The 53,782-nt window shown below is 63.0% G+C and carries 57 protein-coding genes and 3 tRNA genes (1 of these 60 cut by a window edge); 42 read left to right on the top strand and 18 right to left on the bottom strand.

Annotated elements, in window-relative coordinates:
• A protein-coding gene (gene rlmB / locus AAG591_RS10935) for a 23S rRNA (guanosine(2251)-2'-O)-methyltransferase RlmB (protein WP_342531318.1) crosses the window boundary here: on the bottom strand, positions 1-776 show its 5' portion. 22 nt of this gene lie to the left of the window's left edge; 776 of the gene's 798 nt are visible here — the first part of the coding sequence; its start codon is at positions 774-776; its stop codon lies beyond the left edge, outside the window.
• Positions 777-904: 128 nt separating this feature from the next.
• On the opposite strand from rlmB, the gene AAG591_RS10930 reads away from it, so the two are divergent.
• The 5 genes from AAG591_RS10930 (at position 905) to AAG591_RS10910 (ending at position 3,919) form a co-directional block, all read left to right on the top strand.
• A tRNA-Tyr gene (locus AAG591_RS10930) sits at positions 905-990 on the top strand.
• Positions 991-1,277: 287 nt separating this feature from the next.
• Entirely contained in the window at positions 1,278-1,544 is a 267-nt protein-coding gene (infA, locus tag AAG591_RS10925; protein WP_342531316.1) for a translation initiation factor IF-1, read from the top strand.
• A gap of 43 nt (positions 1,545-1,587) precedes the next feature.
• On the top strand, positions 1,588-1,740 hold the full coding sequence (locus tag AAG591_RS10920; RefSeq protein WP_342531315.1) for a hypothetical protein: 153 nt from the start codon (positions 1,588-1,590) through the stop codon (positions 1,738-1,740).
• Positions 1,741-1,854: 114 nt separating this feature from the next.
• Positions 1,855-2,997 carry a beta-ketoacyl-ACP synthase III gene (locus tag AAG591_RS10915; protein WP_342531314.1) on the top strand — a complete coding sequence of 381 codons (1,143 nt, stop codon included), beginning with the start codon at positions 1,855-1,857 and terminating at the stop codon, positions 2,995-2,997.
• 184 nt (positions 2,998-3,181) lie between these two features.
• Positions 3,182-3,919: a phosphatidylserine decarboxylase gene (locus tag AAG591_RS10910; protein WP_342531313.1), complete on the top strand. Its 738-nt coding sequence runs from the start codon at positions 3,182-3,184 to the stop codon at positions 3,917-3,919.
• A 17-nt stretch (positions 3,920-3,936) separates the two neighbouring features.
• Here the strand turns inward: AAG591_RS10910 and AAG591_RS10905 are convergent, their stop codons facing one another.
• Positions 3,937-4,191 (bottom strand): hypothetical protein, encoded by a 255-nt coding sequence (locus tag AAG591_RS10905; RefSeq protein WP_342531312.1) that lies wholly within the window; start codon positions 4,189-4,191, stop codon positions 3,937-3,939.
• A 338-nt stretch (positions 4,192-4,529) separates the two neighbouring features.
• On the opposite strand from AAG591_RS10905, the gene rpsB reads away from it, so the two are divergent.
• From rpsB to AAG591_RS10890, 3 genes are all read left to right on the top strand, one after another.
• On the top strand, positions 4,530-5,285 hold the full coding sequence (rpsB, locus tag AAG591_RS10900; protein ID WP_342531311.1) for a 30S ribosomal protein S2: 756 nt from the start codon (positions 4,530-4,532) through the stop codon (positions 5,283-5,285).
• Positions 5,286-5,375: 90 nt separating this feature from the next.
• Entirely contained in the window at positions 5,376-6,302 is a 927-nt protein-coding gene (tsf, locus tag AAG591_RS10895) for a translation elongation factor Ts (protein ID WP_342531310.1), read from the top strand.
• A 110-nt stretch (positions 6,303-6,412) separates the two neighbouring features.
• Positions 6,413-7,438, top strand: coding sequence for an oxidoreductase (locus tag AAG591_RS10890; protein WP_342531309.1), 1,026 nt, complete (start codon positions 6,413-6,415; stop codon positions 7,436-7,438).
• On the opposite strand, the gene AAG591_RS10885 is transcribed toward AAG591_RS10890, so the two are convergent.
• Complete coding sequence (locus AAG591_RS10885; RefSeq protein ID WP_342531308.1) at positions 7,439-8,302, bottom strand: metallophosphoesterase; 864 nt, start codon at positions 8,300-8,302, stop codon at positions 7,439-7,441.
• Positions 8,303-8,439: 137 nt separating this feature from the next.
• Between AAG591_RS10885 and pyrH the strand changes: the two genes are divergently transcribed.
• The 10 genes from pyrH to rpmE all read left to right on the top strand — a co-directional run bounded on the left by pyrH (position 8,440) and on the right by rpmE (position 18,114).
• Positions 8,440-9,159: a UMP kinase gene (gene pyrH, locus AAG591_RS10880; RefSeq protein ID WP_342531307.1), complete on the top strand. Its 720-nt coding sequence runs from the start codon at positions 8,440-8,442 to the stop codon at positions 9,157-9,159.
• Between the two features lie 28 nt (positions 9,160-9,187).
• Positions 9,188-9,745: a ribosome recycling factor gene (gene frr / locus AAG591_RS10875; RefSeq protein WP_342531306.1), complete on the top strand. Its 558-nt coding sequence runs from the start codon at positions 9,188-9,190 to the stop codon at positions 9,743-9,745.
• Positions 9,746-9,869: 124 nt separating this feature from the next.
• On the top strand, positions 9,870-10,556 hold the full coding sequence (gene uppS / locus AAG591_RS10870; RefSeq protein ID WP_342531305.1) for a polyprenyl diphosphate synthase: 687 nt from the start codon (positions 9,870-9,872) through the stop codon (positions 10,554-10,556).
• The gene (locus AAG591_RS10865; RefSeq protein WP_342531304.1) at positions 10,543-11,367 is read left to right on the top strand and encodes a phosphatidate cytidylyltransferase; all 825 of its coding nucleotides are present in this window, start codon (positions 10,543-10,545) and stop codon (positions 11,365-11,367) included. Before uppS ends, AAG591_RS10865 begins: the two co-directional genes overlap by 14 nt.
• A 4-nt stretch (positions 11,368-11,371) precedes the next feature.
• A complete protein-coding gene (gene dxr / locus AAG591_RS10860) occupies positions 11,372-12,526 on the top strand; it encodes a 1-deoxy-D-xylulose-5-phosphate reductoisomerase (RefSeq protein WP_342531303.1) in 1,155 nt (384 codons plus the stop codon).
• Positions 12,523-13,641 carry an RIP metalloprotease RseP gene (gene rseP / locus AAG591_RS10855; protein WP_342531302.1) on the top strand — a complete coding sequence of 373 codons (1,119 nt, stop codon included), beginning with the start codon at positions 12,523-12,525 and terminating at the stop codon, positions 13,639-13,641. Before dxr ends, rseP begins: the two co-directional genes overlap by 4 nt.
• A gap of 164 nt (positions 13,642-13,805) precedes the next feature.
• The gene (gene bamA / locus AAG591_RS10850; RefSeq protein WP_342531301.1) at positions 13,806-16,508 is read left to right on the top strand and encodes an outer membrane protein assembly factor BamA; all 2,703 of its coding nucleotides are present in this window, start codon (positions 13,806-13,808) and stop codon (positions 16,506-16,508) included.
• Entirely contained in the window at positions 16,508-17,191 is a 684-nt protein-coding gene (locus AAG591_RS10845) for an OmpH family outer membrane protein (RefSeq protein ID WP_342531300.1), read from the top strand. The genes bamA and AAG591_RS10845 overlap by 1 nt, the downstream gene beginning before the upstream one ends.
• A gap of 46 nt (positions 17,192-17,237) precedes the next feature.
• Positions 17,238-17,675: a 3-hydroxyacyl-ACP dehydratase FabZ gene (fabZ, locus tag AAG591_RS10840; protein ID WP_342531390.1), complete on the top strand. Its 438-nt coding sequence runs from the start codon at positions 17,238-17,240 to the stop codon at positions 17,673-17,675.
• 214 nt (positions 17,676-17,889) lie between these two features.
• Positions 17,890-18,114 carry a 50S ribosomal protein L31 gene (gene rpmE, locus AAG591_RS10835; RefSeq protein ID WP_010239309.1) on the top strand — a complete coding sequence of 75 codons (225 nt, stop codon included), beginning with the start codon at positions 17,890-17,892 and terminating at the stop codon, positions 18,112-18,114.
• A 247-nt stretch (positions 18,115-18,361) separates the two neighbouring features.
• Here the strand turns inward: rpmE and AAG591_RS10830 are convergent, their stop codons facing one another.
• Positions 18,362-18,991, bottom strand: coding sequence for a prolyl hydroxylase family protein (locus tag AAG591_RS10830; protein WP_342531299.1), 630 nt, complete (start codon positions 18,989-18,991; stop codon positions 18,362-18,364).
• A gap of 197 nt (positions 18,992-19,188) precedes the next feature.
• On the opposite strand from AAG591_RS10830, the gene AAG591_RS10825 reads away from it, so the two are divergent.
• From AAG591_RS10825 to AAG591_RS10775, 11 genes are all read left to right on the top strand, one after another.
• A tRNA-His gene (locus AAG591_RS10825) sits at positions 19,189-19,265 on the top strand.
• 57 nt (positions 19,266-19,322) lie between these two features.
• The gene (locus AAG591_RS10820) at positions 19,323-20,387 is read left to right on the top strand and encodes a Leu/Phe/Val dehydrogenase (RefSeq protein ID WP_342531298.1); all 1,065 of its coding nucleotides are present in this window, start codon (positions 19,323-19,325) and stop codon (positions 20,385-20,387) included.
• An 80-nt stretch (positions 20,388-20,467) separates the two neighbouring features.
• Positions 20,468-21,196 (top strand): heme ABC transporter permease CcmC, encoded by a 729-nt coding sequence (gene ccmC / locus AAG591_RS10815; protein ID WP_342531297.1) that lies wholly within the window; start codon positions 20,468-20,470, stop codon positions 21,194-21,196.
• Positions 21,193-21,348, top strand: a complete 156-nt coding sequence (gene ccmD / locus AAG591_RS10810; RefSeq protein ID WP_342531296.1) for a heme exporter protein CcmD — start codon at positions 21,193-21,195, stop codon at positions 21,346-21,348. The genes ccmC and ccmD overlap by 4 nt, the downstream gene beginning before the upstream one ends.
• Positions 21,345-21,809 (top strand): cytochrome c maturation protein CcmE, encoded by a 465-nt coding sequence (ccmE, locus tag AAG591_RS10805; RefSeq protein WP_342531295.1) that lies wholly within the window; start codon positions 21,345-21,347, stop codon positions 21,807-21,809. Before ccmD ends, ccmE begins: the two co-directional genes overlap by 4 nt.
• Before the next feature lie 16 nt (positions 21,810-21,825).
• Positions 21,826-23,784, top strand: a complete 1,959-nt coding sequence (locus AAG591_RS10800) for a heme lyase CcmF/NrfE family subunit (RefSeq protein ID WP_342531294.1) — start codon at positions 21,826-21,828, stop codon at positions 23,782-23,784.
• The gene (locus tag AAG591_RS10795; protein WP_342531292.1) at positions 23,781-24,308 is read left to right on the top strand and encodes a DsbE family thiol:disulfide interchange protein; all 528 of its coding nucleotides are present in this window, start codon (positions 23,781-23,783) and stop codon (positions 24,306-24,308) included. The genes AAG591_RS10800 and AAG591_RS10795 overlap by 4 nt, the downstream gene beginning before the upstream one ends.
• Positions 24,305-24,721, top strand: a complete 417-nt coding sequence (locus tag AAG591_RS10790) for a cytochrome c-type biogenesis protein (RefSeq protein WP_342531291.1) — start codon at positions 24,305-24,307, stop codon at positions 24,719-24,721. Before AAG591_RS10795 ends, AAG591_RS10790 begins: the two co-directional genes overlap by 4 nt.
• A complete protein-coding gene (locus tag AAG591_RS10785) occupies positions 24,718-25,434 on the top strand; it encodes a tetratricopeptide repeat protein (RefSeq protein ID WP_342531290.1) in 717 nt (238 codons plus the stop codon). The genes AAG591_RS10790 and AAG591_RS10785 overlap by 4 nt, the downstream gene beginning before the upstream one ends.
• 119 nt (positions 25,435-25,553) lie before the next feature.
• Entirely contained in the window at positions 25,554-27,482 is a 1,929-nt protein-coding gene (locus tag AAG591_RS10780) for a potassium transporter Kup (RefSeq protein ID WP_342531289.1), read from the top strand.
• Between the two features lie 123 nt (positions 27,483-27,605).
• Positions 27,606-28,841 (top strand): potassium/proton antiporter, encoded by a 1,236-nt coding sequence (locus AAG591_RS10775; protein WP_342531288.1) that lies wholly within the window; start codon positions 27,606-27,608, stop codon positions 28,839-28,841.
• On the opposite strand, the gene AAG591_RS10770 is transcribed toward AAG591_RS10775, so the two are convergent.
• The 5 genes from AAG591_RS10770 to AAG591_RS10750 form a co-directional block, all read right to left on the bottom strand.
• A complete protein-coding gene (locus AAG591_RS10770) occupies positions 28,838-29,437 on the bottom strand; it encodes an inner membrane-spanning protein YciB (RefSeq protein WP_342531389.1) in 600 nt (199 codons plus the stop codon). The genes AAG591_RS10775 and AAG591_RS10770 overlap by 4 nt on opposite strands.
• 159 nt (positions 29,438-29,596) lie before the next feature.
• Positions 29,597-30,526 (bottom strand): signal recognition particle-docking protein FtsY, encoded by a 930-nt coding sequence (gene ftsY, locus AAG591_RS10765; protein WP_342531287.1) that lies wholly within the window; start codon positions 30,524-30,526, stop codon positions 29,597-29,599.
• The gene (locus AAG591_RS10760) at positions 30,523-31,698 is read right to left on the bottom strand and encodes a MiaB/RimO family radical SAM methylthiotransferase (RefSeq protein WP_342531286.1); all 1,176 of its coding nucleotides are present in this window, start codon (positions 31,696-31,698) and stop codon (positions 30,523-30,525) included. The genes ftsY and AAG591_RS10760 overlap by 4 nt, the downstream gene beginning before the upstream one ends.
• Positions 31,695-32,504: a diaminopimelate epimerase gene (gene dapF, locus AAG591_RS10755; RefSeq protein ID WP_342531285.1), complete on the bottom strand. Its 810-nt coding sequence runs from the start codon at positions 32,502-32,504 to the stop codon at positions 31,695-31,697. Before dapF ends, AAG591_RS10760 begins: the two co-directional genes overlap by 4 nt.
• 40 nt (positions 32,505-32,544) lie before the next feature.
• The gene (locus AAG591_RS10750) at positions 32,545-34,212 is read right to left on the bottom strand and encodes a putative bifunctional diguanylate cyclase/phosphodiesterase (protein WP_342531284.1); all 1,668 of its coding nucleotides are present in this window, start codon (positions 34,210-34,212) and stop codon (positions 32,545-32,547) included.
• A 248-nt stretch (positions 34,213-34,460) separates the two neighbouring features.
• On the opposite strand from AAG591_RS10750, the gene AAG591_RS10745 reads away from it, so the two are divergent.
• Positions 34,461-34,853, top strand: coding sequence for an EVE domain-containing protein (locus AAG591_RS10745; protein WP_342531283.1), 393 nt, complete (start codon positions 34,461-34,463; stop codon positions 34,851-34,853).
• Positions 34,854-34,978: 125 nt separating this feature from the next.
• Positions 34,979-35,149: a CsbD family protein gene (locus tag AAG591_RS10740; protein WP_342531282.1), complete on the top strand. Its 171-nt coding sequence runs from the start codon at positions 34,979-34,981 to the stop codon at positions 35,147-35,149.
• A gap of 61 nt (positions 35,150-35,210) precedes the next feature.
• Here AAG591_RS10740 and AAG591_RS10735 read toward each other — a convergent pair whose 3' ends face one another.
• Positions 35,211-36,878: a thiamine pyrophosphate-dependent enzyme gene (locus AAG591_RS10735; RefSeq protein ID WP_342531281.1), complete on the bottom strand. Its 1,668-nt coding sequence runs from the start codon at positions 36,876-36,878 to the stop codon at positions 35,211-35,213.
• A gap of 137 nt (positions 36,879-37,015) precedes the next feature.
• On the opposite strand from AAG591_RS10735, the gene AAG591_RS10730 reads away from it, so the two are divergent.
• Complete coding sequence (locus AAG591_RS10730) at positions 37,016-37,207, top strand: hypothetical protein (RefSeq protein WP_342531280.1); 192 nt, start codon at positions 37,016-37,018, stop codon at positions 37,205-37,207.
• 4 nt (positions 37,208-37,211) lie between these two features.
• On the opposite strand, the gene AAG591_RS10725 is transcribed toward AAG591_RS10730, so the two are convergent.
• Complete coding sequence (locus tag AAG591_RS10725) at positions 37,212-38,531, bottom strand: MFS transporter (protein WP_342531279.1); 1,320 nt, start codon at positions 38,529-38,531, stop codon at positions 37,212-37,214.
• Between the two features lie 123 nt (positions 38,532-38,654).
• Between AAG591_RS10725 and pgsA the strand changes: the two genes are divergently transcribed.
• The gene (gene pgsA, locus AAG591_RS10720; protein WP_342531278.1) at positions 38,655-39,224 is read left to right on the top strand and encodes a CDP-diacylglycerol--glycerol-3-phosphate 3-phosphatidyltransferase; all 570 of its coding nucleotides are present in this window, start codon (positions 38,655-38,657) and stop codon (positions 39,222-39,224) included.
• Between the two features lie 57 nt (positions 39,225-39,281).
• Complete coding sequence (locus AAG591_RS10715; RefSeq protein WP_342531277.1) at positions 39,282-40,412, top strand: GGDEF domain-containing protein; 1,131 nt, start codon at positions 39,282-39,284, stop codon at positions 40,410-40,412.
• Positions 40,413-40,421: 9 nt separating this feature from the next.
• On the opposite strand, the gene AAG591_RS10710 is transcribed toward AAG591_RS10715, so the two are convergent.
• The 4 genes from AAG591_RS10710 to rnd all read right to left on the bottom strand — a co-directional run bounded on the left by AAG591_RS10710 (position 40,422) and on the right by rnd (position 44,188).
• Positions 40,422-41,399, bottom strand: coding sequence for a division plane positioning ATPase MipZ (locus AAG591_RS10710; protein ID WP_342531276.1), 978 nt, complete (start codon positions 41,397-41,399; stop codon positions 40,422-40,424).
• A 198-nt stretch (positions 41,400-41,597) separates the two neighbouring features.
• Positions 41,598-42,494, bottom strand: a complete 897-nt coding sequence (locus AAG591_RS10705; RefSeq protein WP_342531275.1) for a hydrogen peroxide-inducible genes activator — start codon at positions 42,492-42,494, stop codon at positions 41,598-41,600.
• Between the two features lie 64 nt (positions 42,495-42,558).
• Entirely contained in the window at positions 42,559-43,014 is a 456-nt protein-coding gene (locus AAG591_RS10700) for a cupin domain-containing protein (RefSeq protein ID WP_342531387.1), read from the bottom strand.
• Positions 43,001-44,188: a ribonuclease D gene (gene rnd, locus AAG591_RS10695; RefSeq protein ID WP_342531274.1), complete on the bottom strand. Its 1,188-nt coding sequence runs from the start codon at positions 44,186-44,188 to the stop codon at positions 43,001-43,003. Before rnd ends, AAG591_RS10700 begins: the two co-directional genes overlap by 14 nt.
• Positions 44,189-44,367: 179 nt before the next feature.
• Between rnd and aspS the strand changes: the two genes are divergently transcribed.
• On the top strand, positions 44,368-46,188 hold the full coding sequence (aspS, locus tag AAG591_RS10690) for an aspartate--tRNA ligase (RefSeq protein ID WP_342531273.1): 1,821 nt from the start codon (positions 44,368-44,370) through the stop codon (positions 46,186-46,188).
• A 67-nt stretch (positions 46,189-46,255) separates the two neighbouring features.
• Here the strand turns inward: aspS and AAG591_RS10685 are convergent, their stop codons facing one another.
• Positions 46,256-46,684 (bottom strand): ferritin-like domain-containing protein, encoded by a 429-nt coding sequence (locus tag AAG591_RS10685; RefSeq protein WP_342531272.1) that lies wholly within the window; start codon positions 46,682-46,684, stop codon positions 46,256-46,258.
• A 265-nt stretch (positions 46,685-46,949) separates the two neighbouring features.
• Here AAG591_RS10685 and AAG591_RS10680 point away from each other — a divergent pair, with 265 nt between their 5' ends.
• From AAG591_RS10680 to AAG591_RS10655, 6 genes are all read left to right on the top strand, one after another.
• On the top strand, positions 46,950-47,186 hold the full coding sequence (locus AAG591_RS10680) for an acyl carrier protein (RefSeq protein WP_165193492.1): 237 nt from the start codon (positions 46,950-46,952) through the stop codon (positions 47,184-47,186).
• 108 nt (positions 47,187-47,294) lie between these two features.
• Positions 47,295-48,557 carry a beta-ketoacyl-ACP synthase II gene (fabF, locus tag AAG591_RS10675; RefSeq protein ID WP_342531271.1) on the top strand — a complete coding sequence of 421 codons (1,263 nt, stop codon included), beginning with the start codon at positions 47,295-47,297 and terminating at the stop codon, positions 48,555-48,557.
• Positions 48,554-49,516, top strand: coding sequence for an endolytic transglycosylase MltG (gene mltG / locus AAG591_RS10670; protein ID WP_342531269.1), 963 nt, complete (start codon positions 48,554-48,556; stop codon positions 49,514-49,516). The genes fabF and mltG overlap by 4 nt, the downstream gene beginning before the upstream one ends.
• Positions 49,517-49,540: 24 nt before the next feature.
• Complete coding sequence (locus tag AAG591_RS10665; protein ID WP_342531268.1) at positions 49,541-50,062, top strand: 2'-5' RNA ligase family protein; 522 nt, start codon at positions 49,541-49,543, stop codon at positions 50,060-50,062.
• A 113-nt stretch (positions 50,063-50,175) separates the two neighbouring features.
• Positions 50,176-50,252: transfer RNA gene (locus tag AAG591_RS10660), tRNA-Met, on the top strand.
• A 178-nt stretch (positions 50,253-50,430) separates the two neighbouring features.
• The gene (locus AAG591_RS10655) at positions 50,431-51,684 is read left to right on the top strand and encodes a tyrosine-type recombinase/integrase (RefSeq protein ID WP_342531267.1); all 1,254 of its coding nucleotides are present in this window, start codon (positions 50,431-50,433) and stop codon (positions 51,682-51,684) included.
• Between the two features lie 7 nt (positions 51,685-51,691).
• Here AAG591_RS10655 and AAG591_RS10650 read toward each other — a convergent pair whose 3' ends face one another.
• On the bottom strand, positions 51,692-51,895 hold the full coding sequence (locus AAG591_RS10650) for a DUF5818 domain-containing protein (RefSeq protein WP_240956910.1): 204 nt from the start codon (positions 51,893-51,895) through the stop codon (positions 51,692-51,694).
• A complete protein-coding gene (locus AAG591_RS10645; protein ID WP_170003039.1) occupies positions 51,892-52,494 on the bottom strand; it encodes a lytic transglycosylase domain-containing protein in 603 nt (200 codons plus the stop codon). Before AAG591_RS10645 ends, AAG591_RS10650 begins: the two co-directional genes overlap by 4 nt.
• A 144-nt stretch (positions 52,495-52,638) precedes the next feature.
• Here AAG591_RS10645 and AAG591_RS10640 point away from each other — a divergent pair, with 144 nt between their 5' ends.
• Positions 52,639-53,547: a DUF7146 domain-containing protein gene (locus AAG591_RS10640; protein ID WP_342531266.1), complete on the top strand. Its 909-nt coding sequence runs from the start codon at positions 52,639-52,641 to the stop codon at positions 53,545-53,547.
• Positions 53,548-53,782 lie beyond the last annotated feature (235 nt).

The following is a 53,782-nucleotide window of genomic DNA, read 5'->3' as shown; positions in this document are numbered from 1 at the left end:
GCGTAAAGCGCGATGGCGGCGGCGTTCGAAACGTTGAGGCTCTCGATAGCGTCGGAGATCGGCAGTTTGGCCAGCGCGTCGCAGTGCCCGGCAATGTTGTGGCGCAGCCCGGCGCCTTCCGCGCCCAGCACGATGGCCACAGGTCCCGTAGGCATCGCCTGCGCCAGCGTCATCTCCGCTTCTCCGGCCAGACCGATCCGCCAGAAGCCGCTGTTCGACAGATCGTCGAGCGCGCGCGCCAGGTTGACCACGCGCACCCACGGCACCGTCTCCAGCGCGCCCGACGCGGACTTGGCGACCACGCCGCTTTCGGGCGGGGCATGCCGATCCTGCGTCACGATCGCCGCCGCGCCGAACGCAGCCGCCGAACGCAGGATCGCGCCGACATTGTGCGGATCGGTCACCTGATCGAGCACCACGATGGGGCGATTCGCGTCGGCATCGGCGATGATCTCGGCAAGGTCGCGATCTTCCAGCGCGGCGCATTCCAGCACCAGCCCCTGATGCGGCGCATCGCGCGCCACCAGCCTGTCGAGATCGGGCCCCTCGGCATATTCGATCGGGAAATCGGCGGGCAATTCACCGTCGAGCGAGGCGATTCCCTCGCGTGTGGCCCACAATTTGCGATGTTTGCGCTCCGGATTGAGCAGCGCGGCCTCGACCGCGTGCCGACCCCACAGGCGCACCTGGCCCGTGCTCGCGCGCCCGCTGCCGCGTCCGCCCTTCATCCGCCCAGCGCGTCCGCGCAATGCTCTTTTCCGTTCCGGTTTTGCCATAGGCGCCCGCACTGCCAGCCCGACCATTGACAGGCAAGCGCGGCTTCTCCAAAGGGGCGCCTCTCGGCATCCGGTCGCCCCCCGAAAGGGCACCGTTTCTTGCATTGCCTCTTGCAGACCGATCATGTGGACAGGTGGCCGAGTGGTTAAAGGCAGCAGACTGTAAATCTGCCCGCGCAAGCGTACGCTGGTTCGAATCCAGCCCTGTCCACCACTTCTTCGGTAAAGCTTCAAATCGAGAAAATGCGTATGGGCCCGGGCTGCCCGGGTTCGGCATTGGAGTGCCTTCGCACGGCGCTATCGCCCATGAGACATGGCGCCATGTTATTGAAATTTCTTTGCCCGCTGCTATATTGATTTTGCCTGACGTCGTTTGCGACGGATTATGATTGCCGCGACGGTCGCCCAAGTGCGACTCCGGCACCACTTCCATTCCACACACTATGGCTCCGCCACGGAACACGTCCGTGCGGATGATTTTTCGTACGTGAAGGAACAGGTTTGGCGAAAGAACAGCTCATTACGATGGAAGGCGCGATCGACGAGATCCTGCCCGACGGACGCTTTGGCGTGACACTCGATAATGAGCACCGCATCATCTGCTACACCGCAGGCAAGATGCGTCGCTACCGTATCCGTTCGGTCGTTGGAGACCGCGTACATGTCGAAATGACGCCGTATGATCTGTCCAAGGGACGGATCGTTTTTCGCGAACGTTCACCCGGGCAAGGGCCCGTCGGTGCACGCACGCGCGCAAACCGGCGCTGACAATCCAGGAAGGCGGCGGGAAGACCCGCCGGATATTACATACATGAATACCCTTACCATGCGCGGCACGCCGCGCGCAAAACTGTCGCTGCGCTATGGCGCCGTTCACGCGCAGGCCCTGGCGGACCACGACCCCGCTAGCGCTGGGATACCGACCCCCGAACTGCGCCGTCTCGTCGCCAGGATGGTCGACTGAGCTTCACTGCGTCGGGCGGCGAGGCAGCCTGCCTCGCCGTCTGCCGTCCCGATTCCGCGCGTTTGGAGACGCGCGCTTGCCGCGCCATCCACGCGCGGCTAATCCACCCCTCCCATGAACGCGCACTCTACTATTGCGGGCCACCCCGTTATCTCCGCGACCGGGCTGTTCACGCCCGAAGAAAGCATCAGCAACGAAGAACTGGTGCGAAGCTTCAACGCATTTGTCGATCGCCACAACGCGCAGCACGCCGATGCGATCGCCGCGGGCGAGGCCGAGCCGCTGACGCATAGCTCCGTCGAGTTCATCGAAAAGGCGAGCGGGATCAAGGCGCGCCATGTGATCAACAAGGCGCCGCTGATCGACCCCGCGATCATGGAGCCGCGCCACGAACCGCGCGGCAACGACGAACTCTCGATAATGGCGGAGATCGGCGTGAAGGCCGCGCGCGACGCCTTGGCGAAGGCCGGGCGTGATGCAGCCGATGTCGATGCGGTGCTGTGCGCCGCGTCGAACATGCAGCGGCCCTATCCGGCGATGGCGATCGAGATCCAGCAGGCACTGGGCATCGACGGTTTCGCGTTCGACATGAACGTTGCCTGCTCTTCGGCCACCTTCGGGATCCAGACTGCCGCCGATTACGTACGCTCCGGCAATGCGAAGAGCGTGCTGGTCGTCAGCCCCGAGATTACCAGCGGGCACCTCAACTGGCGCGACCGCGACAGCCATTTCATCTTCGGCGACGTCGCTACCGCTGTTTTGGTAGAGGATGCGCAGATCGCTCCCGCGCAGCACTGGGACATTCTCGGGACGCGCCTGAAGACGGTGTTCTCGAACAATATCCGCAACAACTTCGGCTTCCTCAACCGCGCCGAGCCCGAAACGATGGGCGCGGACGACAAGCTGTTCGTCCAGGAAGGCCGCAAGGTCTTCAAGGAAGTGGTCCCGATGGTCGCCGAAATGATCGTGACCGAGGCAGAGCGGCTGTCGGTCGATCCGACGGCGCTGAGGCGTTTGTGGCTGCACCAGGCCAATGCCGGGATGAACCGCCTGATCGCCCAGCGCGTGCTGGGGCACGAGGCGAATGCGGACGAGAGCCCCACCGTACTCGATACTTATGGCAACACGTCGAGCGCAGGCTCGATCATCGCGTTCCACCTGAACAACGAAGATCTCGCCGATGGAGATACCGGGCTGATCTGCAGCTTCGGCGCAGGCTACTCGGCTGGCACGGTATTCGTGCGCAAGGTCGGCTAGCGCGTCCGGCCACGCCTTGCGCTGCGCAAGGCATCCCGCGCCGCGATCGTATGCTGCTCACTCTGAACCGCTGAAGCCTTCAGTGCGCCGACCAGGTTCGTGATGGCGCCGCTGTGCGACGACATCGAAACCGTCATGGCAGCCGCGCCTTGTCTGCCATTCTCCTTCGCCCTAGGGATCAGCTATGGCAGGTGACTTCATGGACAATCGCGGACGGGGGGAGGCGCGTTCCGCGATCCCCTCGATTCATCCCGAGGGGCGCAAATACGCGCTGATCTGCTTCGGCCTGTCGCTGATCGCTGCGGTCCTTGCCTGGGAAACGATCGCGTGGCCGCTCGCCTTCCTGTCGCTGTGCATCCTCGCCTTTTTCCGCGACCCGGAAAGGGTCGTACCGCGCGGCGACAATCTGCTCGTGTCGCCGGCCGATGGCACGGTGACGCAGATCGCTGAGGTCGAACCTCCGCTCGAACTGCGGGGGGAAGATGGGGGGCTCGGCAGGGCGCCCGTGACGCGGATATCGATCTATCTCAGCGTCTTCGACGTTCATATCAATCGATCACCCTGCGCGGGCACGATCGTCGCGATGAATTACATGCCGGGCAAGTTCGTCAATGCCGAGCTCGACAAGGCCAGCGATGAGAACGAGCGTCAGCATCTGCTGATCATGCGCGGCGATGGCGTGGTCGTCGGGATGACGCAGATCGCCGGGCTCGTGTCGCGGCGCATCGTCCCCTTCGTAAAGCCCGGGGACATCGTGGCGGCGGGCCAGCGTATCGGGCTGATCCGGTTCGGAAGCAGGGTCGACCTTTATCTTCCGGCGGGGACCTCTCCCCAGGTGCTGATGGGGCAGCGTGTGATCGCAGGCGAAACCGTGCTGGGCAGGCTGGGCGAAACCGTCACGCTGGAAGGCGTCCAGCAATAATTCCCCGGTATTGCCGATCAGGCTGCCGCGCGCAGCTTTGAAGCGGGCGAGCGAGCGGCGATTCCCGCGCGGCGGGCAGGGCGACCGGCAGTGCTGCGAACCCGGGCCAGCGAACTGCCTGCCATTGCTGCTTCGCCACCGGTCCTCAGCGCGCGCAGTTCGCGTGCGAGCGCCCCGTAGGAAACCCAGCCGCGCAGCAGGCTGTCGGTCGCGCACAGCAGGGCAATGAACGTCGTGGCAACAAGCAGGCAGGTAATGGCGAGCGCGATCATGTTCTTTCTCCGGCCTTCATCTTCCAGAGAGCCGGTGCAAAAGAGCTGTACCGGCTGTGGAAAACGTGGTGATAATCCATCAGTGGCTCTCGGTGTTCCGCTGATGAGTGCCAATGTTCTCCATTTGTTCTTGCCTGTCAAGGCAAATCGGGTCGACCGGCATTGCTGGTGCGCCAAAATGAGGCTGGATTTTCCGCTCATCACTCGCTAAGTGGCCCGCTTCCGCGACGGATTCGCGGGAAAATCCACATGGAAGGCGCCTTCATACCGGTGCCCAAGGCGGGGTCTCCGCCACGGGTTCCTGCCTTCCAGAGGTTCAACCGGAAAGGAATTTACCTATGGCGGCTCCTACCGTCACGATGCAGCAATTGATCGAGGCCGGCGCACACTTCGGCCACCAGACCCACCGCTGGAACCCGCGCATGAAGCCGTACATCTTCGGCGCGCGCAACGGTGTTCACATCATCGACCTGTCGCAGACCGTGCCGCTGATGGCGCGTGCGCTCGATTTCGTCGCCGCGACCGCGCAGGGCAAGGGCAAGGTCCTGTTCGTCGGCACCAAGCGCCAGGCGCAGGAGCCGGTCGCCGAAGCCGCCCGCATGAGCGGACAGCACTTCGTCAACCACCGCTGGCTGGGCGGCATGCTGACCAACTGGAAGACCATTTCCGGTTCGATCAAGCGCCTCAAGACGCTGGAAGAGCAGCTTTCGGGCGACACCAGCGGCCTGACCAAGAAGGAAGTGCTCAACCTGACGCGCGAACGCGACAAGCTCGAGCTTTCGCTCGGCGGCATCCGCGACATGGGCGGCATTCCCGACGTGATGATCGTGATCGACGCCAACAAGGAAGACCTCGCGATCAAGGAAGCCAACGTGCTTGGCATTCCCGTGGTTGCGGTGCTCGATTCGAACACCGACCCGACCGGCATCGCCTTCCCCGTTCCGGGTAACGACGATGCGGCGCGTGCCGTGCGTCTTTACTGCGACGCATTCGGTGAAGCTGCACGCCGCGACGGCGCGAACGATCCGGGTGTCGGCGAGATGGAAAATCCGCCCGCCGAGACCTCGACCGAGGCAGCCGAAGCAACCGCGTAACCGCGGCTTCACAATCGCTGACTAGCGACCCGGAGCGGATTGACCCGTTCCGGGGACGCTGACCACATTTCAAAATCAAGGATACGATCGATGGCCGCTTTTACCGCCGCTGACGTAAAGAAACTCCGCGAGAAGACCGGCGCGGGCATGATGGATGCGAAGAAGGCTCTCGAAGCCGCCGATGGCGACGTCGAAGCCGCTGTCGACGCGCTGCGTGCCAAGGGCCTCGCCACCGCCCAGAAGAAGTCGAGCCGTACCGCAGCCGAAGGGCTGATCGGCGTCGCCGTCGAAGGCACCAAGGGTGTCGCGGTCGAGGTCAACTCGGAAACCGACTTCGTCGCCAAGAACGACCAGTTCCAGGACTTCGTGCGCAAGACGACGCAGGTTGCGCTGGGCGCGAACAGCGACGACGTCGAAGCGCTCAAGGGCATGGATCACCCCGATGGCGGCACGATCGGCGACAAGCTGACCAACAACGTCGCGACCATTGGTGAGAACCAGCAGGTCCGCCGGATGAAGTCCGTCTCGGTCGATCAGGGCCTCGTCGTCCCCTACATGCACAACGCGGTTTCGCCGAACCTCGGCAAGATCGGCGTGCTCGTCGCGCTCGAAAGCGAAGCCGATGCGGCAACGCTCGAAACGCTCGGCACCAAGCTTGCGCAGCACATCGCCGCTGCGTTCCCGCAGGCGCTCAATGCCGAAGGTCTCGACGCCGAGCTGATCGAGCGTGAGCGTTCGATCGCCAAGGAAAAGGCAGCCGAAAGCGGCAAGCCCGAGAACGTGCAGGAAAAGATGGTCGAAGGCGCCGTGGCCAAGTTCGCCAAGGAAAACGCGCTGCTCAGCCAGATCCTGGTGCACGACAACAAGACCCCGATCGAACAGGTCGTCGCGCAGGCGGGCAAGGAAGCCGGCAAGCCGATCGTCCTGAAGGACTACGTCCGCTTCCAGCTGGGCGAAGGCATCGAGAAGGAAGAAAGCGACTTCGCAGCCGAAGTCGCGGCGGCCGTGAAGGGCTAACGTCCCTTCATCATCGACGCTTCAAATTCGCGGCCGTCGGGTTTCGATCCGGCGGCCGTTTTCGTGTCCGGCGCATTCGAGTACAGGCACGCCAGCAACAAGGAAGTTACATGACGCAAATCGGGGTCGGCCTCGTCGGATTCGGATTGAGCGGCCGCGTATTCCATGCGCCCTTCGTGGAAGCGACCGAGGGTTTGGCGCTGCGTGCGATCGTCTCCAGCGATCCCGCGAAGGTTCACGACCGCCTGCCGGGAATGGCTGTAGTCCCTTCGGTGGAGGCGCTTCTGGCCGAACCCGGCATCGAACTGGTGATCGTTGCCAGTCCCGACGATCTGCACGCAGACCATGCAATCGCGGCGCTCGATGCGGGCAAGCACGTGCTGGTCGAAAAACCGGTTGCGACGACGCTCGGCGATGCTCAGCGGATGCGCGATGCCGCGCAGCGCACCGGGCGGATGTTGACCGTGTTCCAGAACCGGCGCTGGGATGCCGATTTCCTGACGCTGAAAAGGATGATTGGCGAAGATCTGCTGGGCGAGATCGTCCATTTCGAAAGCCATTTCGATCGATGGAAGCCGGATGTCCCCGAACGCTGGAAAGATGCGCGTGAAGGCGGATCGTGGTTCGATCTCGGCCCGCATCTGGTCGATCAGGCGCTGTGCCTGTTCGGCATGCCGGATGCTATGACGCTCGATCTCGCGAGTATGCGAGAGGGGAGCCCGGCACCCGACTGGTTCCATGCGGTCCTGCGCTACCCGAACCGCCGGGTGGTGCTGCATTCGAGCAAGCTGTGCGCGGACGATGGGCTGCGCTTCGCGGTCCACGGTACCGGCGGCAGCTGGATCAAGCACGGGCTCGACACACAGGAGCCCGCGATCGTCGGCGGCGCGCAGCCGGGCGATGCGGACCTGGGAGTGGACCCGATACCGGGCACCTACACTCCCGCCAGCGATATCCATTCGCATGGCGAGGTGCCGAATGAGCGTGGCGATTATCGGTTGTTCTGGAACGCTCTCGCCTCGGCCATCCGTGGCGACGGGCCCAACCCCGTGGGAATCGAACAGGCTCTCGACACGATGAAGGTGCTCGAAGCAGGGATGCGCAGCGCGAAGAGCGGTGCAACGGTGGCGTTCTAGCTATCCGCCTTCCGGGCGGAACTCGACCAGCCACACCTGGGCCCGCGTCCCGAACCGCACCGGCATGATGCTCGTGCCGAGCCCCCCGCTGACGATCACGGTTTTCGTGCCCTCCTCGATCCGCCCGCATTCGTAGCGCTTGCCATAGCGCGAAGGTACGCCGAGCGACCCGATCAGGGGAAGCCTGATCTGGCCGCAATGCGTGTGCCCTGCCAGCACCACCGATCCTTCGGGCAGGTCGGGCGTGGGGTCGGGCCCGTGGCTCACGATGATCCGCGCGCCCGCGAGCTTCTTCATCGCACGCAGGGTTGCCGGGATATCGGCGTGACCGGTATACTCGTCGTCGAGCCCGCCGATTGCCAGCGGACCGGCCTGGTGGGCTTCGTTCTCGAGCACCACGATGTCCGTTCCAGCAAGCCCGGCCTTGAGGGCCGGCCAGTCGTACCAGTGATCGTGGTTGCCGGGGACGAGGATCACGCCAAGCGGTGCCTTCAATCCTGCCAGTGGGGCGATGATCTCGTCTGCCTTGTAGACATGGGTGACAAGGCGACCATCGCTCACCAAGTCGCCCGCGATCACGATCAGGTCTGGCTCCAGCGCATTCACCTGCGCGACGATCCGATCGAGCCGCTTGGGCGGCATGTCCGGGCCGGAGACGTGGATATCGGTCAGCAGCGCGACTGTGACCTGATCGGTTGCTTCGGGCATGTCGGCCAGCGTGACGGTGGTCCGCAGCACCTGCGGATCGCCCATCGTGTCGCGCCATGCTTTCCATGCGATCAGCGAGCTCGCCACAAGCACGGCGGCGAGAATCGCCAGAACAAGCGTGCGCTTGCGACCGGTCGGGAACGAAGATCGGTTCATACGATAGGAATAGGGACGTGCCATAGCTGGGCAAGCGCAATCAAAACCGCCCGCACTCCAGTTCGTCAGGCCGTTGCCACCTGCACCCGTGCGCGTTAGGGCCGAGCGCAATTCCGCAAATCGAGGCCTCACCCCCCATGCCGATCAAGAACGCCAAGCGCATCCTCCTGAAACTCTCGGGCGAAGTGCTCATGGGCGAACAGGAATTCGGCATCGATCCTGCCTTCGTCCTCGAATTGGCGAAGGAAGTGAAGCAGGCCAAGGACGAAGGGTGGGAAATCTGCCTCGTCATCGGCGGCGGCAACATCTTTCGCGGGATGGCGGGCGCGGCGCAGGGGATGGACCGCGGACAGGCCGACTACATGGGCATGCTCGCCACGGTGATGAACGCGCTCGCGATGCAGAGCGCGCTCGAACAGCTGGGCGTCCCGACGCGCGTGCAGAGCGCCGTGCAGATGGATCAGGTGTGCGAACCGGTGATCCGCCGCCGAGCGGAACGGCATCTGGAAAAGGGCCGCATCGTGATCTTCGCCGCAGGCGTGGGCGCGCCCTATTTCACCACCGACAGCGGCGCAGCGCTGCGTGCTGCCGAAATGCGCTGCGATGCCTTGTTCAAGGGCACCAGCGTGGACGGAGTTTACGATTCCGATCCCAAGAAAAATTCCGAGGCAAAGCGTTACGATACAGTCACTTATGGCAAGGTACTGGCGGACAACCTGAAGGTGATGGACGCCAGCGCAGTGGCTCTGTGTCGCGACAACAATATTCCCATCGTCGTCTTCTCGATCCGCGAGAAGGGCAATCTGGCCCGCGTTCTCGCTGGCGAAGGGGTCCAGACGATCGTACAGAACGACTAGAATTCAAGAGGATGTGAGGAAGCCGACCATGGCGAAATACGACAAGAGCGATATCGAACGCCGGATGCAGGGCGCGGTGGAAAGCCTCAAGGGCGATCTCGCGGGCCTGCGCACCGGGCGCGCCAACACCAGCCTGCTCGATCCCGTTGTGGTCGAGGTCTACGGCTCGATGATGCCGCTCAACCAAGTGGCGACCGTGTCTGCGCCCGAACCGCGCATGCTGAGCGTGCAGGTGTGGGACAAGAGCAATGTCAGCGCGGTCGAGAAGGGCATTGCGCACGCGAACCTGGGCCTCAACCCGATGCAGGACGGCCAGACGCTGCGCATTCCCATGCCCGACCTAACCGAGGAACGGCGCAAGGACCTCGCCAAGCTGGCGGGCAAGTATGCCGAAGGCGCCAAGATCGCGATCCGCAACGTGCGCCGCGACGGTATGGAAGCGCTCAAGGAAGACGAGAAGAAGAAGGAAATCTCCGAGGACGACCGCAAGCGGTCCGAAGACGAGGTCCAGAAGCTGACCGACAAGTATACCGCGGAGGCGGACGCTGCGGCCGAAGCCAAGGAAAAGGAAATCATGACGCAGTGAGGGTTCTCGCCCTCCTGTCCTGGTCCGTTCGCCCTGAGCTTGTCGAAGGGCTGTTTCCCTGTCGTTGCTATGCCCCAATGAGGGGGGCTGTGCTTCGACAGGTTCCGCCCGAGCGGTTATATTGATGGCAGACAGTTCGCAAAATCAGGCAAGACACGTTGCCATCATCATGGATGGCAATGGTCGCTGGGCGAAGCGTCGCGCACTGCCGCGCGCCATGGGCCACAAGCGCGGCGTGGAGGCCGTGCGGACGCTGGTCCGCAGCCTCAAGGACACCTCGATCGAATGCCTGACGCTGTATGCCTTCAGCAGCGAGAACTGGAAGCGCCCGCAGGATGAGGTGTCCGACCTCATGAACCTGATGCGCAGCTTCATCCGGTCCGATCTTGACGAATTCGTCGCCAATGGCGTGCGGCTGAAAATCGTCGGCGACTGGCGCGCGCTCGATGGCGACATCGTGGCCATGCTGGAAGACGCGCTGGAGCGAACCAAGGATGGGGCACGCACCGTCGCCGTAGCGCTCAATTACGGAGCGCAGCAGGAAATCGCGTTGGCAGCGAGTGCTGCAGCGCGCGAGGGTGAGATCACGCCCGAGTCCATCGAACGGCACCTGTTCACTGCCGACCTGCCGCCTGTCGATCTGCTGATCCGCACAAGTGGAGAGGTGCGCCTTTCCAATTTCTTGCTATGGCAGATGGCCTACGCGGAAATGATTTTCGTCGAGACGCTGTGGCCCGATTTCACGCCGCAGCATTTACACGAAGCGCTCGATACGTTCGCGAGGAGGGAGAGGCGCTATGGCGGCCGATAACGAACCGCGCATGGATGCGGAAGACGATACGCCCGCAGGTGAGCGCGATGTTGCGCCCGAAGCGCAGGTGGAAGCGCAAGCCGCATCGAACGAACTGCCCGAAGGCTTGCCCGAAGAGGTCGAGATTGCCGCGATCGCGGCCAATGCGCGTCGCAAGAAGCTGGGCATTCGCGTTGCCTCCGGCGTGGTGCTTGGCGCGCTGGCGGCGGCTGCGGTGTTTTGGGGCGGGGCGCAGGGGCGCACGCTGCTGATCGCCGGTGTCGCCGCCGCGTGTTTCATCGAATTCATCTTCCTGGTCATCAAGGCGACGGCGAATGTCCCCTACCGGCTCGCCGCGATTATCGCGGGGGGTGCGTATATCGCCCTGGCAGGGGTGATCCTCAGCGGGTTCTCGCTCGAGCTGTTCCTGGTGACCATTTTCGTCGTGATTTTCGCCGACAGCTTTGCCTACGGCGTCGGCACTCTGGTGGGTGGGCCGAAGATCTGGCGCAGGGTCAGTCCGAACAAGACCTGGGCGGGCATGATCGGCGGCATGATCGGCGCGACGCTGTTCCTGCTGGGCGCGGTGTTCGGCGCGGCGCAGATCATCGACATGGCGGTAACGTCGCGTGCCTACATGCTCGCACTGATCCTCGGCCCGGTACTCGCCGTGGTGGCGCAAGCCGGCGACCTTTTCGAAAGCTGGCTGAAGCGCAAGGCGGGGGTGAAGGATTCCAGCCGTCTCATTCCGGGGCACGGCGGGTTCTTCGATCGTTTCGACGGATTGATCCCGGTCGCCATCGTGGTGGGCGTGGTCTACAATCTCGCCTGATCCCATGCGCTCGATAAGCATCCTCGGCGCGACCGGTTCGGTCGGCGACTCCACCCTCAAGCTGCTGCGCAAGCATCGGGCCGATTGGCGGGTCGAGGCGCTGACCGCGCATTGCAGCGTTTCCAAACTGGCGGACCTGGCGCGCGAATTCGACGCGAAGATCGCTGTGGTGAGCGACGAGGCCTGCCTGCCCGCGTTGCGCGAGGCGCTGTCGGGGAGCGGCATCGAGGCTGCGGGCGGCCGCGCTGCCCTGATCGAGGCGGCGAAGCGCCCGGTCGATATCACCATGGCTGCGATCGTGGGTTGCGCCGGGCTTGCCCCGGTCATGGCCGCGATCGAGCGGGGCGGCACGATCGCTCTGGCGAACAAGGAAGCGCTGGTTTCCGCGGGCGAGGTCATGACACGGGCGGTCGCTGAGCATGGCGCAACGCTGCTGCCGGTGGACAGCGAGCACAACGCAATCTTCCAGTGCCTTGCGGGCAACGACATCGCCGAGGTGCGGATGATCACCCTGACCGCGAGCGGAGGGCCGCTGCGGCTGCTCTCTCCGCAGGAGCTCGAACGGGTCACGCCCGATCAAGCGGTCGCGCATCCCAACTGGGACATGGGGGCCAAGATCAGCGTCGATTCGGCGACGATGTTCAACAAGGGCCTCGAGCTGATCGAGGCGCATCACCTGTTCCCGGTCGGGCTCGATAAGATCCGCATTCTGGTGCATCCGCAAAGCGTGATCCACTCGATGGTCGAGTACCGCGACAACTCCACGCTCGCACAGCTCGGGCCGTCGGAGATGATGGTGCCGATCGCGTCGTGCCTCGCATGGCCGAAACGGATGGAAACGCCGTGCGAGCCGCTCGACCTGGCGAAGATCGGCGAACTGACCTTTTTCGCGCCCGACGAAGAGCGCTTCCCCGCGACCAGGCTGGCCCGCGCCGCGTGTGAGGAGGGTGGGGCGACGCCTGCAGTTCTCAATGCTGCCAATGAGATAGCCGTGGGGGCCTTCCTTGCCGGTCACATTCCGTTCACCAGAATTGCGGCATTGGTAGAGGACGTCCTGCAAAAGTCGAACCATCCCAAACGGCTCGACAGCCTCGACGATGTGCTGGCGGTCGATGCGGCTGCGCGCAGGCAGGCGCAGGCCATTCTGGAGAACAAGTGATCGAAAACGTGCCCATCTGGATGTGGATCGTCGGGTTCCTGCTGGTGCTGGGGCCGCTGGTTACACTGCACGAACTTGGCCATCTGCTCGTGGGCCGTGCGCTCGGCGTGAAGGCGGATGCATTCTCCGTCGGGTTCGGCAAGGAACTGGTCGGTTTCGACGACAGGCGCGGTACGCGATGGCGCATCTCGGCGCTGCCGCTGGGCGGGTACGTCCAGTTCAAGGGCGATATGAACCCGGCCAGCATCCCCGATCCCAACGCACCGGCGGAAGAGGGTGCGTTTCAGAACGCCAGCCTCTGGCGCCGCGCATTGATCGTGGCTGCGGGCCCCGTGACCAATATTCTGGTCGCAATCGGCATTTTTGCCGCCTTCTTCATGATTATCGGCAAGCCGGTCCCCGTCGATCCGTCCGAACAACTGACCGTCGCCGGGTTCAGCGAGAAATCGTCTGCGCGCGATGCCGGTCTCAAGATCGGCGACCGGATCGTGACGCTCGACGGCAAGCAGCTCGAAAGTTTTCGCGAACTGCAACAGGAAGTGATGCTGCAGCCCGAGCAGCGTATGGAACTGGGCGTGGAGCGAAATGGCCGAACGATCACGGTGCCTGTGACGACGATGAGCAGTGAGGTCGAGGATCGGTTCGGCAACACGTCGCGGATTGGCCTGCTGGGGGTCGAATCGGCCGGTGTCGAATATGATTTTGAGCGTCAGGGCCCGCTGGGAGCGCTGGTGGGCGCGTCGCAGCAGACCGTCGATACGTTTTCGATGATGGTGACGGGGCTAAAGCAAATCGTCATCGGACAGCGGTCTGTCAGCGAGCTGGGCGGCCCGGTGAAGATCGCGAAGTACTCCGGTGAGCAACTGAGCCTGGGCTGGATTGCGTTCGTGAACTTCGCCGCGCTGATCTCACTTAATTTGGCATTCATTAACCTGCTGCCAATCCCGGCGCTCGACGGTGGTCATCTGGCATTCTACGCGGCGGAGGCGATCCGCCGGAAGCCTGTGGGGCCCCGCGCGATGGAAATGGCGTATCGCACCGGTGTGGCTCTCGTGCTTGCACTGATGCTATTCGTGACGATCAACGACCTGGCATCGCTGACGCTGTTTGGCTGACGCAGTACCGGGCAGGGACATGAGAGGCGACCCACCAGCAATCGGACCTGCTTGAAAGGGGCGCGCGTATCGGGCACAGGGCGCCGGATCGTTTGGTCCGGAATGCCGGTACGGCAAAGCAAGTGCGATCCGGGTCGAGACATATTGACGGGACATCATCGTACATGACGGCCATCCAATCAGGCGCACAGCGCGGTACGCGCAACATTCGCAATTACGCGCTCGCGCTGCTGGCGTGCACCACGCTCGCAGGCCTGCCCCAGGTGGCAATGGCACAAGAGGCGAGCGATCCAGCCGCGACGACGGGCGATCCGGCTGAGGATACTGCCACCGATCCGCAGAGCGACGTCATCCGGACGATCTCGGTTCGCGGCGTCCAGCGGCTCGAGCCCAATACGATTCTCAGCTATGTGCGGATGCGCCCCGGCGACGTCTATACCGCCGCTGCGGCCGACCAGGCGCTCAAGGATCTTGCGGCGACCGAGCTTTTCGAAAGTTATTCGATCACCAACGAAGACGGGAACGTGGTGATCGACGTGGTCGAAAACCCGGTCATCAACCGCATCGTTCTGGAAGGTAACAAGCGCCTCAAGGACGACAAGATCGTTCCGGAGATCAAGCTTGCCCCGCGGCAGATCTTTACCCGTTCGAAGGTCCGCGCGGACGTTGCCCGCATTATCGAGCTTTACAAGCGTCAGGGCCGGTTCGCCGCCACTGTCGAACCGAAGACGGTCCAGCTGAGCCAGAACCGCGTCGACCTCGTGTTCGAGATCAACGAGGGGCCGAAGTCGCGCGTCCAGAAGATCAATATCATCGGCAACGAACATTTCTCCGATGGTCAGCTCAAGGGTGAGATGGTCACCCACGAATCCGGGCTGTTCTCCTTCCTGAAGGGCAATACCAGCTACGATCCGGATCGTCTGGCGTTCGACCAGCAGAAGCTGCGCGAATTCTACCTGACGCAGGGCTATGTCGATTTCCGCGTCGTTTCGGCGGTGGCCGAGCTGACCCCGGACAAGCGCGACTTCATCATCACTTACGTGGTCGAGGAAGGCGAACGCTACAAGTTCGGCAACGTCGACGTGACCAGCCAGATCCGCGATCTGGACGGCGACGCCCTGACCAAGGGCATCGCGATCGAAGAGGGCGAATGGTACGACGCCAAGCGGATCGAAGATACGGTTGAAGGCCTGACCGAACTTGCCGGCCAGTTCGGCTATGCCTTTGCCGACGTGCGTCCGGAATTCCGCCGCAATCCCGACGATCTGACGATGGACGTGACGCTCGCCATCAGGGAAGTACCGCGCGTTTACATCGAACGGATCGACGTGAACGGCAATACGCTGACCCAGGACAAGGTCATCCGGCGCGAGTTCCGCTCTGCCGAAGGCGATGCGTTCAATACGCTTGCGGTCAAGCGCACCTCCGCCCGCATCAACTCGCTCGGCTATTTCCAGGAAGAGTTCGAGGTCTCGCAGGCTGAAACGGCCAATCCCGACCGTATCATCCTGGAAGCGAACGTGCAGGAACAGCCGACCGGCGAGCTTCAGCTGTCGGCCGGTTTCTCGTCGCTCGAAAGCTTCCTGTTCTCGGGCTCGATCCGCCAGCGCAACTTCCGCGGTCGGGGGCAGACGATCGGGGCGTCGGCTTCGATCTCGCGCTATTCCAAGTCGATCAACCTCAGCTTCACCGAGCCGTACGTCTTCGACCGGAATATCTCGCTGGGCGTCGATTTCTATCGCCGCGACGTGAACAGCTTCAACCTGATCAATCGCGATCAGACCCGCTATTCGAAGGTGACGACGGGCGGCTCTTTCCGCCTGGGTGTGCCGCTGACCGAATATTCGTCGCTGATCGGAAGCTACACGCTGAACTACGATCAGGTGACGATCGACGAGCGGGAATTCTTCCGTGACGTCGATGGCAATGGCACGACCGAGTGCGATCCGCTGCTCGCCTCGCGTTTCATCTGCGATACGCTCGGCAATCGCCTGAGCTCGATCCTCGGGCTCAATTACGTCTACAACTCGCTCAACAGCTATTACCGCCCCTCACGCGGGATGCGACTGACGGCGGGCGTCGATTTTGCCGGCTTGGGCGGCGATACCCGATACGTGCGTCTGCGTGGTCAGGCCGCGAAATACTGGCCGGTCATGGGCGACTTCATCTTCTCGCTTTCGGGCGAAGGCGGCTACATCAAGGGCTTCGGTGGCAATGGCCCGCGGAGCGACGAAGTCTTGCTGACCGACCGGTTCTTCCTCGGCGAACCGCAGATTCGCGGCTTCGATATCCGCGGCGTCGGTCCGCGCGTCCTGCGGCAGCCGATCACCGACGATGGCACGGGCAACCCCCTCGTCATCACCGACCGCGATCGTGGCGGCGACGATGCGATCGGCGGCAACGCCTATTACCTGGGCAGGGCCGAGCTGGAAATTCCGCTCGGTTCGGGCGCGCGCGAGATGGGACTGCGGCCTTCGATCTTCATGGATGTCGGCGCGCTGTTCAACGTCAACAAGCCGCAGCTGCAAAGCAGCCCCTTCCCGGGCGGTATTCCGATCCAGGCGCGTGACCAGTCCGGCAACCTGCTGTATGATAGCGGCACGGTCGACAGTAACGGCAACGTCGTCACGACGACAGACAGCGTCGATGGAAGCGGCAATCCCCTGGATATCATCGTCCAGCGCAACATTGCGCCGTTCCAGGAAGTTTTCGTGGGCGACAGCGCTTCGCCACGTATCTCGGTGGGGATCGGGGTCGACTGGAACTCGCCCTTCGGTCCGTTCCGGATCGATTTCTCCCACGTCATCCGCAAGGTGGAAGGCGACGACACCAAGACAATCTCATTCAATGTAGGGACGCAATTCTGATGAAGATTTCCAAAACCACGTTCGCGATCGCGACTGCAATTGGCGCGACGCTCGCTGCCGTGCCGGCCGCCGCGCAGGTCAATGGGATAGCTACTGCCGACCGTGCGCTGGCGGTGGCCAACGCCCAGGCTCTGCAGGCCGGCTACAAGCAGATCGAAGATCAGAACCAGAGCCAGTTGACCACGCTGCAGCAGCTCGAACAGCAGCGGCAGACGGCCCTGAAGGCCTTCGACACGAACGGCGATGGCCAGGTGTCCGACGCAGAGGCCAATGCTGCCCCCGAAGCAAGCAAGCAGCAGGTCCGTTCGTTGGACCAGCAGATTTCCGGGATTCAGATGCCGATGCAACGCGCGCGCATGTACGTGCTGACGCAGGTTGCACAGCAATATGGTCCCGCGGTGGAGCAGGTAATTGCCGATCGTTCGATCCAGGTGATGCTTGCACCCGATGCGCTGATCTATGCGCCTGAGAGCGCCGACGTGACCGAGGCGGTCACCGCTGCGATCAACACGCGCGTACAGTCTGCCGAGATCGCGCCTCCGGCCGACTGGCAGCCTTCGCAGGCGGCGGCGCAGCTGTACCAAGAGATTCAGCAGCTGATGTACCTCTCGGTGCTTCGTCAGGCAGCGGCGCAGCAGCAGTCCGCTCAGCCGCAGACTCCTGCGCAGCCCACCGGTCGCTGATCGTATCATCGACATGGAAAGTAACGACACGGTAGAAAAGCGGCAGATGGATATCCGGCAGGTGCTCAAGGCGCTGCCGCACCGGTATCCCCTGCTGCTCGTCGACCGGGTGGAAAGCCTGACCCTGAACGAAGAAATCCATGCGGTGAAGGCGGTGACCTTCAACGAGGAATTCTTCCAGGGTCACTTTCCCGGCGCACCGATCATGCCCGGCGTCTTGCAGATCGAGGCGCTGGCGCAGGCCGCCGCGATCCTCGGGATAGAGACGCTGGAACTGGCGGGGACGGGCAAGCTCGTCTATTTCATGGGTATCGACGGGGCCAAGTTCCGCGCGCCCGTGACGCCGGGCTGCCTGCTCGACTTGCATGTCTCGTTCCTGCAGAAGCGGAGCCGGGTCTACAAGTTCGCCGGCAAGGCGAGCGTGAACGGCAAGACGACCTGCGAGTGCGAGTTCACCGCGATGATCGCCGATCCGCCGGAATAAGCCCGCTCCCCTCCCGCCTGCGGGTGGGGGTGGGCATGGGCTCGCGAGAGCCCACCCCGCTGCGACTAGCGAGCAAGCTCGCAAGTCTCGCACCCCCTCCCGCAAGCGGGAGGGGAGTTTTACTTGCCAACGGCGCGCGTTGCGACTATCCGCGCGCCTTTCCCACCCAACAGCTGGACCGGTCGGAACCGTTCCGAGGCTATGGAGACATGACATGAAGGCCGAAGGTCACCCCGATTACCACACCATCACGGTCAAGATGACCGATGGTACCGAATTCCAGACCCGCTCCACCTGGGGCAAGGAAGGCGACACGCTGACGCTGGAAATCGACCCGACCAGCCACCCGGCCTGGACCGGCGGCAAGCAGCAGCTTCAGGAAGGTGGCCGCGTGGCCGCATTCAACAAGCGCTTCGGCGGGCTCAGCCTCAAGAAATAACGCGATTCTACGCGCTTTGCGGCCTCGCGCCGCGAGGGAAGGGCGGTCCGACGGGGCCGCCCTTTTTAGTTTCTGAGCCCTTCGGACTCGCTGATGTCGTGACCGCTCGGCGTCACCCCGGACCTGTTCCGGGGGCGGTGCTTCTGTGGTTACGGCTGAGAAGAAGAAGCCCTGTCCCGGATCAAGTCCGGGACGACGAGGAGAAAGGTACAGTGCCGCGGAGAGCCGCGGCCCGTGTCAGTCAGCCTCACCCCCACGGCCGCTCGCGATACCACTTCGTAATCACGTACTTGGTGCCTTTGCGCACCTTCATTCCGTGGTGCATCGTGTTGGGATTGATCGACTGGTCGGGCCGCCGGTTGTTCCAGCACACCAGTTTGCCCGTTTCGGGCTGGAAGCTCTTCTTCACGACCTTGAAGCGTGTCGCGCCGCCCGCCTCGGGTTCGTTGAGGTAGATCATGAAGGTCCAGGTGCGCTGGCCCGACACGGCGCAGTATTTCTCCCAGTCGTCGCCGCCGGGATTGAAGTAGTCGCAATGCGCCTTGAACTCCTGGCCGACCGCGTACCGCTGGCCCTGCAAGGGTTCGCCATGCGCGGGATCGATGCCCGACATTTTCGCCAGCATCGCGTCGAGTCGCTGCGTGCGCGGGTCGTCCATCGGCAGGTCGCAGGTCTCGCTCGTGCGGAAGGTGTCGTCGCCATAGTGATCCGCCAGCGTCGACGGGCGGCGCTTGGCATCGATCATCGTGATCAGTTCCGCGCAGAAATCGGGATCGAGGAAATTGCGCATCTGAAGCAGTTCGAGCTTGGGAAAAGGCAGCCGTTGCATGCCCTTGGCTGCAAGTTCATTCGCGTCGGATTCGCCGGGGTCGCGCATGACATTCTTCATGCGCGATGAATTACGCGATTCGCAAGCTGCGTAACAATCCTGCGCAAGAGAGCTTCAAATGAGGATTTCACTTCCCATTTGCCCTCTCTCGTGCAAGCGAATAATGCGCTGCCGTTCCGCACTTGACGCGGCGATTCGTGCGCGTAACTGCCACCCGCCTTGGCGTGGCTGCGCCGGGGCATATGGCGATCGTAGCTCAGTTGGTTAGAGCGCCGGTTTGTGGTACCGGAGGTCGGGGGTTCGAGACCCCTCGATCGCCCCATTTGCTCCGAGGCCCGGTCAGCCAGCAACACTGGCTGCGAGGGCATCTGCAATTCCCATGAACGCGTTCTGGACCCAGCCCGATTTCGACGACCACGAGGTCGTCCACTTCGTTCATGACGACAAGAGCGGGCTGACCGCGATTATCGCGCTCCACTCGACCCATCTTGGCCCGGCTGCGGGTGGCACCCGTTTCTGGCACTACGCCGAACCCGGTGCCGCGATGCGCGATGCGCTGCGCTTGAGCCGGGGGATGAGCTACAAGAACGCGATGGCCGGCCTGCCCATGGGTGGCGGCAAGGCCGTGATCCTGGCGGGCGAAGATCGTCGCAAGACGCCAGAGATGCTGGCAGCATTCGGTCGCGCGGTCGACGGGCTGGGCGGCAAGTACGTCACTGCCGAAGATGTCGGCATCAGCGTTGCGGACATGGTCGCGGTGCACGAACAGACCGAATATGTTTCCGGCCTGCCGGTCGCCGAAGGCGAGGCGGGGGGTAACCCCGGCCCGTTCACCGCGCTCGGCATCTATCTCGGCATCAAGGCAGCGGTGCAGCACAAGCTGGGTCGCGACAGCGTGGAAGGTGTCCACGTCGCAATGCAGGGCGTCGGCAGCGTCGGCGGAGGCGTTGCCCGCCTGCTCGCCAAGGATGGCGCAAAGCTGACGCTGGCCGACATCGCTACCGACGATGTGCAGGCGCTGGGCCAGGAACTGGGCGCGGACGTGGTTGCTCCCGATGCGATCATGTCGGTCGGCTGCGACGTCTTCAGCCCCAATGCCCTGGGCGCGACGCTCGATGAGGAAGGGATTGCCCGGCTCGACTGCGCGATCGTCGCCGGCGGGGCGAACAACCAGCTCGCCCGCCCGGAAAATGGCGCAATGCTGGCCGAGCGCGGTATCCTCTACGCACCCGATTACGTCATCAACGCGGGCGGCATCATCAGCGTGACGATGGAATATCTGTGCCGCCGCGACGATGCGCCCTGCGACATCAACGAGGTGCGCAAGCGGATCGCGCTGATCCCCGATCGGCTGAGCAAGATCTGGCAGGACAGCGAAGCCACCGGATCGTCGCCCGACCGGGTTGCCGATTCGATGGCGCAGAAGCTGATCGGGCGCGGCTGAAGGCACGCTCGACCCGGGCGTCCCCTGCCACGAATCCTTGCACCTCGCCTTCGCGAGCGGCATAGGGACGGGCGATAAAAATGCATGGTTTTGCCAATCCTCGACGGTTTTTGAGCCTCGCGAAGACGCTGACGCCGATCTTGCTTGCCGTGGGCCTGCTTGCCTCGGTCGGGGCGGTCGTCTGGGGTCTTTTCGTTACCCCGCCGGACCGCCTGATGGGCGAGACCGTGCGGATCATCTTCATCCACGTTCCGACCGCGTGGCTGGGCATGGCCGGCTGGATGACGATCGCCGGGTCGAGCCTTGCCTTCATCGTCTGGCGCCATCCGCTGGCAGCTCTGGCGGCCCGCGCGGCCGCGATTCCGGGGCTGGTGTTCACCGCACTGTGCCTCATTACCGGATCGATCTGGGGGCGGCCCACCTGGGGCACCTGGTGGGTGTGGGACGGACGACTTACCAGCATGCTAGTGCTATTCTTCCTCTACCTTGCCTACATCGCGCTGTCGCAGGCGGTCGATCGTGAGGGAGCCTCTGCCAGGCTGCCAGCGATCTTCGGGCTGGTCGGCGCGGTCAATGTCCCGATCATCAATCGTTCGGTCGTGTGGTGGAACTCGCTTCACCAGCCGCCCAGCATCACCACCGGCGGCAGCAGTATCGACGGCGCGTTCCTGTGGCCGATGATGGTTGCGCTGCTCGGATTTACCTGCCTGTTCGCCGCGACCATGCTGATGAACATGCGCGCCTTGCTGGCGCAGGCGCAGGCCGAGGCGCGATTGCGGCGGCGTGCGATGGAGGCAGAACCCGCATGATGCGCGAAGCTCTTTCGCAGTGGGACTACGTGATAGCGGCCTACGCGATCGCGGTGCCCGCCATTGCCGCGCTGATCATCTTCAGCTGGCTGCGGATGCGCCGGGCCGAGCGAGCGCGCGATGCGGCCCGCAAGAAGGGACGCGGCGAATGAGCGGCCTTGCACCGAAACATCAGCGGCTGGTGCTGGTCTCTGTCGCACTGGTCGTCCTGATGGTGGCCGGGTTGCTGGCGGCGTGGGGACTGCGCAGCCAGGCGGACTATTTCTACCTGCCCGAAGACATTGCCGCGAAACCGCCCGAACCGGGCCGCGCGATCCGCCTGGGTGGCATGGTACAGCCCGGCTCTCTGCGCACATTACCCGATGGGGTGACGATCGCCTTCAACGTCACCGGGCGAGAGGGGAATGCCGTGCCCGTGACCTATCGCGGCATCGTGCCCGACCTGTTCGTGGAAGGATCGGGGGTCATCGCCAATGGCAGGCTGTTGCCCGGCGGCACTTTCGAAGCGGAAACGCTGCTCGCCAAGCACGACGAGAACTATACCCCGCGCGAGCTGGAGGGCCTGAGCGACGCCGAGGCGCACGAGGTTCTGGAAAAGAGCGCCGGTCAGTGAGCAAGGCTGCGGATCAATGATCGCCGAGATCGGCCTTGCCGCCCTGTGGCTCGCCGCAGGGCTTTGCCTTCTGCAATTCATCTCGGGCGCGATCGGCGCGCGTGGCGACGAGCAGGGGCCGGTCAGCGCGCTGGTTCGTCCGGCCGCGATCGTCCAGGCGCTGCTGCTGGTCGTATCCTTCGTGTGCCTGCTTTGGGTGTTCGCCGTGACCGACCTTTCGGTCGCGCTGGTGGCGGCCAACAGCCATGCGGACAAGCCGCTGGTCTACCGGATTTCGGGTGCCTGGGGGAACCACGAGGGATCGATGCTGCTGTGGGTCACGATCCTGGGCCTGTGCAGCGCGTTGATCGCCAGCCTCGAACGGCGAATGGACGCGCGCTTCGTAAAGACGGCGCTGGCGGCGCAGGGCTTCGTCGCGCTGGGGTTCTTTGCCTTCCTGCTGCTGTCCTCCAATCCCTTCGCGCGGCTCAACCCGCCCGCCGAGTTCGGGGCCGGGCTCAATCCGCTGCTGCAGGATATCGGCCTCGCGCTGCATCCGCCTACGCTCTACGTCGGCTATGTCGGCCTTTCGGTCGCCTTCAGCTTCGTCGTCGCCGGTCTGGTGACGCGGCAGGCCGGGCCCGAGCTGGCACGCGCAATGCGGCCGTGGGTGCTGGCGGCATGGATCTCGCTGACCCTCGGCATCGCGGCGGGCAGTTACTGGGCCTATTACGAACTGGGCTGGGGCGGCTGGTGGTTCTGGGACCCGGTCGAGAACGCCTCGCTCATGCCGTGGCTCGCGGCGACCGCACTGCTGCATTCGATCGGCGTGCTCGCGGCGCGCGATGCGCTGCGCACCTGGACGATCATGCTAGGCGTCGTGGCCTTTTCCATGAGCATGGTGGGCACCTTCCTCGTCCGTTCCGGCATCCTCACCAGCGTCCACGCCTTTGCCGTGGACCCTGAGCGTGGGGCTTTCATCCTCGGCCTGCTGACCATCTATATCGGCGGAGCATTCGCGCTGTTCGCCTTGCGGGCAGGCGCGCTGGCGGAAGGGAAGCGCTTCGTCGCGCTAAGCCGCGAGGGTGCGCTGGTGTTCAACAATGTGATGCTCAGCGCAATTCTGGCGGTCGTGCTGCTCGGCACGCTGTATCCCCTGCTTTCCGAAGCGCTGGGGACGCGCGTGTCCATCGGGCCGCCGTATTACAACCCGGTCACCGCCGTGTTTGCCGTGCCGATGCTGCTGGTGCTGGCGGTCGGCCCGCTGCTGAGGTGGCGGCGCGACCGGATCAGCCGGATTGCAGCGCCGCTGGTGCTGATTGGCGTCGTGCTGGCCGCGTCGGTCATCGCGGTCGTCGCCTTCAGCGGAGCGGGCGTGCTGCCGACGATTGGCCTCGCGCTCGCCGTGACCCTGGCCGTGGCGAGCTGGCTGCCGCTGATGGGTCGAAATCCGCGCCGCGTGCCGCTGGCCCTGTGGGGATCGATGCTGGCGCATTTCGGAGTCGCGGTCAGCCTCGCCGGGATGGCGAGCGAAAGTGCCTTCTCGACCGAGCGTCTGGTTGCGGTGCGTAGCGGCGACACGGTCGAGGTCGGCCCGTTCAAGGCAACGCTCGGCGCGGTCGAGCCGGTCGCGGGGCCGAACTGGACCGCGCTCGAAGCGCGCATTGCGATAACCGGCGGGGGTGTGGATACCGTACTGCGTCCGCAGTCGCGTACCTTCACCGACCCGCCGCAGAACACCAGCGAGGCCGCCTTGCTCACCCGCTGGAATGGCCAGCTATACGCGATCCTGGGCGATGCGGCTGGCGAGGGACGCTGGCAGCTTCGGCTGTGGTGGAAACCCTTCGTCACGCTGATCTGGTACGGTGGCGTGCTGATTGCGCTTGGCGGTTTGCTTGCCTTGCTCGGGCATCTGCGCTCCGGCGTGCGGCGGTCGCGGATTGGCGAGGCTATCGCGCAACGTCGCGCCGACCGCGAGAGCGAGGCTGCGGCATGAAGCGGCTTTGGCTGATCCTCCCGCTGGCCCTGTTCGGGCTTTTCATCGGACTTGCGGCGTATCAGATGACGCAGCCCAAGGACGAATTCGTCCGCAGCACGATGATCGGCAAGCCGCTTCCCGCGTTCGACCTTCCCGGCGAAACCGAGGATGCGCCGCGCCTTACCTCGCAGATGTTTGCCGATGGCAAGCCACGCTTGCTCAATGTCTGGGCAACCTGGTGCGTGCCCTGCATTGCAGAGGCACCGCAGCTCGATGCTCTCGCCAAGCGAGGGGTGCCGATCGTAGGCGTCGCGATCCGCGACGAACCGGAGGCGATTGCCCAGTTCCTCGACCAGTACGGAAATCCTTATACCGCCATCGCGCGCGACGACATTGCCGAGCTGCAGCTTGCGCTGGGTTCCTCCGGCGTGCCCGAGACCTTCGTCATCGACGGCAAGGGCGTGATCCGTTACCAGCACATCGGGGACATCCGCGCGGACAATATCGACGAGATCTACGCCGAGTGGGAGAAGGCGAAATGATCCTGGCCGCCGCCCTGCTAGCGCTCGCAGCGCCAGCAACGCCACCCGCAGTCGGGGCCGGGCAGACGGTGTCCTCCGCGCCGCTGGCCGATACGCAGCTCGCCGATCCGGTGGCAGAGGCAAAGGCGCAGGCCCTGATGGAGGAACTGCGCTGCCTGACCTGCCAGTCGCAATCCATTGCCGACAGCAACGCGCCGATGGCGGGCGACATGCGCCATCAGGTCCGCAGCCGCATCGCTGCGGGCGAGGAGCCTGAGCAGGTGCGGGCATGGCTGGTCGAACGCTACGGCGACTACGTGACCTTTCGGCCCGGTTTCGACTGGGCCACCTGGCCGCTTTATGCGCTGCCCTTGCTGTTCATCCTGGTGGCCGGTGTGCTGCTGTTCAGGCGGATCGGGAGGGGCGGCGAATGATTTCGGTCTGGATCGCCATCGCAATCCTCGCGCTGGTCGCCTTCGGGGTGGCGATGCTGCTCGCGGGCGAGGGGCGACAGGTATGGACGCTGCTTGCCTCCGCGATGGTATTCGCGCTTGCGGGGTACGCCTGGCAGGGCCGCCCCGGGTTGCCCGATGAGCCGCGGCAGGCGAGTCGCGAACTCTCGCCCACGGGCGATACGCTGATCGAGACCAGGCGGGCGTTCTACAATGCGGAGGGCATCCTCCCCTCGCGCTTCGTGATTACTGCGGACGGGTTCTCGCGGCGCGGCAAACATGTCGATGCGGCGGGCCTGTTGCGCAACGGCGTGGATGAAAACCCGAAGGACGGCGAGGCCTGGCTGGCGCTCGGGATCGCGCTGGCCGAACATACGCAAGGGCGGGTGACGCCCCCTGTCGTCTACGCGTTCGAGCGTGCCCGGCAGGAGTCGCCCGGAAACCCTGCGCCCGACTATTTTCGCGGGCTTATCGCCCTGCGATCGGGGCAGCTTGGGGAGGCGCGAGACCTCTGGGCCAAGGCGCTGGATGAGGCGAAAGACGACGCGCGCGGGCGCGAATATGTCGCACAGCAATTGCAGCGGCTCGACGGAGTGATTTCGGTCCTTGGAGAGCGGCAGGGCCGGCCGGCAATGCCTCCAGCTCCCGCGACGCCGCCCGCTGAACCCGAACAGGGCCCGGCACCGGCGCGCTGAGCGCCGAGAAGCGATGTTGCACTTGCACACAGGCACTGCTAACCGCGCCCGTCGCACCCCGGAAACGTGTTCGTGCGTTTCAACAGGGTCCGCAACAGGTTGATCATCGCGAAGAATATATGAGCGGAGCTTCCGTACAGCCGGGCCTGGCACCTGAGAAATTCACCGAGTCCCACTCGACCGGCTCCAAAGCCGCGCTCGCGGTTGGCGCGGTCGGCATCGTCTTCGGCGATATCGGGACCAGCCCGCTATACGCCTTTCGCGAAACTTTCCTGGGCGAACACAGCCTGACGATCGACAAGCTGCACATCTACGGTGTCGTCAGCCTGATCTTCTGGTCGATGACGCTGATCGTTTCGATCCAGTACGTCACCATCCTGATGCGCGCGGACAATAAGGGGCAGGGCGGCACGCTGGCGCTGGTCGCGCTGCTGTCGCGCTATATCGGCAAGTCCCGCTGGGGTTTCCTGACGATCATTCTGGGCGTGTTTGCGACCGCGCTGTTCTACGGCGACAGCATGATTACGCCTGCGATTTCCGTGCTTTCGGCGGTCGAGGGGCTGACGGTGGTCAATACCGGGCTGGAGCCGCTGGTGATCCCCATCGCGCTCGTCTTGCTGGTGGGGCTGTTCCTGATCCAGCGACGCGGCACGGCCGCCGTGGGCAAACTCTTCGCGCCGATCATGATCGTCTATTTCAGCGTGATTGCGGTGCTCGGCACGATCCAGATCATCCAGAATCCGTACATCCTGCAGGCGCTGAACCCCTGGTATGCGGTGCAGTTCTTCCTGACCGACGGATACATCGCCTTCCTCGCGCTTGGTTCGGTGGTGCTGGCGGTGACCGGCTCGGAAGCGCTCTATTCGGACATGGGCCATTTCGGTCGCGGCCCGATGCGATTGAGCTGGTTCGGCTTCGTGATGCCTTGCCTGCTGCTCAACTATTTCGGGCAGGGCGCGATGATCGCGGCGATGGATCCGGCCGAAACGCTCGAAGCGATGAAGAGCCCGTTCTTCGTCATGGCGCCCGACATGCTGCGCCTGCCGCTCGTCATCCTGGCCACAGCCGCCACCTTCATCGCCAGCCAGGCGGTGATCTCGGGCGCGTTCTCGATCACCCACCAGGCGATCCAGCTCGGCTTCATCCCGCGCCTGTCGACCGAACACACCAGCGCGACCGAACGCGGGCAGATCTACATTCCCTTCGTCAACAACGTGTTGATGGTCTCGGTCATCCTGCTGGTGCTGATGTTCCAGTCCTCGACCAACCTCGCCAGCGCCTATGGTATCGCGGTGACCGGCGCGATGTTCATCGATACGCTACTGATGGGTGTGCTGCTGCTTGCGGTGTGGCGCTGGAAGTGGTTCCTTGCCGTGCCCGTGCTGCTATTGTTCATCTTTGTGGACGGTGCGTACTTCGCAGCGAACCTGCCCAAGGTGCCTTCGGGCGGCTGGTTCCCGCTGGTCGTCGGCGGCTTTGCCTTCCTGCTGCTGACCACCTGGTCGCGCGGTCGCAAGCTTATGCGCGAACGCATGAGCGAGGTCGCGCTGCCGATCGAGATCTTCGCCAAATCCGCCCAGAACAGCGCCACGCGCGTGCCCGGCACGGCCGTGTTCATGGCATCGAGCACTGCCGGTGTGCCAAGCGCGCTGCTGCACAACATCAAGCACAACAAGGTGCTGCACGAACGGGTGGTGATCCTGACGGTCGAGATTCAGGATGTGCCCTACGTCAATCCGGAAGAGCGGTGCAATTTCACCGAAATCGGCGACGGCTTCTATCGCGCGGTCCTGCACTACGGCTTCATGGACGAAACCAACGTGCCCGAAGGCCTGAAGCACATGAGCCGCTGCGGCGGGTCGTTCGACATGATGGACACCAGCTTCTTCCTCAGCCGCCAGACGCTGCTCCCGGGCGACAAGCCGGGCATGCCCGTGTGGCGCGAGAAGATCTTCAGCTGGATGCTGCGCAACGCGGCGAGCGCGATGGAATTCTTCAGCCTGCCGACCAACCGCGTGGTCGAGCTGGGCTCGCAGGTGCGAATCTAGCGCTTACCCTGTTGCCGTCCGCTTGGGTGTACCGGGCGAAAATACGCATCTGCACGGCTGCACTGCGTCCGACGCACCCGGTTTCCCCTTGTCACCTCACCGCAGATCGTCTCTCAAAGCCCCATGCTGAGCATTAGCCCGGAAGTCGCGCTCCTCGTGCTGGGCATCCTGCTCTTGGCCACGGTGTTCGCAGGCTCGCTGTCGAGCCGGTTCGGGTTGCCCGCGCTGATCGGGTTCCTGTGCCTTGGCATGCTCGCCGGGGTAGATGGGCCGGGCGGGATCGCCTTCGACGACTACCTGCTGACCCAGGGCGTGGGGATCGCGTGCCTCATCTTCATCCTGTTTTCGGGCGGCATCGACACCGACTGGCGCGACGTGCGGCGTGTTGCGACGCCTGCGTTGGTGCTCGCCACGGGTGGCGTCCTGATCAGTGCAGGGATCATGGCGCTCGCTGGGGTCCTGCTGCTGGGGTTCAGCCCGTATCAGGGCTTCCTGCTCGGCGCGATCATCGCATCCACCGATGCGGCCGCCGTCTTCGCCATCTTGCGCTCCACCGGGCTTGACCTGCACGGCGATGTTCCCGCGCTGATCGAGGTGGAGTCGGGCTCCAACGATCCCATGGCGATCTTCCTCGTCGGCGCGGCGCTGATGTTCATCACCGTTCCCGACTTCTCGCCGATCACGCTGGTGCCGCAATTCCTGCTCCAGATGGTGCTTGGTGCGGCGGTCGGCTTCGGGGCGGGATATCTTCTGCCCGAAATCCTCAAGCGCTCGCAATATCGCCACGGCGGGCTGGCGTTCGTTGTATCGATCGCCGCCGCGCTGATCGCCTATGGGCTCGCCTCGGTGATCGGGGGCAACGGCTTCCTCGCGGCCTATGTGGCAGGCCTGACCGCAGGCAACCGGACCTACCGCGCGCGGACGATCGTCTCCACCTTTCAGGACGGGCTGGCATGGCTGGCGCAGGTGGTCATGTTCCTGACGCTCGGCCTGCTGATCACGCCGTCCAACCTGACCGGCGTGATCGCGCCGGGCCTCGCCATAACCTTCATCCTGATGTTCATCGCCCGCCCGGTGAGCGTGTTCGTGTGCCTCGCGCCGTTCCGTCAGTTCGGCTGGCGCGCCAAGCTGTTCGTGTCGTGGGCAGGGCTGCGCGGCGCGGTACCCATCGTGCTCGCCACCTTTCCCATCGTGGCCGGCGTGCCGAGCGCCTTTGCGATCTTCAATATCGTGTTCTTCGTGGTTCTGCTGTCGAGCATCATCCAAGGCCCCACGATCAACTGGCTCGCCAATCGTCTGGGCCTGCTTGCTTCGGAGCCCCCGGCGCAAGCTGCGCCGGCGGATGACGCCGAACTTTAGGCGCCCGTCGGCGGCTCTTCTTCGACGAGGCCTTCCTTACGCTCCGGGTCGAGCCCATGCTTCAGCAGCATCGGCAGCTGCACGAAGGTGAAGGCGAAGCTCAGCCCCATGAAGACCCACAGCTTGGCCCACAGCCAGTCCTCGAAGCTCAGGCTCTCACGCAGAACTTCGTTGAGCACTGCCAGGAACAGGAAGAAGAAACCCCAGTTGCGCGACAGTTTGAGCCAGCCTTCCTGGCTGAGTCCTTCGAATGCAGCCTCCAGCAGCCATTGCAGGAACGCCTTCCCGCGCAGCCAGCCTATCAGCAGCACCACGCCGAAGAAGGCGTAGAGTACGGTCGGCTTCACCTGTACGTAGAACGGATCGCGCAGCAGGATCGTCATCCCGCCGAAACCGACGATCAGCACGGTCGACAGCATCAGCATCTTGGATATCCGCCCGGTCAGCAGCTTGCTCGCGATCAAGGCGGCGATGGCGGCGACGATGAACGCGCCGGTCGATTTGATGATCGCGACCAGTGTGCCGACCGAATCGTCGCCATCGGGCTGGAAGAGGTAGAACGAGAGCAGGAACACGATCAGCGGGCCGTAGTCGATCGCGACATTGAGCCAGCCGGACTTGGGATTTTGCGCCTTGCCTTCCTCCGCTCGTGCTGAGCCTGTCGAAGCACTGTCCTTCTTTTCCAATGCATTACTCCAAAGAAAATTACAGCCCTTCGACAAGCTCAGGGCGAGCGGGGAATCCAGGGCTTTAACCTAGGCCACCCCCGCAATTACACGCGCCACCAGATCGGGATCGAAGGGGCGCAGGTCGTCCATCTGCTCGCCCACGCCGATGGCGTGGATCGGCAGCCCGTATTTCTGTGCCGCCGCCACCAGCACACCGCCGCGGGCGGTGCCGTCGAGCTTCGTCATGATCAGGCCGGTGACGCCCGCGACCTCCTTGAACACGTCGATCTGGCTGAGCGCGTTCTGCCCGTTGGTGGCATCGAGCACCAGCACGACGTCGTGCGGCGCTTCGGGGTTCAGGCGGCCGAGAACTTTGCGGATCTTGGCCAGCTCATCCATCAGCTCGCGCTTGTTCTGCAATCGGCCTGCGGTGTCGACGATCAGCGCGTCGGTGCCCTCTTCGGTGCCGCGCTTGACCGCGTCGAACACGATGCTGGCCGGATCGCCGCCCTCGGGCCCGCGCACCAGCGGCACGCCCACGCGGTCTGCCCAGGTCTGTAACTGGCCGATCGCGGCAGCGCGGAAGGTATCGCCCGCCGCCAGCATCACCTCGTAATCGTCCTCCATGAACAGGTGCGCGAGCTTGGCGATGGTCGTCGTCTTGCCGCTGCCATTGACCCCGATCACTAGGATCACCTGCGGGCGCGGGAATGCGGTGACTTCCAGCGGCTTGGCGACAGGTCGCAGGATTGCGGCGATCTCTTCCGCCACCGCCTCGCGCAATTGCCGCTCGGTAATCTCGTTGCCGAAGCGCTGTTCGCGCAGTGCCTCGCGCACGCGGCCAGCCGCCTCTGGGCCGAGGTCCGACATGATGAGCGCATCCTCGATTTCGTCGAGCGTGGCGTCGTCGAGCCGTGCGTTTCCGACCGGCGCGATGTTCTCTGACAACCGATCCGATGTCTTGCGAAAGCCGCCGAGCAGGCGGTCGCTCCAGCTGGAGGAGCTGTCGTCGCTCATGCGAGCATTCCTTCGATAATCCGGGTGGGGCGGATAGTGTGGATGGTGCCGGGCGCGGTGCCTTCGGGCAACGCGACGCGGGCGAAGTGCGGTGTGTAGCCGCTGCCATCCCTTTCCGCGAGAACTTCGTATTCCGCGCCGATCAGACCTTTCAGCCAGCTGTCGCGGGTCGCTCGCACGGCTTCGCGCAACTCCGCCGCGCGGGCCTTGATCGTAGGGCGATCGACCTGCGGCATGCGCGCGGCCGGTGTGCCGTCGCGCGGCGAGTACGGGAAGACATGGCCATGCACGATTCCGCATTCGGAAATGATCAAAAGGTTGTCCGCGTGATGCGCGTCGGTCTCCGTGGGAAAGCCGGCGATCAGATCGGCCCCGATCGCGATTTCGGGGCGACGCTGTTTGAGCCGCGCAACCAGATCGATCGCTTGCGTACGGCTGTGCCTTCGTTTCATGCGTTTGAGGATCAGGTCGCTGCCATGCTGCAACGAAAGGTGCAGATGCGGCATCACGCGCGGCTCGCTCGCAATCAGTTCGAACAACGTCTCATCGATCTCGATGCCGTCGACGGAGGATAGCCGCAGGCGCGGCAATTGCGGGAAGGTGTCGAGGATCGACGCAACCAGCGCACCAAGCCGTGGCTCGCCAGGCAGGTCATGTCCCCAGGAGGTAAGATCGACCCCGGTCAGCACGATCTCCTTCGTGCCCTCGGCCAGCCTCGCCTCGACAGCGTGCAACACCGTCGCGATGCTGTCCGACCGGCTTGTGCCACGCCCGCTAGGGATGCTGCAGAAGGTACAGGCATGGTCGCAACCGTTCTGGACCCCGACAAAGGCCCGGGTGCCTTGCTGACGCAGCGCAACTTTGGGTTCGGGCACATTCCAACTGCGCGCATCGAGCTTGGCCGCATTGGCGACGAAGCCATCGACTTCCGCCATCTCGCCAAGCGCCTCGCGCTCCGTTTCGGCTGCACATCCTGTCACCAGCAGCCGTGCATGGGGATGACTTTGGCGCGCCCGACGGATTGCCTGCCGTGTGTGGCGCACAGCTTCGCGCGTCACCGAACAGGAATTGACGACGACGGTATCGCGGTCAGCCTCGATCAGAGCGGCGATCCGTTCGCTCTCGGCATGGTTCAGGCGGCAGCCGAGCGAAATGACGCGGCTGTCGTTCATCCGAAGTCGTCCAGCTCGAACGATCCTCGATAGGTTTCCGACGCCGGGCCAGCCATGTGGATGCCGCCCTCGTCGTCGTGGCGGATTGTCAGAGTACCGCCCGGCAGCGTGACCTGCACCACGGAATCGACCAGACCCTGCCGATAGGCGACGGTCGCCGTCGCACAGGCACCCGTCCCGCAGGCGAGTGTGAGCCCGGCACCTCGTTCCCACACCCTGAGTCTGATCGAATCGCGCGAAAGGATTTGCGCGACGTTGACGTTGATTCTCTGCGGGAACAGCGGGTCGGTCTCGATCTCCGGACCGAGCGTTTCGAGCGGCACCGCGCGCAGATCGTCGACGAAGAAGACGATGTGCGGATTGCCGACATTCACCGCGCTGGGCCGTTCGAGCATGTCCCAGCCCAGCGGCATCTCGCGCGTGTCCATTGCGTAGGCGAGGGGGATGTCCTGCCACTCGAACCGTCCGGCGCCCATCGCAGCCTCGGCCATGCTCGTTCCGGGTCGGACCTGCACCATCCCACCCGTGGTCTCTATGCTGGCCTCGGCACCGTGCAGCACGCCTACCGCGCGCGTGGCATTGCCGCAGGCCTCCACCTCGCCACCATCGGCGTTGTGGATCCGCATGGCGAAGTCCGCTGTCTCCGATGGTCCAAGCACGATCAGCTGGTCGAAGCCGATCCCGCGATTACGATCCGCCAGAGCGCGGATTTGCGCTTCGCCTAATAGCGGGAGATCGCCATCGCGCCCGTCGAGGATCGCGAAGTCATTGCCCAGACCGTGCATTTTGACGAAAGATATCCGCATGTCTCCCCGCACTTATGGCGGGGGCGGGGCCACGTAAAGGTCAGGCGCTGCGACGTTGCTCGTCGTCGTTGATGGGGGCCGCCCGTTCGGCGAGCATGTCGAGCTCGGTGAGCCGCTTCAGCACCGCTGCCGCATCCTCGGGCTTGCCGTAGAGATAGCCCTGACCCTTCATCTCTCCCATCGTCCGCAGCGTGTCGAGGATCGACGTGTCTTCGATCCCTTCTGCGGTCACCGGAATCTGCAAACCTCGGCCCAGCGACACGAGTGTATTGACGATGTGCTCCTGCTGATCGTCTGCCCCGGTGCCGTCGCTCGCGGCTTCTGCAACACGGCGCAGCTCGCCAACGAAGCTGCGATCGATCTTCACCCGGTCAAAGGGCAAAGTGCGCAGCTGCGCCAGGCTCGCAAATCCGGTTCCGAAATCATCGAGGCTGACCCTCACGCCGATATTCTTGAGGCTGACGATCATCGTCTGAACCGCGGTCAGATTCTCGTGCAGGCAGCTTTCGGAGATTTCCACATCGAGGCGGGCCGCCGGAAAATCGCTGCTCAGCAACAGCTTCAGCAGCTTTTGCGGGAACCACGGATCGCGCAACTGCATCGATGAGATATTGACCGACAGCGTGAGGCTTGGGTCCCAGCTTTGCGCATCACGCAGAGCGCTGGCGATAAGCGATTGGGATAGCGGCCCTATGAGGCCGCAGCTTTCGGCCACGGGAATGAAGATTTCCGGGCTAACGGTGCCCATCTCGGGCGAATTCCAGCGAGCTAGCATCTCGAACCCGACAAGCTTGCCGGTCTCCAGATCGATCTGCTGTTCGTAGTGGGGGCTGAATTCGCCGTTCTCCAGACCTTTGCGGATCGCCGATTCCATTTCGCGGCGCAGGCGTGCCTCCACCTCCATTGCGGGGTCGAACCAGCAGTATCGGTTACGGCCTTCCTTCTTGGATTGATACATCGCCAGATCCGCGCGGTGCATCAGCTTGCGCGCAGCACCCTCGAGAGAATCGGTCGGTTTGGGCAGAGCCTGCACCGCAACCCCGGCGGAGATGGTCACTTCGATAGCGCCGATCTCCACCTCGATCGGTTTCGCTACCTCGGCCACCAGCGTCTTGACCCATTCTTCGACCGGGGTGAGGTCCTGCCCGACGATGGGCAGGATCACTGCGAACTCGTCACCGCCCAACCGGGCGACGCTGGCTCCTTCCGGTGCCAGTCGCTTGAGGCGATCGGCAACCGCGAGCAGCACGGTGTCGCCGGCCTGGTGGCCGTTCGAGTCGTTGATTTCCTTGAAGCCGTCGAGATCGATCATCACGAAGCCGGCGTAATCGTTCGGCTGGCCAAGCGACGCGATCGCTCCCATCAACTTTTCGATCGCGGATCGGCGATTGAAGCAACCCGTCAGCGAATCGAGTTGGGAGAGCCGGTTTGCCTTCTCCTCGGCTTCGCGGCGCTGCTCGATTTCCTGACGCAAATCCGAATAGCGGCGCCATCCAAAGATGATCAATGCGATATTGAGCAGCAGGGCGTTCGTCAGCGCTGTGTCCGGAGGAGCAACGTTCCCACTGATGAGGTGCCGCACGACTTGTGGCATGACCGTGCCACCGATCCCGACAAACAGCAAAATCGCGGCGGTCGCGATGCCAAGCATCACGATGTCGCGCTGGGCCTTCTCAAGGCCGGGCCGTTGGTCGTTCTTCTCACCCATTTCGCGGTGTCTATCTCGATCCCGTACTCAACGAAGCTCGTCTGTCAGGGACATTATTGTCAGCAGGGCCTGAAAATCGGGTAAATAACCCGCGACGATTTTGACCTCTCCGGTCGCGTCGAACTACAAACCCGAGCGATTCCCGCCACTTCATCCGTCGCATACCCAATCGCAAAATTGCATGATTGGGATCGCCGAACCGACAGTTTTGACCCCCATGGGAGAATGACGCCTTGCGCTACTGGCTTATGAAATCGGAACCCGACGTTTACGGCTGGGACGATCTTGAACGCGAAGGTGAAGGCACCTGGGATGGCGTCCGTAGCCATCAGGCGAAGAACAATCTGGCGGCCATGGAAGTGGGCGATCAGGCGTTCTTCTATCACTCGAACATTGGTCGCGAGATCGTCGGGATCGTCGAAATCAGCGAAGCCGGGCTGACCGATCCGACGGACGATACGGGCAAGTGGGCGGCGGTGAAGGTAAAGCCGAAAACCAAGTTGCCCAGTGTGGTTACGTTGAAGCAGGTGAAGGCCGAACCGCGGCTGGCCGATATGCAGCTGGTCAAGCTCTCGCGTCTGTCGGTGTGCGAGGTGATGCCCGACGAATGGTCGCTCATCCTCGAGATGGCGGGCGTCTGATTTCTTGTCGCAAGCCGAGGTCGTTTTGGCGCAACTGACCTCACACTCAGGAACGTAAGGGACTGTTTCTCGGTTTCTTTTGCACATCGGCAATCACGCCGACGCACTGGAAGTGGAGAGCTGAAATGGGTGAACTCAAGAGCAAGATCGAAGGCAACGTCAACGAAGCGATTGGCAAGGCCAAGCAGCAGTCGAACGATCCGGAGACGCGCGCCGACGGCAAGAGCCAGGAAGTCAAGGGCAAGGCCCAGCAGGCCAAGGGCGAAGTCCAGGGCGCGCTCGGCGACGACATCTGATCGCCACGCACTGAGACAGAAGGGGGCGGTACCTGATCGGTGCTGCCCCTTTTTGTGCGCGTCAGGCCTTGGCCCGCAGGCCCGATACGGTCGCACCGCTCGCGGCGAGTTGTTCCATATCGATCTTCGCGTGGATCAGTCGCAGGCCGGTTCGGCCCTGAGCCTCCACAAGCGCATCCTTGAAGCTTTGCGTGGTGTCGGCGGTAGCGCTCCATGCGCCGAAGCTGTCGGCAAAAGCCGCGAAGTCCGGATTGGCGAGCTGTGTGGCCGAGACCCGCTCCGGGAACTCGCGCTCCTGATGCATGCGGATCGTACCGTAACCGCTGTTGTCGATGACGATTACGATCAGATTGCAACCGGCCTGCGCCGCGCTTGCCAGTTCCTGCCCATTCATCAGGAAATCGCCGTCCCCTGCGATCGCGACAATGGTACGTTCGGGAAGGCGCTTCGCCGCCGCGACCGCAGCAGGCACACCATAGCCCATCGCGCCGCATGTCGGGGCCAACTGGCTCGGGTAGCCGGCGTAGCGCCAGTATCGGTGCCACCAGCCTGCGTAGTTGCCCGCACCGTTGCAGATGACCGTGTCCGCTGGATAGGTGTCGCGCATGAACTGGACGCAAGCGGCAAGGTCGAGAGGATAGGTATCGCTGGGATGGGCGGTCGCCCAGTCCTGCCATTCGCGGTTGGCCTGCGCCCCCGCGTCGAACGTCAGCGGATCTTCGCCCGCCCAAAGCGCTGCACTCTCGGCGAATTCATCCACGCTCGCACAGATCGCCAGATCGGCCGGATAGACACGCCCCAGCTCCTCGGGATCGGGATAGACGTGGATCAGCTTGCGGTCTTTGTCGACCAGCGGCGGAACGGTGTAACCGTCGGTCGTTGCCTCTCCCAGCCGCGCGCCGACCACCAGAAGAAGATCGGCCGCCTTGACGCGTTCGACCAGTTTCGGATTGGGGCCATAACCCATATTGCCCGCGTAAACCGGCGATGACGGGGCGATGGCATCCTGGCGGCGGAAGGCGGTTGCCACGGGAAGTCCAAGCTTTTCGGCGAAGAGCTGGAAATATTCCCGGGCCTTGGCGTTCCAGCCAGCACCCCCGATGATGGCCAGCGGCGCGGCGGCATCGTCGATCAGCGACATCATGGTCTGCATCGCGTCGGGGCAGGGTGCCTGCGCCGGGCGCGCCACTTGCGCGCGCGGCAAAGCGTCGGTCGCATCGTACAGCATATCCTCGGGCAGGGCGAGGACCACCGGACCCGGACGACCGGAGATCGCGGTCGAATAGGCGCGTGCGATGTATTCCGGAATGCGGTCGGCACTGTCGATCCGCGCAGCCCATTTGCAGATCGGGGAGAAGAACGCAGGAAAGTCGATTTCCTGGAAACCCTCGCGGTCGCGCATATCGCGCGCCACATCGCCGATGAACAGGATCATCGGCTGGCTATCCTGATGCGCGACGTGCACGCCGATGCTGGCATTGGTCGCGCCCGGCCCGCGGGTGACGAATGCGACACCGGGCCGGCCCGTCATCGCCCCATCCGCACACGCCATGAAGGCGACACCGCCCTCCTGCCGGCAGGTCATCACATCGATCTGGGGGCGATCGACAAGAGCGTCGAGAACCGGCAGGAAACTCTCCCCCGGCACGGTGAAGATGCGATCGCAGCCTTGTTCGGCAAGGCAATCGACGAGCAGGCGCGCGGCCTGCGGAGTGGTGCTGTCAGCCATGCCATGCCCCTAGAACGCGAGGGTGAGCGGGGCAATCCGGCGCGTGCGTTAAGGATCAATAGGCTGCTGTGTCCCAACTGCGGACGCAGGCGAGTGCGCGCTCGCCAATCCTTACCAAGAAGTTAATCACAATGGGCATGAGACGTTCACTTGTCCTGACAAACGAAGCCGCGCGGCACCCCTTTCGCGCATCCCTGATGGTGCGGCCAGACCTGCAACGCGACCGGATGACGCGCTCCACGCGCTGGTCGCTGTCGCAGAGCGACTGGGTCGGTTTTCTGGGTGCCTACGTCGCCTGTCTGGTCGGCGCGCTGGTCTTCATCTTCTGACCCGTCATTCCTGATCGAGGTGCATACTCGGCAGGTGTTCCTCGGCATATAGCTTCTTGGCTGCCCAGCTTGTCAGCAGACAAAGCACGACGCCTGCCAGCAGTTGCTCTTCGATCCCGATGCCGATCACCGTCATCAGGATCGCCAGCAGCGCACCGCCAACCATGAACACCGAACTGATCATATTGGTCGCCGCGATCGTGCGCGAGGCCCTGTCGCGCGCGACCCGGGTCGTCAGAAACGCATAGAGCGGAACGACGAACGATCCGCCTGCCATCGCGATCAGCAACAGGTTGCCGAGCAAGACCCACGCCAGCGGAAAGGCCAGGAATTCGGGAATGGTCAGCAAATCCCCCTCGAACCCCACCGGCCACTGACGCACGAAGATGTAGAATAGCAGGATGAAGAAGCCCATCGCGATCACCGACAGGGGCGCATAGCGCGCTGAGACTTCACCCTTGAGCAGGTGGTTGATGATCACCGAACCTATCGCGATCCCGATGGAGAACATCACGATGAAGAGCGTCGCGACTTCCTTGCTCGCGTAAATCACGTTCTTCGCCAAAGGCGGAAACTGGATGAACAGGATTGCGCCCACGGTCCAGAATACGCTGATCGCGATCGTGGCGAGGTAGATCACACGATCCTTCAACACGAACTGGACGAGAGCTGCCGACGAACGAAAAATATTCCAGTCGATGGGCTCGATCGTACCCATCGCCGGGGCGGGGGGAATGCCGCGGCTAACCCGATAACCGACCAGCGCGGTAATCAGGATCAGAACCATCGCGACCTCGACCGGAATCCAGCCTGCCAGAATCGTGCCGCACAGGATGGCAAGATAGGTGCCCGCTTCGATCAGGCCGGTCCCTGCCAGCACCTCTTGCTTGCGCAGGTGCTGCGGAAGGATCGAATATTTGATCGGGCCAAGGAAGGTCGATTGCACGCCTGCCAGGAACAGCGCGAACAGCATCAGCGGGATCGCGAAGGTGTGGATCAGGATGCCCTGCCACGCCAGAAAAAGCCCCGCCGCGCCCAGCGTCATCAGCATGATCTCGCACAGCTTCACCGTGCGGATGATCTTCGCCTTGTCGCGCATGTCGGCGAGTTGGCCCGAAATTGCGGAGGCGAAGATGAAGGGCGCGATGAACAGCGCAGACGCGATGGCGCTGAACTGGGTCTCGGCTTCCGGGTCGTTGTAGACCGCATAAACCACGAAAAGCACCATCGCGGTCTTGTAGAGATTGTCGTTGAAGGCGTTGAGCAACTGGGTGCAGAACAACGGCAGGAAGCGCCGTCGCCTCAGCAGTCTCAACGTCGTCATAAGTCACTCCGGTGCGCCATCGGCGCTTCAAGCCGACCCCGTTAGAGCAGCACGCGGTGCCACGCAAAGGGCACAAGCTGCTTTTTCTGGGAGCGTGCATCGTCTAGGTGCATTGATGACCCAATGCTGACTCTTCCCAACATCCTCACCCTGTCGCGAATCTTCGCGGTGCCGCTGCTCGTGCTGTTCCTGTGGTGGCCCTACTGGCAGCTTGGCTATGCCATCGGCCTGTTGCTGTACTGCGCAGCTGCCATCACGGACTATTTCGACGGGATGCTGGCGCGTTCGCAGGGGACTGTCTCGAAGCTGGGCCAGTTCCTCGATCCGATCGCGGACAAGATCATGGTCGCCGCGGTTATCCTGATATTGACCGCAAAGGGCGGTCTTACGGGACCGATCGTGGGCGACGTACATGTCGTTGCGGGGCTGATCATCCTGATGCGCGAAATCATCGTCTCCGGCCTGCGCGAATTTCTCGGCGGGATTCAGGTCTCCGTGCCGGTGACCCGGCTCGCCAAGTGGAAAACCACGCTGCAGATGATCGCCCTGGGATTGCTGATTTTCGCCGGTGTGCTGCCCGAAATCGAGCCTATCCGCTGGTTCGGTCTCGCTTCGCTCTGGATTGCAGCGGTTCTGACCTGCATCACCGGCTACGGCTACCTCAGGGTTGGTCTTCGGCACATGGACACCTGAGCAAAAAAAGTCGCCCGCGTTTATCAGTGAATAATGGTTGCCGATGTACATGGGGGCATGGCGACACTTCCTGCATCCGGGTTCGACGAAACTTCCGCTGGCATTCTCCAGCGCATCGGCCTGTTCCGGGCACGCGTGTTCGAAGCGGACGATAACGACGCGCCGTTTTCAGACAGTTTGCCGAAAGTCGATCCGAAGGCACGGCGCCGACTTCTGAATGATATCAGCGGTTTCCTGATCGACCACGATCTGGATGTGAACCCCGTCACGCTCGCCGCAGCACACGAAGCCTGCTCGGGATTGAACCCGGCCTTTGCGCGCAGCGTCAAACAGCAAGACGACGCCGGTGAGCCCGTTACGCAGATCTGGCTGGAAGAGATTTCGGCGACAGATCCAGCTTCGGAGAACCGGTCTCTCGAAAATCTTGCGACGAAGCTCGAACGCGGAATCGAAGACCTGTCGAAAGCGACCAAGACCGCGCGCGAAGCCACGTCCGAATATGGCGACGAACTTGAACGCAGGGTCGATCATCTCAATTCGTCGCTCGACACGACGGGTCTGATCGCGAGCCTTTCGGATTTCGCGAAGGAGATGCTTGCCCGATCCCGCCAGGCAGAGGAAAACCTGCGTGCAAGCGAGCAGGAAACCGCTCGCCTGCGCAAGAATCTCGACCGTGCGCGCAAGGATGCGGAGGTCGATTATCTGACCGGTCTGCCGAACCGACGCGCATTCGAAGAAGCGCTGCGGGTCGAATATGCCCAGGCGACGCGCAAGCGCCATCCTTTGAGCGTGGCCTATTGCGATATCGACCACTTCAAAGCGATCAACGATACCCACGGGCACGAGGCGGGCGACCGGATCATCCGACAGGTCGCCGACAACCTTTCCGCGCTGTGCGGTAAGGACTGCTACATAGCGCGTCATGGCGGCGAGGAGTTTGCCCTGCTTTTCCGCGGTGTCACGCCCGAGGAAGCGCTGGAATTGCTCGACAACGCGCGCGCGGAGCTTGCTGCACGACGTATGATCAACCGGCGAACCGACAAACCTTTCGGGCAAGTGACGTTTTCGGGCGGGATCGCCAATGTGGTGAGCTACGCGGACCCGAGAGAAGCCCTCGCCGCCGCGGACGAGGCGCTCTATCGATCCAAGGAAGGTGGCCGCAACCAGATCCGGCTGGCGGACGCCTGAGCGATCGAGCTAGAGCGCTGCGCTCAATGCTTCGCGGAAGACATGCCGCGTATGTCTGAGAACGCGGCGTGCGGGCAGTGAAGCGGCCTGCGCGCTGTCGTGCTGCTGAAATGAAAGCCCAAGATCGGCGACGAGCGTGGAAACCTCCTCGCAAGTCGAGGCTTGCGGTCTGATCATACCTGGTATGAGGCCAAGATCGAGGTGGGTGAGACCGAACTGGAACAGTTCGCGAAACGCCAACCTTTCGCTCAGCCCCTTGCTCAACCGGAAATCGTTCGCCGTCGCCAGCCGCGCCAGAGCGTCGTCGATTCGGCTCATATGGCGCTTTTCGGCGGCGCGGACGCGGTTCTTGACCACCACCCACTCGATCCGCCCCATGTTCTGCGCAAGCTTCTCTTCGCGAAGTGCAGCCACGGTCTGTCCGAAGCAGCCGGCACGATCGGGCATTCCGCTCACCGGATTTACACGGCCAAGCAACTCCAGATCGAGGAACGAGGCGTTGACCGGCGTCACCAGCGTGTCGGCCATTGCGACCACGCGGCGGAAGATCGGGGAATCGGCCCCTGCGGCATCGAGGATCACGAAATCGGCATCCGCGCCCAGTCGTGCAATCGTTTGATACAGGCAGGCGGTGCTGGGCTGGTCGACCACACCGAACTGGGGCATCGGCAGCGCGACGCCCAGATTCCCGGCAGTACCATTGCGATAGGATAGACCCCTCTCCAGCGTCCGCTGACGCCGATCGAGGTCGATCGCGACCACCCGCGCTCCCGCATGCGCAAGGGCGATCGCAACATGGAAAGCCAGCGTCGACTTGCCGACGCCGCCTTTCTCGTTGGCGAAGGTAACGATGTGAGGGTGCAGAGCAGGGCGCTTGGCCAAATCGACGATTACGTTGCGGGGAATCTCTTCGTCGCCCATGCGGGGATCGATCCGCGCGCTGGCGTCAGGCGGCACCGAAATGCCAGTAGCCGAAAACGTCCCCATCGCTGCCATTCCCCCCGCGCGCATTCGATCGACGAGGACCACGAGCCCAACGTCATGATACAGTGGCGCGACCCGTTCCGCCCGATGATGGAGGCGGGGAAACGCCAGGCACGGAGCGGGTATGTGCCATAAGGGCAGGCCGCGAGTCTCGACTTTGCAATAGATTTTTTTGGCCGCCGGTTGACTCGGAAACGAATTTCAACCTGCGCGCAGTTCCTCGGCAAGGAGTTCGAAATCGCTCTGCCGGGGTGAATTTTTGCGCCAGATCAGGGCGATATCCCGGGTGGCAGCGGGCGAGTCCAGCGGCCGCGCAATCACGCTGGTGCCGTTCAGGATGCCTGCTTCCAGAGCCATTTCGGGCAGCATCGTCACTCCCAGCCCGTTGTCGACCATCTGGACGAGCGTGTGCAGGCTGGTGCCGATCATGCTGGTCGCCGCGCGCAGTTCCGGCCGGTTGCACGCGGCCAGCGCGTGTTCCTTCAGGCAATGCCCGTCTTCCAGCAGTAGCAGCCGCCCGTCTTCGATCGTTTCGGGGCGGATTTCCTCGGGCAGTTCGCGCGGCTCGTCCCCCGGATAGGCGACGAAAAAGCGGTCCTCTGCAATGATCGCCTGCTCGGCTTCGCCGGTGGGGAAGGGCAGGGCGAGCAGAACGCAGTCGACCCGGCCGTGGTGGAGCGATTCGACGGCGTCGCTGCTGGTTTCCTCGCGCAGGAACAGCTCCAGCTCGGGGCGCTCCTTGCGCAGCCGCGGGAGGATACGCGGTAGCAGGAATGGCGCGATCGTCGGGATCACGCTCATCCGCAAGGTGCCAGTGAGCGGCTGGCCAGCGGCACGCACGAGATCGGAGAGGTCTTCTGCCTGACGCAGCAGCGCGTGCGCCTTTTCGACCACTTGCTGACCCAGCGGAGTGAAGCGCACGACCCTGCGGCTGCGCTCCACCAGTGTCACGTCGAGCAGCGTCTCCAATTCGCGAATGCCGGCGGAGAGCGTCGATTGCGACACGAAGCTCGCTTCTGCCGCGCGACCGAAATGGCCGTGCTCATGCAGTGCGACGAGATATTGCAATTGGCGGATTGTGGGCAGGTAGGTGGACATGGATCTCGCGCTTTCGCCCGGTCAAGGCCTCGTCGAAGGGACGCATGAGGCGATGTCGGAGCGGCTATTCCTTGAATTCGACGCGGATGGCGACGAAGGGCTCGGTTCCGAGATTTTGAACCGCGTGCAGGCCTTCCGGCCCCATCTCCTCGGTCGCATCTGCGGGCATCAGGGGCACCTCGATACGCTGGCTCTCTACCGGCTCGCCTCCGACCATTTCATAAACCACGTAAACGAGCGGCTGCGGCTTCTCGATAATCATGATGCTCGGAAAAGTGTGCTCGTGCACCGGCTCGGTCGCACCAGGGGCGATTTCCACTCTCAGCACGCGGACGGCATCGGTTTCGAACAGGACCTTGTGGCTGTCGGGTGCCGCGGCGACCGCATCGAAATCGATTGCATCGCCGTCTTTCGCCTGTGCGTATGACGCCGCCGTCAGCAAGAGCGTGACGAATGCCAGCGGTGCGACAAGACCACGGATGCCGCGTTTCAGGGATCCGTTGCGATCAGTTTGCTGCATCACTCCCGACCTCCTCCACATGCGTCATCTTCAGCTTACCCTTCTCGACCGCGAAGGCGAGCTTGCCTTCGACCAGATCGAGCGCATCGCTGCCGAACGCCTCGCGCCGCCAGCCTTGCAGGATCGGAAGATCGCGGACCCCGGCAGCCAATTGCTCCAGCTCGCCAGAGCGCGTGAGCAGGCGCGGAGCGACGTCGATCTCTCGCGCGCGGATTTTCAGCAGCAGCTTGAGCAGATCGGCGACGAGTGCGCCTTCCTTGCCCAGCGGTGCGCCCCGGTTGTTGCGCGGCGGCAATTCGTCTTCCGGCAATGGTTTGGCGCTTTCGATTACCTCCATCAGCCGATTGCCGATCTCGTTATCCTTCCAGGCGTTCGACAGGCCGCGAACCTTGGCCAGATCGGCCTGCTTCTTGGGCGGATGCGAGGCGATATCGGCGAGCGTTTCGTCGCGCATGATCCGCCCGCGCGGGATGTTCTTGTGCTGCGCCTCGCCCTCGCGCCACGCGGCGAGGGCCTTGAGCCGCCCCAGCACCTGCGGGTTGCGACCCTGCGCGCGAACGCGCTTCCACGCCTTGTCGGGTTCGATGGCGTAATTTTCCGGGTCGGCGAGCTTTTCCATCTCGGCGTTGAGCCATTCGCCGCGCCCGGTCTTCATCAGCTTCCTGAGAATTTTCGGGAAGATCGTGGCCAGGTAGGTCACATCGCCTACCGCATATTCCAGCTGGCGGTCGGTCAGCGGGCGGCGGCTCCAGTCGGTGAAGCGCGCACCCTTGTCGATCGTCTTGTCGAGCCAGGCTTCGACAAGGTTGGCGTAACCGATCTGTTCCGACTGGCTGATTGCCATCATCGCGATCTGCGTGTCGAAAATGGGGTGCGGCGTCTTGCCCGTCAGGTTGTAGAAAATCTCCACGTCCTGTCCGCCCGCGTGGAAGACCTTGAGGACATCCTCGTTCTCGGTCAGCAGATCGAGCAGCGGCTTGAGGTCGAGCCCGTCGGCCAGCGGATCGATCGCCGCGGCCTCGTTCTCGTCGCCGATCTGAACCAGGCAGAGTTCGGGCCAATACGTGTTCTCACGCATGAACTCGGTATCGACGCACACGAAATCGCCCTTGCCGAGCCTTTCGCACAGGTCTGCGAGCCGGTCGGTCGTGGTAATAAGGTCGTGGATTTTCATATCTGACTTTCTATGCCGGGCGGAGTACCGCCCTCGGGCCCTGATTGGCCCCATTCCTACCGCGCCCGGCTTGACAAAACCGGACCTATCGCGTGTTAGCGCGCGCAAGCTTTCAGGGCTCTCGCCGTCGAGCTTCGGCACGCCCCTAGCGTCTAATCCCCGAACCGGAAAGTTCCACAATGCACGCCTACCGCACCCATACTTGCGCACAGCTTCGTGAAAGCAATGTCGGCGAGACCGTTCGCCTGTCCGGCTGGGTCCACCGCAAGCGCGACCATGGCGGCGTGCTGTTCATCGATCTGCGCGACCATTATGGCATCACGCAGATCGTTGCTGACGAGGATAGCGAGGCTCTGAGCCTGCTGGATTCGCTGAAGTCCGAAAGCGTCATTACCATCGATGGTGTGGTGAAGGCACGGTCGCAGGAAACGCGCAACGCCAACCTGCCGACCGGCGATATCGAGGTGTTCGCCAAGTCCGCCACGGTCCAGTCGGCGGCCGAGGAACTGCCGCTGCCGGTCGCGGGCGAGCAGGAATATCCGGAAGATATCCGCCTCAAATACCGTTTCGTCGACCTGCGGCGCGAGCGCGTGCATGCCAATATCATGCTGCGCAACAAGGTCATCACGAGCCTGCGCCGCCGGATGATCGACCAGGGCTTCTCCGAATTTCAGACGCCGATCCTCGGCGCATCCAGCCCCGAGGGCGCGCGCGACTATCTGGTGCCGAGCCGCCTGCATCCGGGCCGCTTCTACGCGCTCCCGCAGGCACCCCAGATGTTCAAGCAGCTGCTGATGGTCGCCGGGTTCGACCGCTATTTCCAGATCGCACCGTGCTTCCGCGACGAAGATCTGCGCGCCGACCGCAGCCCGGAATTCTACCAGCTCGACTTCGAAATGAGCTTCGTCACGCAGGAAGACGTGTTCAACACGATCGAGCCGGTACTGGCGGGCGTGTTCGAGGAATTCTCGGGCGGCAAGAGCGTGACGCCCGCAGGCGAGTTCCCGCGTATTCCCTACGCCGAGGCGATGCTGAAATACGGCAGCGACAAGCCCGACCTGCGCAACCCGATCATCATCACCGACGTGACGCATCACTTCGAAAAGTCCGGCTTCGGCATCTTCGAGAAGATCGTCGGCGGTGGCGGCATCGTCCGCGCGATCCCTGCTCCGAACACCAACGAGAAGAGCCGCAAGTTCTTCGACGAGATGAACGACTGGGCACGGCGCGAAGGCTATTCGGGCCTCGGCTACGTCACCCGCAAGGGTGGCGAGTTCGGCGGGCCGATCGCCAAGAACCACGGGCCCGAAGAAATGGCCAAGCTCTATGACGAGCTGGGCCTGGGCGAAAACGACGGCCTGTTCTTCGCGGCGGGCAAGTCCAGGGAAGTCGAGAAGCTGGCCGGAGCCGCGCGCACGCGCGTGGGCGAGCAGCTCGAACTGATCGAACAGGGCTGCTTCAAGTTCTGCTGGATCGTCGATTTCCCGATGTTCGAATACGACGAGGAACTGAAGCGCATCGATTTCAGCCACAACCCCTTCTCGATGCCGCAGGGCGAGATGGACGCGCTGGAGAACCAGGACCCGCTCGAGATCAAGGCGTGGCAGTACGATATCGTGTGTAACGGCTACGAGCTCAGCTCGGGCGCAATCCGGAACCATCGTCCGGACATCATGTACAAGGCATTCGAGGTCGCAGGTTACACGAAGGCCGACGTCGAAGAGAATTTCGGGGGCATGCTCGAAGCGTTCAAGCTGGGCGCACCGCCGCACGGCGGCTCCGCGCCGGGTATCGACCGGATCGTGATGTTGCTGGCGGACGAGCCGAACATTCGCGAAGTCATCGCCTTCCCGATGAACCAGCGCGCGCAGGACCTGATGATGGGCGCGCCGAGCATCGTCAGCCCCAAGCAGCTGCGCGAGCTCAGCATCCGCACTGTCGAGCAGCCGAAGCCCGATTCGCCAGAAGCGACGCGGGTCGATCGCGCGGGCGACGCCTGACGCCAGAACGGCGTGCGGATCTCTCCGCACGCCGTCAAATTCTGGGCTTTGGGCCCGATCGATTAAATCAGTCGTACTGCTTTTCGATCATGTCGCCGAAGCGCTCGCCTTCGCAGATTTCGTTGTAGCAGGTCTGGACAATCTCCCGTTCTGCGGGGGCCAGATCCTGACTTTCCAGCGCGTCCTTGAACTGGCCGAGAAGGTGATCTTCGCCTTCCTCGACCCGTTCGGCAGCCGCTTCATCGCCGCGCTCGAACATGTCGGTGATGTCAACCCACAGCCGGTGGGCAGCGCCCTGCACGGTGCCGCTGGTCACCGAATCCGTGCCCTGGCGCGTCAGCTCGCCGTTGAGCGCGGCCAACGTCTGCTCGCGCTTCTCGCGGCGCTGATTGAGTGCCTGTTTGAGCGCTGGGCTGTCGGCCTTTTCAGCTGCCTTGCGATATCCCTCGACCGAATCGAAGGTCGTTTCAGTGAGGCTTTTGAGAGTATCGGTCATCGCAGGTAAGTTCCTCTTATGATTGAATATTAGAGGAACTGCGCCGGCCGCGCTTCTTTCCCAATCCCGGCGCGCAAACCTGTCGCTTCGCCGCAAAGTGATCATCCTGCCGGTCGCTGAGCACAATCGGACCTGAGGCTTTGCAGATAGCTGTCCTGAGTCGTGGCGGTTGCATATAATCGACCAGCACGGGCACTTGCCAGCTTGCGCGGCGTTGACTAGGGCAAACGCCAATTCAATTCACGAACACCTGAGAGGCACAATAATGAGCGATACCGCCGACCGCGTACAGAAGATTGTCGTCGAGCACCTGGGCGTGGAAGCCGACAAGGTAACGCAGGAAGCCAGCTTCATCGACGATCTGGGCGCGGACAGCCTCGACATCGTCGAGCTGGTGATGGCTTTCGAAGAAGAATTCGGTGTGGAAATCCCCGACGATGCGGCTGAGAAGATCAGCACGGTCGGCGACGCCACCAAGTACATTGAAGAGCACAAGGGCTAAGTCCTTAGGGGCTAAGTCCGCAATGTTCTTGCGGCGGCGCTCTGCCGCCGCCATTTGCAGGCCCGACCCGGTAAGCGGGCCGGGCCTGTGCTGTTTTTGGAGATAAGTATGCGCCGCGTCGTTGTAACCGGTCTTGGCCTTGTCACCCCGCTGGGCGGCGATGTCGAAACCTCGTGGAAGAACCTCATCGCAGGCAAGAGCGGGGCCGGGCCGATTACCCGCTTCGACTCTTCCAACCAGAAGGCGACCATTGCCTGCGAGGTGAAGGGCAAGGATCACGAGTGGGGATTCGATCCCGACAAGCGCGTCGACACCAAGATCCAGCGCCAGGTCGATCCTTTCATCGTCTATGGCCTCGATGCCGCTGGCCAGGCAATCGAAGACGCCGGGCTTACCGAAATGGATCAGGCGACCAAGGAGCGCACCGGCGTATCGATCGGTGCCGGTATCGGCGGTCTGCCGGGGATCGAATACGAGTCGGTCAACCTGCACGAGCGCGGGCCGGGCCGGGTTAGCCCGCACTTCGTGCATGGGCGCATCATCAACCTCATCAGCGGGCAAGTCTCGATCCGTTACGGCCTGATGGGCCCCAACCATGCGGTGGTGACCGCCTGCTCCACCGGTGCGCACTCGATCGGTGACGCGGCGCGCATGATCCGCGACGACGATGCCGACATTATGCTCGCGGGTGGCTCGGAATCGACCATCAACCCACTTGGCATTGCCGGCTTCGCTCAGGCGCGTGCGCTCAACACCGGTTTCAACGACCGGCCCGAACAGGCCAGTCGTCCCTACGACCGCAATCGCGAGGGTTTCGTGCTCGGCGAAGGCGCGGGCGTGGTGGTGCTTGAAGAATACGAGCACGCCAAGGCGCGCGGCGCGAAGATTTACGCCGAAGTGGTCGGCTACGGCCTCTCCGGCGATGCCTATCACGTCACTGCGCCGCACCCGGAAGGCAAGGGCGCAGAACTCTCCATGCGGATGGCGCTGCGCAAGGCAGGGCTGGAGCCGGGCGACATCGATTATATCAACGCGCACGGCACCTCGACCATGGCCGACACGATCGAACTGGCGGCGGCCAAGCGCGTGTTCGGCGACGATCTGGGCGGAGCTTCGATGTCGAGCACCAAGTCCGCGATCGGCCACTTGCTGGGCGGCGCTGGCGCGGTCGAGAGCATCTTCTGCATTCTCGCCATTCGCGACCAGATCGTTCCGCCCACGCTCAACCTTGACGACCCCGACGATGGAACCGAAGGGGTCGACCTGGTGCCGCACACCGCGAAGAAGCGCGAAGTGAACGCCGTGCTCAACAACAGTTTCGGTTTTGGCGGCACCAATGCCAGCCTCGTGATGAGCAAGATCGACGGATGATCCGCGCGCTCGCCGCCCTGGTTCTCATCGCCATCGCGTTGGCGGGCGGCTGGTTCGCGTGGGGTTGGTACGGTCCCGGCCCGGACCGCGATGACGCTTCGTTCATCGTCCGGTCGGGATCGACCCTCACTTCGGTGGCAGGGCAACTGCAAGAAGACGGACTGATCGCCAATCAGGACGCGTTTCTGCTGCGTGCCAAGGTTCTGGGCAGCGGCGATCCGATCAAGGCGGGTGAGTTCCTGCTGCCCGGAGGAGCAAGTTCGTCCACCATTCTCGATACGCTGCAACATGGCGAAGTCATCCGGCGCTTCGTGACCATTCCCGAGGGCACACCCTCGATCCTGGTCTATGAAACGCTGATGGCGGAAGACCTTCTGACGGGCGAAATCCCCGTTCCCAAAGAGGGTAGCGTCCTGCCCGACACCTACGATTTCGAGCGCGGCGAAGATCGCGCTGCGGTGCTCGCCCGGATGCAGGCCGCGATGCGCAATTACCTGGCGGAGGCCTGGCCGAAGCGTGCGAAGGATATTGCGGTCGACAATATAGAGGACGCGGTGACGCTTGCCTCGATCGTCGAGAAGGAAACCGGTGTGCCCAAGGAACGGCGCATGGTCGCCGGGCTCTATTCCAACCGGGTAAAGGACGGGATGCTGCTGCAGGCCGACCCCACGATCATCTATCCGATCACCAAGGGTAAGCCGCTGGGGCGTCGTATCCGCCAGTCGGAAATCGCGGCGGTCAACGGCTACAACACCTACACGCGGGTCGGTCTGCCGACCGGGCCGATCACCAACCCGGGGCGCGAATCGATTGCGGCCGTGCTCAACCCTGCGAAGACGGACGCGCTGTTCATGGTCGCCGACGGTTCCGGCGGGCATGTGTTCGCCTCGACGCTGGAGGAACACAACGCCAATGTTGCCGAGTGGTACAAGCTTCGCCGCGAACGTGGTGAGATGTAGAGTTCAGCCAGCGAGGGGCCTTGCATGGGCGAAGCGCCGCTGATCCTGACCGCGCAATTACCTGCCGATCTGCAGGGCTGGGCTACTGCTCTGCGAACCGCACATTTTCCGCCCGAACGCAATTATCTCGCAGCCCACGTCACCTTGTTCCACGCCTTGCCGGGATTCTGCGAGGGCGAGGTCGTGCAGCACGTTCGCCAGCTGGCAAATGAATTCGCGCCGGTCGACGCGCGAATCCTCGGAATTATGTCATTGGGGGGCGGCACCGCAATTCGTCTGGAGAGCGAGGGAATGCAGCGTCTGCGTGCCCTGCTGGCGGAGCACTTTCATGGTTTGCTCACCCCGCAGGATCAGGGCGGCAAGCGTCTGCATATCACGGTTCAGAACAAGGTCTCCAAACGCGAGGCCCAAGCCTTGCAGGCCGAGCTTTCGACCCAGCTCGGCGAGCGTCCATTCGCCTTTCGTGGGCTGGCCGTCCATCGCTACCGAGGCGGTCCGTGGGAGCTGGCTGAGGAGGTCGCCTTTCGCGGACGCGAGCGGGCATGAAAGTTCACCCAAACGCGTCTTGACCGCCGGGCGAGCGCACCCTAAGAGCGCCGCCTGCCGTCGAGCTAACCGCTCCGGCAGGCCTCATGCCTTAGCTGGTATGGCGATCGTGGGGCGGAGTAGCTCAGGTGGTTAGAGCAGCGGAATCATAATCCGCGTGTCGGGGGTTCGAGTCCCTCCTCCGCTACCATTCTCGAATCCGCATGGGTTCGTTTGGGGCCGTATGCATCCGCAAAATTCAATTAAAACAGAATGATGTGAGCGATTCGCGTCCGCTTGCGTGCGCTTGCATTCGCTTGAAGCCGGATTTGGTGTGGGGGTATTTTGGGGGTATTTTCCGGGGGTAGCGAAAAGGAGCGATACCCCCAATGGCCTTGAGTGAGATTCAGATCAAAAAAGCGAAGGCGGCAGAACGCCCATACAAGCTTGCGGATGGGGAGGGTCTATTCCTTCTTGTTCAAAAGAACGGCTCGAAGCTCTGGCGGCTGAAATACCGGTGCCACGGTAAGGAGAAGCTGCTTTCTTTCGGCGCCTATCCCGAAGTAGGAATAGCGGCAGCAAGAGAACTCAAGAAAGTTGCCAAGGGGGTGTTGGCCGAGGGTAGGGACCCGATGGTCCACAAACCAGGTCGGGATTTCGAACAGGCCAAGACCTTTAGGGCGATCGCCACCATGTGGCATCAGAACAGAGCAGGTAGTCTCGACCCCGCGCATGCGAAGCGTGTCTGGTCGCGCATGGACCAAGATGTGTTTCCTGTCTTGGGCGAACTCATGATGCATGAGATAACTCCACCAGAAGTCCTGAAGGTCATTCGGAAAATCGAGGAACGCGGCGCGCTCGACATCAGTCGGCGGGCAAAGCAATGTATCGGACAGGTATTCCAGTTCGCTATTGCCAGCGGCCTTTGTGATTCCGACCCTACTGCGCATCTTCGCGGGGCATTGAAGCCACGGCCTCGGGTCAAGCATATGGCGAAGCTACCTCTCGCGCAGCTACCCGAGCTGATGATTAAGATCGAGCAATATCAAGAAGAGGGTGAAAGACGCTCCGAGATTACCCGGGCAGCATTGATTTTCGCTCTTCTTACATGGGTGCGGACGAAGGAGCTTCGGTTCGCCAAGAAGCACGAGTTCGAAGATCTGGGTGGACCTTCACCAGCATGGCGCATTGGCGCTGATCGGATGAAAATGGGTCGCGAGCATATTGTGCCATTGTCACGGCAAGCTGCCTCACTAGCCGAAGAAATGATCAGCAAGTCCGAAGGCGAATACGTTTTTCCAGGTCAAAAGCCCAAGATGCCGCTTTCCGAGAATACGATGATCTACGGCCTATATCGGCTTGGGTACCACGGGCGGCAAACTGTTCATGGTTTCAGAGGTCTGGCGAGCACTTGGGCAAACGAGCAGCTTGTCGAAGTTGGCGAACCCCCGATGTGGATCCGGAGATATCATGAGGATTGGGTCGAACTGCAATTGGCACACAGCGAAGAAAACGAAGTTCGCGGAGCATACAATGCTGCCGAATATCTCGCTCCTCGGCGTGCAATGTTGCAGGATTGGGCAGACTTCCTCGACTCCATCGGCGGCAAGCCGCAAAACATTGCGGTCTTGAGGGCTGCTTGACCTGCTCCTAAGCGAACACCTGACCAAGCCATTCGACGCGAAGCCGGTCGAACCCGACGACAATACCCTCTGCGGTAACTTCAAATCCGAAGTCATCGTTTGAGGGTTCATAGTCTTCAAGAACCCAGTGATCACCGGCATCGGTTACAATTGCAGCTCCCCGAGGAAGATGCTCGAGCCGTCCGCTGATCCTTTTCCGATTCGTAGTCATATCGAGCTGTATGCCATCCATCGGTCGATAACGCTCTTCACATATCCAGGCGTTTCCCGATTTTTCGGTATCCCGCCGGCTCGCGACACGGCGCCGGGTCCAGCGTTGTAGGCGGCCAGCGCGAGATGGATCGCACCAAAGCGCTCTAGCATCTGCTTCAGATACCGCGCGCCACCGTCGATGTTCTGAGCCGGATCGTGGCGATTGCTGACACCGAGTTCTCTTGCCGTTCCCGGCATCAGTTGAGCGAGACCAGCGGCGCCAGCCGGACTGATCGCCATCGGGTTGAACCGCGATTCCTGCCAAATCAGGGCCTGAAGCAGTCGAGGCGGTAATTGGTATCGCGCTTCAGCTTGCCGGATGAGTGGCTCGTACAAAGCTTCCTTGAAGCTTCTATCGATATAAGCCTTGCCGCCTTCTGGTTTGGCCAAGTCGATTGCAGTCGGGTTAAAGCCAAGACCTTTGTCGGTTGTAACCTCAACTTTGCTGAGGTCATGGTCGAAGACTTGAAACTCCCGCGCCCGCGCAGACCCCGAGATCGGTATCGCTATCGCAATCGCAATCGCTAGCGCACCGCAACCGCAGGCCACCAGATACATTCGCATCGCATAACCTTTCACCTTGCCTCGATCTGTAAGAGAACATAAATAGAACAAATAGGTGTAGGAAAACGCTTTTTTGCGTGCTTATCCGAGAGGAGAGAGGGTCGGTTGGAGGGGCAATTGTGAGGCGATGGAGCCGGTATGCCCGTTTCGAATTCAACCCTGTCACGTACCTCGCTTGAGGACACCGCCCGCAAGATCTGCGAAAGCCGGGGCGGCAAGTGGTCCGGCACCAAGGGCATGGCCTGCTGCCCTGCGCATGATGATCGCACGCCGTCACTCGGTGTGTCGCTCGGCCGACAGGCCATCCTCTTCCATTGCTTTGCGGGATGCGATCAGCAGAGCGTGTTGTCTGCATTGGCGCGTGAAGGATTCGAGGCACCGGCGCTTTTTTCAGCTTCTGCGACCACCAACGGCCCCGAACCGACCAGCACCCGCAAACCCTCGGCGGCAGCGCTGAGGATCTGGCGCGATGCACAGCCACTGCGTGCCAGTCCGGCAAAGGAATATCTTGAGAGCCGCGGCATCCTCGCCGCATCTCCAGCGCTCCGCTTCCATCCACGAACGCCGCTTGGTCCAAAAGGACGGACCCGCTTTTTGCCCGCCCTGATCGCGGCAGTCAGCCTCGACGAGGGGCCGGTCGCCGTCCATCGCACGTTCCTTTCGGGCAATACCAAGGCCGCTTTCGACAAGCCGAAACGCGCGCTTGGCGCGCTCGGTGAATCTGCTGTCCGCCTCTTCGCTCCGGCCTCTGGCAAGCTCGGCCTTGCTGAGGGAATCGAGAGCGCGATGTCGGCTTATGCTCTCACCGGCATTCCCGTCTGGGCGACCCTGGGGAATGAGCGTTTCGGCCTCGTTAGTGTGCCCGAAAGCGTGACCGAGCTTCATCTCTTCGTCGATCACGATGCTGGCGGCGAGCTGGCTGCGTCGCGTGGCCTGGCCGCTTATGCCTGCGATGAACGGACGATCCACGTTCGCAAACCATCCTCACGCGACACCGACTGGAACGATGAACTGACAGCATGGCTGAGCCGCAAGGCGGCGCCGTAGAGGAGAGAGGGCTTCTCGAATTCCTGATCCGGCAGAGGGCGTGCCCCGATGCCTTCATTAGGAGGACGAATTGCCATGTTTCAATCAGACCTGTTTCCCGCCGGCGAGCAGTTGCCGTCCAAGCCCTTGGCCTATGCCATTGGCACCCGAGTTGCCGCGCTTCTTGCTTCGGGACGTCATCTTACCCGTACCGACATTTCCGGGCTGTTCGCCGAAGAGACCGGTGTTCTGGATT

This window comes from Citromicrobium bathyomarinum (assembly GCF_038594485.1).
GTDB lineage: Bacteria > Pseudomonadota > Alphaproteobacteria > Sphingomonadales > Sphingomonadaceae > Alteriqipengyuania > Alteriqipengyuania bathyomarina_A.
Note: the sequence above shows the minus strand (reverse complement) of the source record. Positions and strands in the feature narration are given on the sequence as shown.

What these genes read in the sequence shown, in the direction of transcription:
- AAG591_RS10800 (WP_342531294.1), top strand. Translation starts at nt 21,826, where the DNA reads ATGATCGCCGAGATCGGCCTTGCCGCCCTGTGGCTCGCCGCAGGGCTT.
- AAG591_RS10725 (WP_342531279.1), bottom strand. Translation starts at nt 38,531, where the DNA reads ATGACGACGTTGAGACTGCTGAGGCGACGGCGCTTCCTGCCGTTGTTC.
- AAG591_RS10665 (WP_342531268.1), top strand. Translation starts at nt 49,541, where the DNA reads ATGGGCGAAGCGCCGCTGATCCTGACCGCGCAATTACCTGCCGATCTG.
- AAG591_RS10780 (WP_342531289.1), top strand. Translation starts at nt 25,554, where the DNA reads ATGAGCGGAGCTTCCGTACAGCCGGGCCTGGCACCTGAGAAATTCACC.
- ccmE (WP_342531295.1), top strand. Translation starts at nt 21,345, where the DNA reads ATGAGCGGCCTTGCACCGAAACATCAGCGGCTGGTGCTGGTCTCTGTC.
- uppS (WP_342531305.1), top strand. Translation starts at nt 9,870, where the DNA reads ATGGCAGACAGTTCGCAAAATCAGGCAAGACACGTTGCCATCATCATG.
- AAG591_RS10680 (WP_165193492.1), top strand. Translation starts at nt 46,950, where the DNA reads ATGAGCGATACCGCCGACCGCGTACAGAAGATTGTCGTCGAGCACCTG.
- AAG591_RS10915 (WP_342531314.1), top strand. Translation starts at nt 1,855, where the DNA reads ATGAACGCGCACTCTACTATTGCGGGCCACCCCGTTATCTCCGCGACC.
- bamA (WP_342531301.1), top strand. Translation starts at nt 13,806, where the DNA reads ATGACGGCCATCCAATCAGGCGCACAGCGCGGTACGCGCAACATTCGC.
- dapF (WP_342531285.1), bottom strand. Translation starts at nt 32,504, where the DNA reads ATGCGGATATCTTTCGTCAAAATGCACGGTCTGGGCAATGACTTCGCG.
- AAG591_RS10700 (WP_342531387.1), bottom strand. Translation starts at nt 43,014, where the DNA reads ATGCAGCAAACTGATCGCAACGGATCCCTGAAACGCGGCATCCGTGGT.
- fabZ (WP_342531390.1), top strand. Translation starts at nt 17,238, where the DNA reads ATGGATATCCGGCAGGTGCTCAAGGCGCTGCCGCACCGGTATCCCCTG.
- AAG591_RS10705 (WP_342531275.1), bottom strand. Translation starts at nt 42,494, where the DNA reads ATGTCCACCTACCTGCCCACAATCCGCCAATTGCAATATCTCGTCGCA.
- rnd (WP_342531274.1), bottom strand. Translation starts at nt 44,188, where the DNA reads ATGAAAATCCACGACCTTATTACCACGACCGACCGGCTCGCAGACCTG.
- frr (WP_342531306.1), top strand. Translation starts at nt 9,188, where the DNA reads ATGGCGAAATACGACAAGAGCGATATCGAACGCCGGATGCAGGGCGCG.
- AAG591_RS10885 (WP_342531308.1), bottom strand. Translation starts at nt 8,302, where the DNA reads ATGAACCGATCTTCGTTCCCGACCGGTCGCAAGCGCACGCTTGTTCTG.
- aspS (WP_342531273.1), top strand. Translation starts at nt 44,368, where the DNA reads ATGCACGCCTACCGCACCCATACTTGCGCACAGCTTCGTGAAAGCAAT.
- AAG591_RS10820 (WP_342531298.1), top strand. Translation starts at nt 19,323, where the DNA reads ATGAACGCGTTCTGGACCCAGCCCGATTTCGACGACCACGAGGTCGTC.
- fabF (WP_342531271.1), top strand. Translation starts at nt 47,295, where the DNA reads ATGCGCCGCGTCGTTGTAACCGGTCTTGGCCTTGTCACCCCGCTGGGC.
- ccmD (WP_342531296.1), top strand. Translation starts at nt 21,193, where the DNA reads ATGATGCGCGAAGCTCTTTCGCAGTGGGACTACGTGATAGCGGCCTAC.
- AAG591_RS10745 (WP_342531283.1), top strand. Translation starts at nt 34,461, where the DNA reads ATGAAATCGGAACCCGACGTTTACGGCTGGGACGATCTTGAACGCGAA.
- AAG591_RS10685 (WP_342531272.1), bottom strand. Translation starts at nt 46,684, where the DNA reads ATGACCGATACTCTCAAAAGCCTCACTGAAACGACCTTCGATTCGGTC.
- AAG591_RS10710 (WP_342531276.1), bottom strand. Translation starts at nt 41,399, where the DNA reads ATGGGGACGTTTTCGGCTACTGGCATTTCGGTGCCGCCTGACGCCAGC.
- mltG (WP_342531269.1), top strand. Translation starts at nt 48,554, where the DNA reads ATGATCCGCGCGCTCGCCGCCCTGGTTCTCATCGCCATCGCGTTGGCG.
- AAG591_RS10775 (WP_342531288.1), top strand. Translation starts at nt 27,606, where the DNA reads ATGCTGAGCATTAGCCCGGAAGTCGCGCTCCTCGTGCTGGGCATCCTG.
- AAG591_RS10740 (WP_342531282.1), top strand. Translation starts at nt 34,979, where the DNA reads ATGGGTGAACTCAAGAGCAAGATCGAAGGCAACGTCAACGAAGCGATT.
- AAG591_RS10735 (WP_342531281.1), bottom strand. Translation starts at nt 36,878, where the DNA reads ATGGCTGACAGCACCACTCCGCAGGCCGCGCGCCTGCTCGTCGATTGC.
- AAG591_RS10785 (WP_342531290.1), top strand. Translation starts at nt 24,718, where the DNA reads ATGATTTCGGTCTGGATCGCCATCGCAATCCTCGCGCTGGTCGCCTTC.
- AAG591_RS10905 (WP_342531312.1), bottom strand. Translation starts at nt 4,191, where the DNA reads ATGATCGCGCTCGCCATTACCTGCCTGCTTGTTGCCACGACGTTCATT.
- AAG591_RS10910 (WP_342531313.1), top strand. Translation starts at nt 3,182, where the DNA reads ATGGCAGGTGACTTCATGGACAATCGCGGACGGGGGGAGGCGCGTTCC.
- ccmC (WP_342531297.1), top strand. Translation starts at nt 20,468, where the DNA reads ATGCATGGTTTTGCCAATCCTCGACGGTTTTTGAGCCTCGCGAAGACG.
- AAG591_RS10655 (WP_342531267.1), top strand. Translation starts at nt 50,431, where the DNA reads ATGGCCTTGAGTGAGATTCAGATCAAAAAAGCGAAGGCGGCAGAACGC.
- AAG591_RS10920 (WP_342531315.1), top strand. Translation starts at nt 1,588, where the DNA reads ATGAATACCCTTACCATGCGCGGCACGCCGCGCGCAAAACTGTCGCTG.
- rpsB (WP_342531311.1), top strand. Translation starts at nt 4,530, where the DNA reads ATGGCGGCTCCTACCGTCACGATGCAGCAATTGATCGAGGCCGGCGCA.
- pgsA (WP_342531278.1), top strand. Translation starts at nt 38,655, where the DNA reads ATGCTGACTCTTCCCAACATCCTCACCCTGTCGCGAATCTTCGCGGTG.
- dxr (WP_342531303.1), top strand. Translation starts at nt 11,372, where the DNA reads ATGCGCTCGATAAGCATCCTCGGCGCGACCGGTTCGGTCGGCGACTCC.
- AAG591_RS10845 (WP_342531300.1), top strand. Translation starts at nt 16,508, where the DNA reads ATGAAGATTTCCAAAACCACGTTCGCGATCGCGACTGCAATTGGCGCG.
- AAG591_RS10830 (WP_342531299.1), bottom strand. Translation starts at nt 18,991, where the DNA reads ATGCGCGACCCCGGCGAATCCGACGCGAATGAACTTGCAGCCAAGGGC.
- AAG591_RS10645 (WP_170003039.1), bottom strand. Translation starts at nt 52,494, where the DNA reads ATGTATCTGGTGGCCTGCGGTTGCGGTGCGCTAGCGATTGCGATTGCG.
- tsf (WP_342531310.1), top strand. Translation starts at nt 5,376, where the DNA reads ATGGCCGCTTTTACCGCCGCTGACGTAAAGAAACTCCGCGAGAAGACC.
- rpmE (WP_010239309.1), top strand. Translation starts at nt 17,890, where the DNA reads ATGAAGGCCGAAGGTCACCCCGATTACCACACCATCACGGTCAAGATG.
- AAG591_RS10890 (WP_342531309.1), top strand. Translation starts at nt 6,413, where the DNA reads ATGACGCAAATCGGGGTCGGCCTCGTCGGATTCGGATTGAGCGGCCGC.
- pyrH (WP_342531307.1), top strand. Translation starts at nt 8,440, where the DNA reads ATGCCGATCAAGAACGCCAAGCGCATCCTCCTGAAACTCTCGGGCGAA.
- ftsY (WP_342531287.1), bottom strand. Translation starts at nt 30,526, where the DNA reads ATGAGCGACGACAGCTCCTCCAGCTGGAGCGACCGCCTGCTCGGCGGC.
- AAG591_RS10750 (WP_342531284.1), bottom strand. Translation starts at nt 34,212, where the DNA reads ATGGGTGAGAAGAACGACCAACGGCCCGGCCTTGAGAAGGCCCAGCGC.
- AAG591_RS10865 (WP_342531304.1), top strand. Translation starts at nt 10,543, where the DNA reads ATGGCGGCCGATAACGAACCGCGCATGGATGCGGAAGACGATACGCCC.
- AAG591_RS10760 (WP_342531286.1), bottom strand. Translation starts at nt 31,698, where the DNA reads ATGAACGACAGCCGCGTCATTTCGCTCGGCTGCCGCCTGAACCATGCC.
- AAG591_RS10650 (WP_240956910.1), bottom strand. Translation starts at nt 51,895, where the DNA reads ATGACTACGAATCGGAAAAGGATCAGCGGACGGCTCGAGCATCTTCCT.
- AAG591_RS10715 (WP_342531277.1), top strand. Translation starts at nt 39,282, where the DNA reads ATGGCGACACTTCCTGCATCCGGGTTCGACGAAACTTCCGCTGGCATT.
- AAG591_RS10795 (WP_342531292.1), top strand. Translation starts at nt 23,781, where the DNA reads ATGAAGCGGCTTTGGCTGATCCTCCCGCTGGCCCTGTTCGGGCTTTTC.
- AAG591_RS10730 (WP_342531280.1), top strand. Translation starts at nt 37,016, where the DNA reads ATGAGACGTTCACTTGTCCTGACAAACGAAGCCGCGCGGCACCCCTTT.
- AAG591_RS10640 (WP_342531266.1), top strand. Translation starts at nt 52,639, where the DNA reads ATGCCCGTTTCGAATTCAACCCTGTCACGTACCTCGCTTGAGGACACC.
- AAG591_RS10790 (WP_342531291.1), top strand. Translation starts at nt 24,305, where the DNA reads ATGATCCTGGCCGCCGCCCTGCTAGCGCTCGCAGCGCCAGCAACGCCA.